The sequence below is a fragment of the Rhodospirillaceae bacterium genome (genome assembly GCA_002746255.1).
Taxonomy (GTDB): Bacteria; Pseudomonadota; Alphaproteobacteria.
Genome location: NVWO01000016.1, coordinates 1 through 43,343, shown reverse-complemented (window position 1 = coordinate 43,343; position 43,343 = coordinate 1). Strand labels below are relative to the sequence as shown.

Sequence of the window (43,343 nt, the reverse complement as noted above, 5' to 3'; positions counted from 1 at the left end):
GGCAAAAGGTGTCACGGTTGCCTTTGAAGCTGGTGTTGCCGGTCACGGCGCTGGTCATCCTGCTCGTCATCGGCCTGACGCTGCGTTCGTTCCCCTGCCTCGTGTTGCTGTTGCTCAGCGAAGTGACCTTGGTGGCGATGCTGCCCGGGGTGCTGGGCTTGGCCGGTTTTTCGCCCGCCATGGCCCAGAAACTGGGCGACTTTTCAACTGGCATCTACGCCTATCAGCAAAAGGACTATGTGACGGCCTACAGACTATTCGAACCTCTTGCAAAACAGGGCCATAGCGCCGCCCAATACAACCTTGGCCGCATGTATGCCCGCGGCGAGGGCATCCCCCAGAATTACATTGAAGCTTATAAGTGGTTTTTTCTGGCGAATAAAAATGGCCGCAAGGAAGGTGCGCAGGCGATGCGCGCACTGGCGAAAAAACTGACGGACCTGCAGATGAAAACTGCCATCCTGCGAGCCGGAGAGGAATGCTGCGCTCTAAAGCGCTGATCAAACGGATGGGCAATTGTGACTATTGCAATTGCGCCAGATCGCCAAAACGCGGACGGAACAGCGCACGGTGATAGGTTTGCGTGCTCGTAAAAAACGCCGTCTGCAACAATGGCGAATAATTGTAGAAGACTTCCGAAATGATGGCGTTCTCGCCATCGCGCACCTGAAAACCAGCTGGAAGCGTCGCCACCCCCCCCGGGGTTCCAATCGTGCTGCTGGCGGAAAGCATGCCACCGCCGCTGCGCTGCCAATCGACACGTGGCCCATTGCCACCGCTGGCGCTTACCGAGGTCACCATGACAATGCCGTCCGCGCCGAAGGTGAAAGGGGCGATCACGTGACCCGCTGCCGCAAAGATTTGATCGACGGTGGCCGAAGAAATCTGCTCACGCTGCGAAACCAGGTCGGCCGTCGTAATCGCAATCGCATCAAGTTTTTGCTGCAACAGCACGTAACGGGAAAGTTCCACCCCGGCCAGCATCATGGTGACCAATATCGGTAAGATGAAGGCCATCTCGACCAGAACTGATCCCCGCTGGTCTTTCCTCATTCGATGAAAGCAAACCATCACAGCCCCTAAAAAGGTTCGTTCTGAACGGCAACGCTTGCCGCAAGCCGGATCTTGCCATCCTCGCCGATGAAGGCACCAAGCAGGCCCGTCAGCAATGGCCAGTCATAGGCAAGGGTGTAAACGACAATGTCCCCCGCCGCCCCCGCGCCAGACGCGCCCATGTCCGCGTCCCACTGGCCGTTGCCATTGATGTCGACAAAGCTTTCCCCGATATCATAGATGCCATTTGCGGGCGCATCATCCGTATAAGGCTCCGATTCGCCGATGTCGTCGAACGTCGGGTAGACAAGGGTCGTCATCTCCGCCTGGGCCACATCCACAAGACCAATCGTATGTTCTGCAACAATGTCGAGAATGCGCTGTTCGCGGCTGATTCCCTGGGGCGCAAAACCGGTAATTCCAAACCGGGCCGACTCGCGCAGGCCGCCCTCCATCAGGGTGGTGACAAACATAATCATGGCCAGTTCAAGCAGGCCAACGAGCGCCGCCGCCAGAACCGGCATTGCGAAGGCAAATTCAACCGCCGTCGAGCCCGACCGGCATCGCCGCAGTTTGCGAAAATTCCACGCAAATTCCGTGATTTTCAACATCGCTGTTTACCATTCAGCAAGGGAGCAGACGTTACACTTGCCCCGCCATGATCTGGTTGAAAAAATGTCTCTCCCGGCTGTCCCCAGCCATGAAGCTTGGGCCGATCGGCCTTGTCTTTCTTGTGGCCGCCTGCGCATCGGACGAAGGCAGGCAACAACCGACGCCGAGCCCAAAGGCGGTGGAGGCAACCTCGGTGGACACCCTCCTGCGAATAGCTGGCACCACCCGCGCCAGTGGCAATCTGGCCTCGGCAGCCGGCATTTATCAACGCGCCCATGATCGCGACCCCCAGCGAACGGAACCCCTGTTCGAACTTGGCATCACCCTGCGGGCCGCCAACGCCCCTTCCAAAGCGGCCGAGGCGTTCCGCGCCGTGCTGGACATTGACCCAAACCATGCCCGCGCCCTTAAGGCACTTGCGCGCACGCTCCTTGGTCTCAATCAGCCGCAATTGGCGTTCGAGGCCTTCGAAAAGCTCTCGCAACTGAATCCGGCAAACGTCTCCGCCCTCAACGGGATGGGCGTGGCGCGCGACCATGCCGGTGCCCATAAAGCCGCGCAAATTTACTACCGGAAAGCCCTTGCGCGCAGCCCCGATAGCATCTCCGCTCGCAACAATCTTGGCCTTTCCCTGGCCTTTTCCGGAAATTACGATGCGGCAATCGCACTTTTGAAAGACGTCGCCGCCGACACCAAAGCAACGCCGCGCGAACGGCAAAACCTGGCGCTTGCTTATGGGCTGGCGGGTGATTTCAAGGCCGCGGAAAGAGTTGGGCGCATCGATGCCAGCGAAGCGGTGGTGCAAAACAATCTTGCCTATTACCGCCATTTGCAGACCCTTTCCGATGCGGACAGAACCAACAGCGCCATGACCCGCCATAGGGATGCCGACACCACCCGGTAACGCCCCCCACCTCATTTCATGCCGCCAAGGCCGTCGAGCACGTTGAGGACGGCAGGCCCGATCAACACAATAAAAAGCGCCGGAAGAATAAAAACAATCATCGGCACAGTAAGAACAGCCGGAAGCCGCGCCGCCTTTTCTTCTGCCCGGGTTAGGCGTTCATCGCGAAATTCTTTCGCCAGCACACGGAGAGAATGGGAAAGCGGCGTGCCGTATTTTTCCGTTTGGGCCAGCGTGTTCGTAAGTGCCCGAATTTCAGAAATCCCCGCCCGGATTGTTAAATGATCCAGCGCTTCTCTGCGTTGTGGCAGAAAGCCAAGTTCGATAACCGTAAAACTAAGTTCGTCAGCAAGTTCAACCCAGGAAAGCGAAAGTTCCCGCGAGACACGTTCCAGCATCGCGTCCAGGCTTAACCCCGCTTCCGCGCAGATAACCATCAGGTCGAGCCCATCCGGCATGGCCAGGCGGATTTGCTGCTGGCGATGCCCGATCTTGTTTTTTACGGCAAGTTCCGGCGCGAAAGCGCCCGCCAGAACCGCCGCCAGCGCAAAGACAAGATTGAACATCGGCGCGTCTCCAAAAACACCGACACCATAAATCAGAAAGGCGGCAACAATTCCGAAAACAAGCGGCAACGCCACTTTCAAGAACAGGTAGATGACCAGCGCATCGCGCCGCCGCCAACCCGCCTGAGAAAGACGCCGTGTGACTTTCCTGATCTGATCGGAGCGCATGAGATTGAGCCGCTCCACAACCCGGTGCATTAGCCCAACGCCAAACTCCCGCCGCTCATGGCGGCGCGGGGCGGCAAGCAATCCCGCCCGAAGTTCACTTCGATGTGCCAACAAATTGCGCGCACGCGCTGCCATCGGGTTCCGGGCGACCAGCCCCGCCCAAACGGCCATCACGCTAACCATGGCCGCCGCCGCGCCCAGCAAGGCAATAAAATCCTCTGGTGCCATGTCAAAGGGGATGCGATCAATCCACATCAGATTTGGAACCTCACCATCTTCATCATGACAAGAACCCCGAGGCCCATGCTGCCAAGGCCCGCACCCAATAGAATTTTTCCTCGCGGATCAACAAAAAGCGTCATGACATATTCAGGGTTTAAAAGGTACAGAATGGTGAACATCAAAAACGGTAAGGAACCGATGATGTAGGCACTGGCGCGCGCTTCCGACGACATGGCGCGCACCTTCAATTTCATCTGACGGCGGCGACGCAGAATGTCAGAAAGATTTTCCAGGGTTTCTGTCAGGTTCCCCCCCGTCTCACGCTGAACCGACAAGCTGATGACGAAAAACTTGAACTCGGCCGTGTCGATCCGTTTTGCCGCATTGTGCAGGGCTTCTTCCAGGGTTTGCCCCATGCGCATATGCTCGTCGATCCGGCAAAACTCCAAACCGACCGGGTCGCCAATCTCCCGGCCTACCGCAGCAATCGAGTCCGAAACTGGCAATCCCGATTTCAAGCCACGCACGATCAGATCGATCGCATCTGGAAAAAGGCTGGTGAAACGGGTTATGCGCCGCGTAATCAAAAAACCAATGGCAAGATGGGGAAGCGTAATGCCGGCAAAGGCTCCCATCGCAAGCACAAGCAGGCCCGGAAGGTCGAACAGTTTGGCCGAAAGAAAAGAAACCGCGGCAACCAACAACGCGCAAACAAGGACATATTCGCCCGGCAGAATGCGCTTGCCTGTTTTTTCGAGGCGCAGCTGCAACACCGCCGGATTTGGAAGCCATCGCCGCAACAGACGGTCAAATGCGCCGATCGAACTATAGATTTGCCCCCGTTTGATCCCGGCTTTCGGTTCCACCTCGGATGCCATCTCGATACGGTGGCTGATTTTCTTGATACGGCGATCCAGTCGACGACGCGTATTTATTCCAAGAACACCAAGGGCCAGCACCATTAAAGCGCCGCCTACCCCAAGCAGAACCACCAGCATCAGAAAGTCATCACTGCCAACAAACGCCCCCATTACAGCGCCTCCATCAACGCCCGTCCGAGGCCGTAATATTCGGCTTTCGGCAGGAAGTTCGGTCGCGTGCCGCTGGAATGGAATTTGCCGCGCAGGATGCCGTCATCCCCCTCGCCTTCAAAGTCAAAGCGGAAAAGCTCCTGGGTTGTAATCACCTCACCTTCCATGCCGACAACTTCCATGACGCTGATGAGCCGGCGAACGCCATCGCGCATGCGACTTACCTGGATGATTAAATCGATGGCATCGGCAATCTGGTTGCGAACCGCTTTTGCCGGCAGGCTTATATTCGCCATCGCCACCATATTTTCCAGCCGGGTCAGCGCCTCACGCGGGCGGTTTGCGTGAATTGTGCACATCGAGCCTTCGTGGCCGGTGTTCATCGCCTGGAGCATGTCCAAGGCTTCGGAACCGCGAATTTCGCCAAGAATGATCCGGTCCGGTCGCATGCGCAGGGCATTTTTAACCAGATCCCGCATCGTGATTTCGCCCTGTCCTTCCAGATTGGAAGGCCGTGTTTCCAGACGAACCACATGCGGCTGTTGAAGCTGTAATTCCGCCGCGTCTTCAATTGTGACGACCCGTTCGCCTGGGTCGATTGTCGCAGAAAGCGCGTTTAGCAACGTTGTCTTGCCAGACCCCGTTCCGCCAGAAATCAGAATATTCAACCGGGCGCGCGACGCGATTTTTAAAAGGGTTGCCATTTTCTCGGAAATATTTTGCTGGGAAACCATCGTATCCAGGGTGATCCGTGTCTTTGAAAATTTACGGATGGAAATGGACGCACCATCGACCGCAAGCGGTGGAATGATAATGTTGACGCGGCTTCCATCCTCCAGGCGGGCATCGACAAGAGGCATCGTTTCATCGATGCGGCGACCAATCTTGGTCACGATCCGCGTGGCGATATTCATAAGATGGGCTTCGCTTTGAAAGGTTACGTCCGTAAGCTCAAGCTTGCCATGGCGCTCTACAAAGACCTGGTTGATGCCATTGACCATGATGTCGCTGATGCTTTCATCGGCCAGCAACTTTTCCAATGGGCCAAGACCCATCATGTCATTGATCAGCGACGTAATCAGATCACGCTGTTCCAGCTGGTTGAGACGAATATCCTGTTCTTGAAGAATTTCTCCAAGCACGTCTGCAATCTGCTTTGCCAGCTCGGCGCGTGGCAATTCGGCGGCGGCGGCAATGTCGAGACGGTCAAGCAGCACCGCCCGAATTTGTAAATTTGCCGCTTCGACCTTTGAACGGCTTGAAGACGGCGCATCATATTCGCGGGCATCCCTTTTCTTGTCGGTCGCAGTACAAGGCGCACCGCCTGCAAAGGAAACAAGGCTATTCAAAAGAAGGGTAACAAGCTCCCTTTCCGTAAACGCCGTTTTAGCGGTATTTTTCTCCTGAATATTTTCACGAATAATTTCCTGAACCTGTTTGGCCAACGCTCCGCGCGCAGCACCCGACTGTGCCGTCGCAACAAGGCGTTCGCATACAATCGGTTGCAGGTGAAGAAAAGCCGCCTCCAGATCAACTCCCGGGAGTGGAAAGGATTCGATGACCTCGCCACCATCTTTTTTCCTGGCTGCGGGTGCGGTGCTGCCAGCCGGTTTCATCCCCCTGTCGAAGGTCGAACCCTCAAGGGAATGAATCGTAGCGGAGGCGCGTTTTCCGAAGAGGCGTGTTTTCATTGCTTGAACAGTTTTATGAGGGGGAAGCTTTTCTTGACGGCTTTCACCCCGGACAAAATATGGCTTATTTTTCGGCAGGCTTTGGCCAGCGCACTGCCCGTCATAACGGCAGGTGCCGGCTTTCCAGACCGGTTGGCAAACGCGATTGCCTTGCGGTCATAGGGAATAATTTCATCGATCGGCATGCCGATCGCTTCTTCAAAAGCGCTTCTAGGCACGTCGCTTCCGTCTTCCGGTCGCGTGCGATTGACAAGAACGGAGATTTTCGCGCGCGGTGCAACGCTGCGAATAAGAGAACGAAGACGGGCGGAATCACGCATGCCGACCAGCGAAAAATCCGTCACAACCGCAACAATCGCAGATTTCTCCAACGCTTCGTAATAACGCAGCGCCAGCCCACGGGGAAGGTCAAGGATCACGCATTCAAAATTTCGGCGAAGCTCGACAAGCATGCGATGGAGCCCTTGCGGATCAAAGGCGAGCGTCTCGTCCAGGGCTTCTTCCGCGCCAAGAACGTAAAGATTATCGCCCTCATGGACGAGAACGCTGGCTACGAAAAGTTCGTCGATTCGCTCTGGATTTTCCAAGGCTTCGCGAAACCCCCTACTTGGTTCGACATCCAGGGAAAGGGAAACCGTGCCGAATTGGAGATCCACGTCCACCAATGCCACGCGCCGCTTCTGTTCGTTTGCAATCAGCCACGCACTGTTTACGGCAAGCGTGCTGGCACCAACCCCGCCACGCGCGCCGACGATGGTAATCAGCCTGCCGGGGCTGTTTTCTTCTGTTTTCGCTTTTGCGCTGGAAAGCGAATGGATTGCCCGCTCAAAGGCTTCAAACGTAACCGGCTTGACCAAATAATCGGTAACGCCCGCATCCAGAAGTGCGCGGAACAACTGCACATCGTTCACAGCTCCGATTGCGATCACCGTCGTGCCAATGTCGCAAACTTCGGCCAGATTGTGCACATCCGCCAGGGGTTGCTGCGAATCCGTCAAATCGACAATGAGAAGACCCGGTGCCGGGCGCGAACCCAACGCCTCGATTGCCGCCGCCACGCCACCGGAAAAAACCGCTTTTCCAGGCCATTGCTGCTGCTTTGCCAGAAGGTCCAGAGTCTCATGGGTAACATCGTCCGAAACAAAGGCCAGAAACGGGTCTGCCTCCGGATGCAAAACGGGCGTTTCTACAAGGTTATTTGTCGCCGCCATCGTCCACCGTTGCCTCTTTTTTCAATTCCTTTACTTCACCCTTGCGGTAGCGCGCCACCGCCGCTGCCGCAACGGTACCGTCCGCCGGACCAAGATCGCGTCCGGTCACCAAATCCCTGGGATCGGCGATCATCTGTCCCAAATTCACCGCATTCGCGCATCCGTAATTGCTCCAGACCCCGTTCGTAAACGGCGGTGCCTGATGCCAGTCCGGGCAATCAGGAAACGTCACGGCATAACGTTCGACGGCGACAATCGCGCTGTTCTCGACCCCGGCATTCGAGGGCAACACCGATGAGGCATAGCCGATGTCCGCAAGAAAATTCTGCAGCCCCCTTCCCCGCGCTTTGAAAAGGGCATTCCTTCCATCGACCGAGGCGCCGGGATTGATCAGGATGCTATCGTCCGGGCCGGTGTAGTTTTTTCCCAGGAAGCCGGTGAGTGCGGCCTTCGCGTCCTTGCCAAGAGCTGCTTCATTGGGCGCAAAGGCAACGAGGTGCGTCTCGCGCGACCATTCGACCGCCAGTTGCTTTGGGGTTTCGTTTACCGCCAGATCCGCCTTGGTAACGGGGGCGCAACCGACCAGCGCGCCAAGTAGCATGGCTGCCAGAAGAGGTCGCATCGCTGTTTGAACCGAACGCATCCTTTCCTCCTAATCCAGCGAAAAACCGGCCGGGCCCACCAGGCGCGGCTTGTGTGGGGGGGTGGCCTTGCCACCCTTCTCAGGTGCCACATCTTTGAACACCCGTCCTTCGACGATGCGTTCAAAATCGGACGGCATCCTTAGGCCATCCGTCGCCCCCAATGCCTTGGCAGACGACACCGGACGCACGAGGTAAGGCGTCACGATGATGGCCAGTTCCGTCTCGTTCCGCTGAAAACTTGTCGAGCGAAAAAGGCTACCGATGATTGGCAAATCCCCAAGGCCGGGAAATTTACTGACCGAATTCTGCACGTTGTTTTGCATCAGCCCCGCAATCGCAAAGGTCTGGCCGCTGCTAAGTTCAACCGTGGTTTCCGCGCGCCGCGTTGTCAGCGCCGGGATGCTGATATTGTTGAGAACAACGGCGCCATTGCTGGACAATTGGCTGACCTCGGGGCGAACGCGGAGGCTTATTCGCGAATCATCCAAAATCGTCGGCGTAAATGCGAGACTGACACCGAATTTTTTAAATTCGACGGTAATGGTGTCCTCGTCCTGGGGCACCAATATTGGAAATTCACCACCGGCAAGAAAGCTTGCTGTCTCACCGGAAACGGCGGTGAGATTCGGCTCTGCCAGGATCGTAATCAGCCCTTCATCTTCAAGGGCATCAATCAACCCATTCAGGTCCAGCCCGCCTTTCGAAGCCGAGCCGAAAAGACTGTTTGTTGCCGTCGACCCGAAACTTTGTCGCGTCGCGATCGCGCCTGCGCGCAACGCCGGATCGGCAATCGCAAGGGCACCACCTGCAACAATCGGGTTGCCAGTCGCAATACCAAGGGCGATATCCCGGCTTGTCCCCATGATGTCCCAATTGATGCCAAATTCCTTCATGACCTCGCGCTGAACCTCCGTTACACGAACCCGAAGGTTGACCTGATTGGGGCCGGTAACGTTAAGGCGATAGATCAAATCGCCCTCCTCCGTAACGAAGCGGGCCGCCAGACGACGGATTTCCTCCGCATCGCGAGCAGAGGAAACCTGGCCGCTAACCACGAGCGCGCCTCCCACGGACGCCACCTGTACCGGGCTTCCCGGCACAAGCTCACGAACCGCACGCCGCAGACGGGTTAGGCTGTGATTTACACGGACCTTTGAATTGAGGAGAAGGTTGCCGGCTTCGTCTACGGCATAGAGTGTTGTTTCACCGGCCTGCTTGCCGAAGAGATAGAGAATCTTCGGCGATTTCACCTGAATGTCGGCAATCTCAGGATTGGCGATAAAGACAGAGGCCGCCCGCCCGGCCAGGCGGATCAGTTGGCCTTCGTTGATCTCGATCGTCACCGGTCGATCAAGCGCCGTGATAAACTCGGCATTCACGGACGCGTGAAGCGGCAATGCCGACGGCGTCGCCGCAAAAATGAAAAGCCCGATTACAATGGCAAGAAAGCTGCGCATCCCCATTCCCCTAAAACCGGATTTCTTCTTGCTTGGAACCACGGGTGACCATAATCGGTCGCGTTTCGCTGGCGATGAGAGGGCTGACCTCGCTGTCCCATGTGTAGCTGCGCTGATTTTTTCCTGGCCTCGCCAGCGGAATGGAATTTTCCGCAAGACTGCGCAGGCTTAGGGAAAGCTTGCCCATTTCCGTCAGCATGACGATCATTTCCGCCTGTTTTGTCGTCACTTCTAGGGTCGCGGTCTGGGCAATTTCGACCTCGCCGTTCTGATCGTCCGTTTTTTGATCGACGGCAAGGATACGAATGTTGCGAAGAACGGTTTCACTCACCCGCTTCACTCTTGCGTTTTCACCCGAATTCAGGCGAATTCCATGAGTAAGAATAAGATCCACGCGATCGCCAGGAAAAATAAATCCGGCAATGCCGGACGTTGCATTGATCGACACCGTCACCGCCCGCCTTCCGGGGGTCAGCACCGCCGCAAGGAAGCCCCGTTCACCAGGACGCACGATGCGACCTTCCGTAATCGGTTCACCGGCGGCAATGCCGCTGCGAACGACCGAATCGACAAAATCCTCACGCTTTCCTTTTCCTTTGACGATATATGCCGGCGAAAGACTTTCTTCCGGCCATGCCTGCCAACGAAGCTGGTTGGGTTTGACAAAAGAACCTGCCGGTAAATCGTCACGAACAACCAGGATTGCCATTGCCGGCGCGGATGGTTCCCTTATCCCGGATTGTGCCGCCAGGGCGACGCGTTCCGCATGGATCCAACCGCGCGCAAAAAGCGCCGTGCCGACCGAAAGAACGATGGCCATCAGGATCAAGGCAATGCTGCGCAAACTCAGGAAGGAAAAAAAACTTGCCATCAACCGATCCTTACTCCGTCAAAAGGCGCGCACCGACATAGAAACCGCCGGCCGCAATCGCAATGCCATAGGGAATGTATTGTTTGCCTCTGGAAACACGCGGCACGGATACCGATATTTCCGCCGGGCCGGGCCTATAGAGATAAAACGTCGTCATCATGGCGAGAGAAAGAAGGCCGCCCGCCAATCCTGTAATAAGAAGAACGTCGATAATTTGCGCCGGCCCCGCCCATAAGGCGACTGCGGATAAAAGTTTTACGTCGCCACCGCCAAGCAGACGAAAAGCAAACATCGTCGCGCCGACAAAAAATACCGTGCCCCCGGTGATCAGGCCACCCACCCAATCCACGGGTGCTGCAGCGGCAAAAACATGAACAAAAAACAGCAACGCCGCTGCTACAGAAAGAGCATTGGGAATGAGATAGCGATAATAGTCACCGACCGCCGCCCAGATGAGCAGCGCCAGAAAAGTGACAATCGCTATTTGATCGAGAAAAATTGCCAAAAACATTCCGCACGCCCTGCCTTAAGAAAAATCATGCAAAAAGCCAGGGGACCACGGAGGCGAAGAACACGGAAAAATTCTGTCGCATGACAGCGACAGGTCTTGTGCTATTCCGCCCCTCCGCCTCCGAAATCCCGGCAACAATGTCACCCGCCTTTACGGGGCAACCGCTGCATTCAGCGAAGTGGAAACCGTCGTGAACATCGTGTTCAACGACCCGCCCATCGCCTGCAGCGCACCAATCGCGGCAACCGACACCAGGGCGGCAATCAGGCCGTACTCGATGGCGGTGGCGCCGGATTCGTCTTCCAGAAATTTACGAAACGTATTCATCGCCTTACTCCTACTTTGTGGAAGCTAACGAGACATTTTATAAGTTAGACACGTTAATGAAGTGTGAATTCGATGTAAAAAATCATATGATCCATATTTATTAAAGTAATAAAATTGTTTAATACATTTAAATATAATTTATAAATAATTTTATTTAAATTCTATATTTATATAGGTGCTTATTTTAACTTGCGATTAAATAGATAGCCCCTAATGTTTCATCGTATTTCCTACGGTACCCGTCAACGCATCCGGGAGACGCGGCGATGAAAATAAAATCAAAATGGCCATGGAAAAGACTGGCGTTTCTGGCCGGCGACCGCAGCGGTGTCGTCGCCGTCTTTGTCGCGACACTGATTATTCCAGCCGTTGGCTTTCTGGGCATCGCGACGGATACGGCACGTGGCTATCTTGTAAAAGCCCGGCTTTCACGCGCGCTTGATGCGGCGGCACTGGCCGGTGGCCGGGTCATCTTTTCGGCAAACAGGGACGCCGACATTCAAATGTATTTCGATGCGAATTTTCCGCCAGGCTATCTTGGTGCCACCGTGACAGGCCCCATTACCAACGTCGATGCCAACAATGAAGTCATCACGCTTACCGCGTCGGCCACAATCAATACGACCTTTATGCACCTCTTTGGATTTGACAGCCTGAACGTCGCTGCCGAAACAGAAGTCACGCGCCAGACCCAGATGCTGGATGTTGTACTTGCCATCGACATGTCCGGCTCAATGGGATCAAGTGCCGGCGGTGGTGGCACGCGCATCGAAGCCGCACGAAATGCCGCAACGGAACTTGTCAATATTCTCTTTGGGGCAGATGAAACAAAGCCGCTTTTAAACATTGCGCTGGTGCCGTGGAATGGAAAAGTGAACGTCATGCGCAATGGCGAAGCGTACGACTCGACACTCACCACAATTCAGGCTGTTCCGGCTTTTACAAACCCGCTTACCGGCGCACCGCAATTCGAAGTCTATTATCCGAACAATTCACCGGTGCCGCTTCTTTCCCCACCATCGGCGGATTGGCAAGGCTGCGTTTTTCAGCGTTATCTCAACGATGGCAACGATCTGAACGATGCCGACCTTGATCTTTACGAAGTTACGAAAAACGGGTTTGAGTGGTTTGCATGGGAATTTATCGGACCAGAAGGCGAGCCGGTACCCGGCTCCGATGACTGTACCCTTGCCGTCAATGGATCCGAATGCCGACGTTGCCTCAACCATGGCATCACGCCATTGCAAAATACGAAAACCGCCGCTCTCGATGCCATCAACGAGCTAACCAGCCCAACTGGCACAACAAATATCCCCGATGGGCTTGCCTGGGCCTGGCGCGCATTAATGCCGGGGGCCCCTTTCGCCCAGGCCGACCCGGATCCGGAATTTACCCGCCAGCAGGCGATCATCCTGCTGACGGATGGTGAGAATTACGGCGGTTCCGGGGATGGCTACAAAACAGCCTTCGGGCTTGGCACCGCCGCCGGGGCGGAAATGGACCCGCGACTTCTTCAGCTGGCCAGCACCATCAAAGCCGGCAACGTCGCCATTTATGCCATCCAATTCGCAAATAGTGGCGGCGCGTTGCAGGCCTTAATGGAGAACGTCGCAACCGAACCAAATTCCCCCTACTACCACTACGCACCGGATGCGGCGGCCCTACAGCAGGTGTTCCAGGAAATTGCCAACCATCTTTCCGAATTGCGCCTGTCAAAATAGGCGACAAGAAAAGCATCCGATGCCGGGCAGGCCAAACGGATTGCCCGCCCGCCCATGACGGCGCTATGCTCTGCCTTCACAGGTTTGAAGGGAGGGGTAACGATGCCGCGTGTGCTTTACGAATTGCTGGGGAACGATGATCTGCGTTTCAGCCCCTTCTGCTGGCGCACAAGAATGGCCCTTGCCCACAAGGGCCTGGAACTGGACGAAATTATTCCCGTCGCCTTCACTGAAAAGGAAAAAATCGCGTTCAGTGGCCAGAAACGGGTTCCGGTCCTGGTAGACAATGAAACGACGGTTTTCGATTCCTGGAACATCGCCTGTTATCTCGAGGAAAACTACCCGGACCGCCCGCCCCTTTTCGGAAACGCGGCGGCGCGCGGCGAAGCGTTTTTCATCAATAGCTGGACAGATCGTGTCCTGATCGCCAGCATCTTTCCCATGGTCGTGAAAGATATCTTCGACCACGTCCTGCCAAAAGACCGCGAATATTTTCGTGAGACGCGTGAGAAAATAATGGGCGATACCCTGGAGGCAACCCATGCCAAACGGGACGCGCGCTTTAAAAATTTCAGCAAAACACTGAATATCCTTCGCCATACGCTGAAAAAGGAAGCGTTCCTATGCGGGGAAACCCCCGCTTATGCAGATTACAGCGTCTTTAGCGCCTTTCAGTGGGCGCGCTGCGTGAGTTCCTTGCCACTGCTAGCCCAGGACGACCCCATCGACGACTGGTACAAACGCATGCAAGACCTGTTCGATGGCCTCGGCCAAAACCTCAAAGGCATTCCCGTATAGCAAGATGACGCGAAGCACGATCTTTCATGTTTGCGCACGCACCGCATGGGACGCGGCCAAATCGAATGGGTTCTATCGTGGTTCAACCGATGACCGGCGGGACGGCTTTATCCACTTTTCCGATCGCACACAAATTATCGAAAGCACGGAAACCCACCACGGCGGCGAAAAGGGCCTTGTGCTTTTAACCGTCGCCACGGCGCGTTTGGGAAAGAATGGCGGGGCGCTTCGCTGGGAAGCTTCGCGTAGCGGTCGTCTTTTCCCGCATCTCTATGGGGCCTTGCCGGTAACGGCGGTAACCAAAACACAGGATTTACCCCTGGACGCGGACGGCCACCACATTTTCCCGCCACTTCCCGAAACGTAAATTCAAACCCTGCGAAGCCGTCTCTCCCTTTCCATGGCGGGGTTTTTCGCTCATGATGGAATCCCTTTTTCCAAAAATTGTTTTAATCCATGAAAACAATCCTCATTTCCATTCTCTGCACGGATCGCACCGGCTTGGTTTCCGCAATCGCCGGCCGCCTTTTCGAACTTGGCGCCAATCTTGGCGACACAACTTTTGCCGTCCTCGGCAGTGCTGCCGAACTGACAGCCCTCGTCGAAATTCCAGATACGCTCACGGCAGAAACGGTCGAAGAGGATTTAAAGGCCTTGCCGGAAATTGGCGACGGCAAGGTGACCGTCACCGACTTCAAACGCCCGGCCGTACACGGGCCTTCCGGCAAACTTACCCATTACCTGCGCATTACCGGCGGTGACAGCCCGGGCCTGATTGCCCGGCTTTCCGAAGTCTTCGTCCAATATGAAGCAAACATCATCGGCATGAATGCCGAGAAAGTTCCCCGCGCGGAAGGCGATCAATACCTTATTCGATTCGCCGTCTGGATCCCCGAAAAACGGGCGGATGCCTGTATCGCAACGGTCGTGAACACGACCGAAGACCTGCGTCTGGCCTGTCACTGGCAAAAGGTCTAGCGGCCCCCGCCATGGCGCACATCGCTTTCATCGGCCTTGGCGTCATGGGATTTCCGATGGCCGGCCATCTGGCCCGCGCAGGCCACGCGGTAACGGTAACGAACCGCACATTCGCAAAGGCCAAAGCCTGGACCGCCGCCCATGAGGGAAAATGCGCAAAAACACCGCGCGAAGCTGTCCAGAATGCAGAYTKCGTCTGCGTCTGCGTCGGCGAAGATGCCGATTTACGCGATGCAATCCTTGAAGAGAACGGTGCCTTTTCCAGCATGCGGAAAGGGGCGACGCTCATTGACCACACGACGGCCTCGGCAGAAATCGCGCGCGAACTTGCGGCAACGGCAAAGGCGTATGGGTTTTCCTTTCTCGATGCCCCCGTTTCCGGTGGCGAAGCGGGCGCGCAAGACGGCACCTTGACGGTGATGGCGGGTGGCGAGAAGGCGGCCTTTGAGCACGCCAGACCAATCCTCGCAGCCTATGCCCACACAATGTTGTACATGGGCGATGCCGGAAGCGGCCAATTGACGAAGATGGTGAACCAGATTTGTGCTGCAGGCCTGATCGAGGCCCTGGCCGAAGGCCTGAATTTCGGCCAATGCGCCGGCCTGGACATGGAAAAAGTTATCCAGGTTATCGCCAAGGGGGCCGCCCAGTCCTGGCAAATGGATCATCGCGCCAAAACCATGCTTGACGATGAATTCAACTTTGGTTTTGCCGTAAAATGGATGCAGAAAGATCTGGGTATCTGTTTCCACGAAGCCGAAAAAATCGGTGCCCGCCTTCCCGTTACCGAACAGGTCAACCGTTTTTACGGGGAAATCACCGAGGCAGGTGGCGCGCGCCTGGATACGTCAAGCCTGATCCGACGCCTTCGTAAAAAACGTAACCCGCCGGCTTAGTTTTTTATCCGAAACGTAATTGGAATATCGAGGGTGGCGACCACCGGGGTGCCGTTGCGCAGGGCTGGTGAAAAATGCCATTTCCGAACCGCCTTGACGGCCGCAGCATCCAAAAGGTGATGGCCGCTTGTCCGAAGCGTTTCGATGGCTTTGCTTTTGCCATCCGTGCCGATCTGAACGCGAAGCAGGACCTGCCCCTCAACCCCCCCCTTTCGCGCCCGTTTTGGGTATAAGGGCTTGGGGTTCGCAAGCAGGCGAGGCATGAGGCTTGGCCCAATTTCCGCCGTCTTTGCCGCCGCATCGCTTGCCTTAGCACCTGCGACTGGTGACAGTTTCGCAACTTGGACCGCAACCGGCGATGTCGCGTTGGCATCGCTTTCCTCGACCGGTGGGGATGGCGGCGGCATCTTTGTCAGGCCTTGAGAAAAATCGGGCTTCTCTCGCGGTGGCGGCGGGAGGGAAACCCGCTCTGCCATCTCGACCCTGGGTTCCCTGGGTTCGGGCTGCGTTTCCGTTACCGCCTCGCCCATCTCGGCCTGGGCTGAATCAATCGGATCCTTGGTGGCGTTTTCCAACAGGCCGCCGGGCAGCTGGGTTACAAGTTCAACCTCAATGCCTGCCACCTCGGCGATGCGCGCCGGCTGGCTTCCTGGAACCAGAAGCACGGTGCCGGCAACACTGGCATGCACCATGGCCGAAAAGAAATAGGCAACGGATCGGATTGGCGGAAATGTCATGAGGCATCTCCATTGCCAACCGTCTTGCGCCCAAGGCGCTGCCACGGCAATAGATACATCTCACCATCGCGCTCGCCATATTCTGCGGTGATGGCAAAGGCCGCCTCCAGATTTTCTGGCGTCAACACCGAGGCCGGCGACCCTTCCGCCATGACTACCCCTCCATGCAACAGCAACACCCGGTCGCAGAATCGCGCGGCATGGGTCAAATCGTGCAAAACGACGAAAACACACGCACCACGTCTGGCAATGTCACGGAGAAGTTCCATAACCTGCAACTGGTGAAAAGGGTCCAGGGACGCGACCGGCTCGTCCGCCAATAAAAGCACCGGCTGGGAAGCAAGGGCGCGCGCCAGCATGACGCGGACACGTTCGCCGCCGGAAAGCGTCGTTACCGTGCGCGCCGCAAGATGGGTCGTGTCCGTCCAGCGAAGCACCGTCGCAATATAGTCAAGATCGGCATCGGCCAGTGGCTGCCAGGGGTTGCGATGGGGAAGCCGCCCCAAGGCCACAAGATGCTGCACCTCTAGCGGCCAATGACTGGTCGCGTCCTGGGGCATATAGGCCATGGCCTGCGCATAGGCGCGGCGCGCGATTTTATGAATATCCTGACCACGAAAACGCACCTCGCCACCCCCCGCCGATTGCAAATTCGCCAGCACGCGAAGCAGGGTTGTCTTGCCGGCGCCGTTTTCGCCAATCAGCCCGACAACTTCACCCGTTGCAGCGGCAAGATTGACACCATCGAGAACGGTCTGATCCCCAAAGCGAACCGAAATGGCGCGGCCTTCAATCAGGCTCATCGCATCTCCCCCCGGGTCTTCAGGATGAGGTAGAGGAAAAACGGCGCGCCGATGATCGCGGTCAACACACCAAGCTTAAGTTCAAGTCCTGGCGACAAGACACGAACGGCGATGTCGCCAACAAGCAAAAGCACGGCGCCGCCAAGGGCGCTAACGCCAAGCAGCCGGCTCGGCTGATGGCCAACCAGGGGCCGCAGAAGATGCGGCACGACAAGGCCGACAAAGGCGATGCCGCCGGTTACTGAAACGGCCGCACCCACGGAAAGGGCCGTGCCGACGATAACGGCAAAGCGCACCCGCGTCAGATGAAAGCCCATGGTCGCTGCCGTTTCCTCGCCAAGGGAAAGCGCATCAAGGGCGCGGCCCGTTCCCAAAAGCATGAGCCAGCCGACGGCCATCAGAGGTGCGACCAGCGCCACATGATCAAAACTTCGATCCGCAAGCGACCCCAGCAGCCAGAAGACAATTTCATAGGCCGCATAAGGACTGGGAGCGAGATTAAGGGCGAGCGAAGTAAGCGCCGCCGCAAAACTGCTGATCGCGACGCCAGCAAGGATCAGGGTAAGCACGCTCGCATCCCGTCCGGCGAGCCCGTAGATAAGAAAGACAACGAAAAGCGCGCCGCAAATACCACCGATGGGAAGGGCAAGCGGAAAACTTTGCGCCAGCCCAAAATAAAGCATGAGGACAGCGCCAAGGGCCGCACTGCTGGAAACCCCGATCAGACCCGGCGCCGCAAGCGGATTACGAAGAAGACCCTGCAGGGCCGCCCCACAAAGGCCGAGGGTGCCGCCGACGAGAACCGCAAGAATTGTACGTGGCAGACGAATTTCAACCAGCAGGATGGTGGCCAGCGGCGGGTCTTTATCAAACACCCCGCGCAACGCTTCAAGAAGCGGCACATCAACCTTGCCAAGGGTAAGCGAAAGCCCGGCAAGGACCAGCAGGGCAAGCGAGAGGCCCGCCACCAGCGGGAAAAGCGACGGCATCTTCGCCACATCGCTGGACCCTGTGGAAGCACCAGAAAAATTGCCGGAGGGCATGTGCGTCATGGCCGCGCCTCGGCCAGCCGTTCAACCCATTCCGCCGTAAAGGGCCCCCAGCAGGTCCAAATCCGACGCGGCAAGGCCACCGTCTTTATGCGGTCGCGAAGACGGCGAAAGGCAGGATGCTCAAGGGTCATGCGCGCAAGGGACGGTGCTTCCGGCGAAATGTGGCCAAGGACAAGCATGTCCGGTGCCGCCGCCAAAAGGCTCTCAAGAGAAAGGCTGCCATAGCCTTCAATGCCAAGACGCGTCGCCAGGTTCTCGATTCCTGCATGGCGCATCACGTCATCGGTCAAAGTGCCTTTGCCCGCTGTCAGCCCGTTCGCAAAATAGATCACCGCCAGTGAATTTTTCTCTTTGCGCTGAGAGGCAACGGCATCAAGCCTGCGTGTCATTTCGGCAAGCAAGCGTTCGGCCCGCGGCCTTGCGCCAAGCATGTCCGCCACTTCGCGGAATTTGGCGCGAACCTCTGATAAAGTTGTCGGCTCACCAAGCACGACCACGCGCACTCCCATGCGCTTTAGCAGGTCAACCGTCGAACGCTGGGTATAAACGCCAGCCAGAACCAGGTCGGGCTCCAGAGCCAGCACCTCGTCCGCCGTCACATGATTGATGTGAAACCCCTTTGCCTGCGAGGCAAAATAAGATTCGTCCGGATCAAGGGCATAGTAACTCAACGATTGAATGTGATCCGGTTCGGCAAGGAGCAGCAGCAGTTGGTCCGCACATAAATTGATCGAAACGATGCGGACCGGCTTGGAATCGGCGGCGGTTGCAGGGCTGCCAAAAATCACGGCAAGACCCGCCATGGCAGTAAAAAAAAGTCCCCGCAACCGCCGTCTCATCAGAAAACCTCCAACGTCTTTTTCACGCCAAGGAAAAAGGCGAAGCCCGGCTGTTCGAAGCCGTCCGGATCTTCGTAGTTCTTGCTAAAGGCATTTTCGATCCGGCCAAAAGCCTGCCAGCCTTCCGCCACCTCATAGGAGGCGGCGATGTTTGCAAGAAAATAGCCGGGATCCCGGACCCGCCCAAAGCTTACCGCATCAACGTCGTAGCGGCGGCCAATGTAAGAACCCGAGAGGGTAAGCGAAAGCGGCGTGATCGGACGGTAGGAAAGGTCAAAACTTGCCTTGTGCAACGGCCTGCGCAGAAGTTCCTTCTTGGTCGTTCCGCCCTCCTCGGCGCGCGTATAAGCGTAGTTTGCCCCAAGATCGAGGTTTTCGAGGAGCTTCGCGGTGATGCCGATTTCGATCCCGCTGGTTTCAGCCGTCGTGAGATTAAGGTTCGACGTAAAAGTGTCGTTGCTGACGATAAGGTTTTTAATCTCGTTGTCGTAATAGGTGAAGCTGAGAGAAACGCGGTCCTTAAAGAAACCCTGATCCAGACCAATTTCCCAGCCCCGGCTGGTTTCTGGTTTCAGATCTGGATTGCCGGTGAAGCTACCAAAGGCGGAAGCCGAACCACCGAAAAGCTGAAACAGAGACGGCGCCTTAAAGCCTTTTGCATAGGCGCCGCGGATTTTTGTTCCCGTCTCACGATGCAGATAGGCGGGCGCGATGCGATAGGTCGTCTCTGAACCAAAGGTCTGATGATCGTCGATCCGAAGGCCAAGGGTGCCGAAAAAACGATCCCGATAGGAAAATTGATCCTGAATATAGACCGCATCCGTCCTGGCATCGGCCTTCGCTGCGGAAGTAAAGGTCCCAAAACTGATAAATGTGCTGTTTGTGTTGATCTTTTCCTTCTCGGTTTCCAGACCAAGAGTCACAACGTGATTTTCAACAAAGCGGAAATCGTTCTGCAGTTCGAATTTCAGCTTCTCGCCGAGATTCTTGTCACGCGAAGATGAAGAACTCTGAGCGTCCGGGGCATTTCGGATAATCCGGTTGTAATCCGTATAAGTGACGGCAAAACGGTGCTCGCTTCGGCCTTCGAAAAGGGAAAGCTTTGCATTGCCGCCAAGAAACAGGCGGTCTTCTTCGCCATGACTGTCGTTATCCGCCACATTCAGGTCGAGATCGTTTCGAAGGTCCGAAAAACGACCGGTGAAACGAAAGGACAGAATATCGGAAGGCGTGATGCCAAAATTGGCAGCAATGGTTGTGTTGTCAAAACCATCGTCGTCCTTCTTTATGCCCGACGCAATGCGACGTGCCGGCACAACAGACGTTCCGTCCGTAGTGCTACGGTCAAGGGTGACGCTGTAATCAAAAATATCTTCTGCCCCACGCAGGTTTAAAACCTGATTGAAGGTGGAAAAAGACCCGCCTTCCAGTTGCAGGCTTGCCTTCATCGCCCCCGAACCTTTCTTCGTGATGATGCTGATAACGGCACCGATCGCGTCCGAGCCATAAAGTGTGCCCTGGGGCCCGTGCAGAATTTCGATGCGTTCCACATCGTTAAGGGACACGCCCGCAAAATTCATGCGCCCATCCGGCGTGCTGGGATCGTTCATTTCGATCCCGTCGATCAAAAGAAGCGTGTGATTTGCGTTTGCGCCACGGCTGAAAACCGACGTGAGCTTCCCAGCAGCGCCATTCTGGATAACGCTTAGGCTTGGCACGGAACGCAACGCATCCCCAACCGACCGGTACTGCCTCTTGGCGATGTCTTCGGCCGTAATCACCGTCATTGAAGAAGCAATCTGCTCTCTCGGCGTCGCAATCCGCGTCGCGGTGACGACGACTTCGGGAAGAACGGCGTGGGTCTTTTCCGCGTCGGCATCCTCATCCGCCGCCAAGACCGGTGCGGTTAGCAAGGCAAGAGCGGCAGCGGACAGCAGGGCGCTTCGCCGCAGCCAGGCTTGTGGGTTCGATATTCTTGGAATTTTAGCTAAGATAGACATTGCAGACTCCGTCTGTGTGGATGGGTTTTCCCGTTCACGGGAGAGCCCGGCCCGACCAGGTGCCCGGGTTCTCCCGCCCTCCGCCCAACCCCGGCCATTATGGCTGGACCCAAGCATCGGAACGGTAGGTCTGCTGCCCCCAAAACCGTGGCGTAAACAAGGAAGACGCACCGATCCCGGCTGCTTCCTTGCGCGTAAAATGGAAAAATGTCGGAAAAAATATGTAATGGACCACTGGATATCCGCCACCGACAACATCCTTCTTACGAAGCCATGTCACCATTCACGGAAATCCGCGCCGCCGGAAATAACCCCGTCCAACGGCTGGTGACAATTTGACGGCAGGTTTCCTGGCTCGCGGATTTTGCTGGCGCGTCCTGCCTTCCCAGTTTCCCAGTGGCATAAACGGACGCGCCTCCGCCCACAGTTGCGGGGGCAGCCACGGCATTGACCAAATCGGCCTTACCGTGTTCCCTTTTTCCTCAAAAATGAGGAACCGTCAAAAAAGTCTTAGCAATTTTTTTTGCGGCGCACAACCAAAGAAACGCCGCGTAGCGAAATCCGCCTAGCTGGACTTCGCCTTTAATTTTTCGGCAAAGCTTTTCACGAGAGGTTTCAGCAACTTCCGAATTTGCCTCACAATCTGTTGACCCTCGCCACGTACCGTTGCGTTCAAATAATTCGTACCAAAAGAACTGATCCACGGCCCCGCCGACTCGCCCAAACGTGTCGAAACAACGTGCGACACCCCGCCCACCTCTACGGAAACAATCACGGCAACGTCGCATTGTGTCTGCGGATCATACATACCAACGGCGATGCATTTCCCGGAAAACCTCTGAAGCTTCATTGAGGTAACGGACATTTCCTTGGGTAGAGAGCCCAGCAAATCCGCCAGCAGGTAATTTCCGATGGGAACCTTGTGATACAGATTTGAAAGGTTGTCGGACATGTATGTGAATGTCGCCCCCTGGAAAGTCACGCGATCCGCCATCGAGATATTTGCGACCAAGGCGCTGGCACCCGGCACGTCCTGCACCGTCGGTTTTGGAATATTCACATGGCTTGCCCGCGCGCAGCCAGCAAGCGCCGCGACAAGAACGAGCATCATTAGAAGATTTCCGTGTTTTTTCATTTTTCTCCCCGAACGAACGCGATTGCGGACATAGCCAACCCGGAACCGGCCTAATGAGACGGTACGTTTGTCAGTTTAACCATGCCTTACCCCTAACTTTCAACGGTTGAAAAACTGCCGCAGCATGGAGGGCGTCTGCTTGCTGGCAAAGAAACCACTGCCTATAATATTTTAAGGAATTCAGCCTATTCCTGTACGCTTACATGGTGCGGATCGGACCGCGCCACGAAAGGTGAAATGTGACGCCTTACGACATCATACAACTGCTTCAGAAGCATGAAAAATGGCTGCAGGGAAAGCCTGGTGGCGTACAGGCCAATCTTTCCAAGCAGGACCTCTCTGGCCTGGATCTTTCCGGCGCAAATCTGAGCCGGGCGCGCATGGATGGCGCTATCCTCAAACATTGCAATCTAAGCAACGCCAATCTTGAAAAAGCGAGTCTGTATGCGGCCGACCTTTCGCAATCGATCTTAAAGAACGCCAATCTTGCGCGCGCCGATATGCATGGCGTCAATCTCAATAAAGCGGACCTTACCGGTACCAATATGGAAGGCGTGGACCTGCGGGAAGGACGCCTTGCCGAAGCCGGGAAAGACGGAAGCTGGACGCTCGTCGGAAGCAATCTTGGCCATTCCGTGCTGGACGAAGCCATTCTAAAGGGAGCCAATTTAACCCGCGCCTCTATGAAAGGCTGCTCCGCCGTCGATGCCGATTTGTCCGGCACAACCCTCGTCGGGGTGAAGCTTCAACACGCAAACTTGCATGGGGCCAACTTAAGCGGCAGCAACCTTTCCGGCGCTAATCTTGGAGACACCGTTCTTTCGAATTGCAATCTTTCCGGCGCCAACCTTGTTAAAACCCATGTAACGGGCGCGGATTTCTCAAACGCGGATCTTTCGACGGCAAATCTGGTAGACGTGCCCATGGCCCTTGCGAAAGTGGGAAAGGCAAAACTTCCAACAAAACCCCAGAAGAAAATAAAACCCATCGGCGAAGTCCTTGAAAGCCATTTGCGCTGGCTTAAAAGCCACGGCAAAACCGGTGAACGAGCAAATTTTGACGGGTACGACCTAAGCAATCAGGATCTTTCCGGTATGGATTTTAGCGGCGCCAGCCTGAAAGGCGCCAATCTGACCGAGGCCGATCTGCACAATTGCATTTTCGAACTTACCGATCTTTCCCGCGCCACCCTCCAGAGTGCAAATCTAAATGACGCCCTTCTGGCCGGCGCAAACCTGATGGAAGCGGATTTAAGCGGTGCCAGCCTTTGCAAGGCGCGGCTTGTTGCCGTCGAACTCATGGGTGCAAACGGCAAGCCCACGGGACGCATGTGGCCAACCAACCTCACCCGGGCAGCACTTCTGGACGCCAACCTGGCCGAGGCGGATCTTACGGCAGCAAACCTGACCGAAGCCGATTTTCGCGGGGCCGATTTGCGCGACGCCATTCTGACAAACGCTATCCTTAAGAAGGCAAATATGGAGGGTGCGCAATTCAAGGGCGTCCTTCCGCTCAGCGGCACCATTGAGCCCGCAGCAGCACCGCAGCGTTAATCCAAAAACGCTTCGTTAATAGCAATAATTTTAAATAAATTCGAACCGAAACCGATTGATACACAGGGTTAACTTCGTTTTAACTCTGTGTATCCTTAGTTTTTTCTTAAAGGCTTCCATGTAGGTAATGGCCGTTGGGAGCATTCGGCCAAAAAGACTTTCGAACGCCGGTTCCAGGAAAACAAGAATGGAAACCGGGTAGGAACTTTAGCAATCAGGTGACCCGTGACGCCTCATGACATCCTAGAACTTCTGCGAAGGCATGAGCAGTGGCTGCGGGGAGATACAGACGGCAAGCAGGCCGATTTTTCCAAGCAGGACCTCTCTGGCCTGGACTTTTCCGGCATGAACCTGAAACGGGCCGACCTGAATGGTGCCATTCTTAGAAACTGCAATCTGAACGATGCCAATTTCGAGGGCGCGAATTTATACGCAGCAGAGTTTTCCCATGCGTCTTTAAGAAACGCAAACCTCACGAAAGCAGATTTGCGCGGTATCAATTTTTACAAAGCCGACCTTACCTACGCCAACCTGGAAAAAGCGGACCTTCGGGAAGGGCGCATTGCCATTATGAGCGGAAAAGGCGAGTGGCAGGTCATCGGCAACAAGCTCGGCCACGCCAACCTGAATGAAGCCGTTTTAAAGAACGCGAATTTAACATGCACCGATTTAAAGGCCTGCTCGGCTATCGGTGCCGATTTTTCCGATGCGACGCTTGTCGGTGCCATGTTTCAGAATGCCAATCTATCCAACACGAATTTCACCCGGGCAGACCTTTCCGGCGCGAATCTTGGAAACACGAATCTTTCCGGTTGCAATTTCGACAATGCTCTTCTCGTCCATACGCATGTCATCGGCGCGGATTTCTCAAAGGCAAACCTCTCGACGGCAAACCTCAAAGACGTGCCGATGAACCTTGCCAAGCTGAGCGAGGCAAAACTTCCATCCTCGCCAGAAGCACGGAAGAAAACGATCCAATCCATTCTCAGCAGTCATCTGCGATGGATCAACAGCCACGGCGCATCGGGTGAGCGCGCCATCCTCGATGGCTACGACCTGAGTTGGCTGAACCTTGCCGGCGTCGATTTAAGCGGCGCCAGCCTGAAGGGTGCCAATTTGTCCGACGCCGATCTGCATGGCGGAATTTTTGAACTGACGGACTTTTCTCACGCGGCCCTTCAGGGGGTGAACCTGAATGACGCCCTTCTGGCAGGCACAAATCTGATGGAAGCGGATTTAAGCGGCGCCAATCTCCGTGGCGCACGGTTTGTTTCGGTCGAGCTGCGCGACCAGAACGGCACCGTCACGGGACGCTGGTGGCCCGTCAACCTTTCCTGCGCAATTCTTCAGGACGCTTGCCTGGCCGGGGTTGATCTCACGACAGTCAATCTAGGCCAGGCCGACCTCCGGGGCGCGGATTTGCACGGCACCATCCTCGCCAAAACGAAGACCCGCGCCGCATCGCTGACCAGCAACGCCCCGAAAAGGACCACAAAATCAGTCCTGGGCGCATAACCTGGGACGCAGTTCGTCGCTAAAATTTCTTTTCCCCTTTCCTTGAGTCTTTCCGAAAAGCCGTCCACGCTTGCACAAACATATTTTGTGGAACGGGGCGCATGCACGGAACCTCCCTACCCTGGCTTGATCCGATCATCGCCCATCGCGGCGCGAGCGGCGTTGCGCCCGAGAACACATTGGCGGCCATTCGCCGTGCGGTTGAACTTGGTGCGCATTGGGTCGAAGTGGACGTTCGGCAAACGGCCTCAGGCCATCTTATCCTGATGCACGACGCGACCCTGGCACGCACGACAAATGGACGCGGCAAAATCGCCGCAACCCCCTACGAAAAAATTGCAGACCTTGATGCTGGCGGATGGTTTGCGCCCGACTTCGCGGGCGAGCCGGTCCCTACCCTGGAGGCGTTTGTCCGCCTCGCTAGTAAACTGGACCTCTGCGCAAATATCGAGATCAAGACCGATCCCGGCGATACCGATCCCGGCGACACCGATCCCGGCGAAGCGGAAGCGGTCGGCCGCGCCGTCGCCACCCTGTTGCGCAATCAATGGCCACCCAATCGCCCGCCGCCGCTGCTTTCCAGTTCCTCCCCGGAGGTGTTGCATGGGGCCGCGAAAATGGCCGCAAATCTCCCGCGCGGCCTGGTCGTTCGCCGGGTGCCGAGTGCTGCAAAACTATGCGAACAGGCCAGGGAATGCGTTTCAATCCATGTCGATCATCGTTTTCTTACCCAGGCAAAGACCGCCCACCTCATCAAAAACGGCTATGCCATTCTTGCCTATACGGTCAATCGCCCGGCGCGGGCAAAAACACTTTATGCTTGGGGCGTTGCCGCCATTTTTATAGATTATCCGGAGCCGGAACGATGGCGCTAGCAGACGCGCACATGCGCACGGATGCCATTGGCGTGTACCATCCGCCAGCGAAAGGGGAACTTCGGATCGTTTCGCTGGTCCCCAGCCTGACAGAGCTTCTGTTCGCGCTCGACCTTGGCAGTCACGTCGTCGGACGCACTCATTATTGCGTCCATCCGCAAGCGTCCCTGGCGGACGTGCCGAGCCTGGGCGGCACGAAAAAGATCCGGATGGCGCGCCTTCTCGAAGCCCGGCCAACCCATGTATTGATGAACATCGACGAAAACCCGAAGGAAATGGCCGACGCCATCACCCGGGCCGGAATTGACGTCATCGCGACGCATCCCATGACACCGTTGGACAATATTGTTCTTTATCGACTACTGGGAGGTATCTTCAACCGTAGCGACGAAGCCGAAGCTCTTGGCGCACGTTTTATGGAAGCCTATGACGCATTGACGGAGGCTGCCACGTCCTGGCCCGCGCGCAAGGTGCTTTACCTTATCTGGAAGGCCCCCTGGATGACGGTCGCGCCAGACACCTATATTTCGGCAAATTTAAACCTGCTTCACTGGCAAACAATTGGCCCTTCGGGCGAAGAGCGTTATCCAAAAATTGAAATAGGGCCGGCCTTGCTGCAAGAAGTCGACCTCATCCTGTTCGCAAGTGAGCCTTACGCATTTAAACAGGCAGACATCGATGCCTTCCACGCAAGTTTCCCCGGCGTGGCATCGCGCCTGTCCCTGATCGATGGCGAAATGACGTCCTGGTTCGGTTCACGCGCAATCGAAGGGCTTCGCTACCTTCACGATTTTGCCGAACGGAAAATCAGTGCAGGCAAAGCATGCCGCTAACAGAGCCAGAGCAACCAGGATGGCATTTGCCCCGAAGTGCACAGCATCGCGATGGTGTCGGCAATCGCCAGCCCCAGCGCAATCGCCAACGCGATGATCCATAGCGGGATGGCGATAACAAACAGCGGCCATTGCGCATACCATGGAGTCGCTGCACGATAATTCCTTATTCCGTCCCGTAACTCAGGAGGTAATGGCATTGCACTTCTCCTACTTAAGCTTCAATAAAATTTGACGCCGAATGAGCCTGTCCAACCCTTTCAGACGATGGCTGAAACCATTGTAGTGAATTTAGTAGTTTTTCCATGACTTAAATTACCGACTTAAATTACCGACTTAAATTACCGACTTAAATTACCGACTTAAATTACCGACTTAACTTACGCCTCCGCCTTCATACGGCTTGACGATGGGCCGTTGGTATTGGCAAACTTGTCCGCCATAGCAACGCCCTGAACCAAAGCTCAGGATGGGGGAACAAGAATGGCTGCAAACACGCACCACGGCGTTTTGATCATAGGCGGCGGCGCGGCTGGCATCACGGTCGCCGCAAGCCTACGCAAACGCGCACCCCGGCCCATTGATATTGCCATCGTTGAACCCTCGGAATTTCACTATTATCAGCCCGCTTTCACACTGGTCGGTGCCGGTGCCTATTCCCTTGCCAAGACACGGCGACGCGAAGTGACGCTTATTCCGCCCGGCGTCACGTGGATTCAGGATCCAGCGCAGAAATTCGAGCCGGAACAAAACCGCGTCACACTAAAATCTGGCGATTGCCTGACTTACGACTATCTGGTGGTCTGCACGGGCGTCGAGCTCAATTGGGAAAAAATAGATGGCTTGGCCGAAACCCTCGGCAAAAACGGCGTTTGCAGCAACTATGCTGCCGATCAGGCGGAATATACCTGGGCGTGCCTCCAAAGCCTGAAAGCGGGGGCGAAGGCCCTCTTCACCCAGGCACCCCTGCCCTTCAAATGTCCGGGGGCGCCACAAAAGATCGCCTATCTGGCCGCCGATCATCTGCGCCGCAAAGGTCTGCTGAAGGGGTGCGATCTGCACTTCCTTACCCACGCACCGGCAATATTTGGTGTCCCATTCTTTGCCAGAGAGCTCGTCAAGGTCGCCGATCATTATGGCATCCATGTTCACTATCAGCACAATTTGATTGCCGTTGACGGAGTGGCTAAAAAAGCAACCTTCGAGATCGTCGGCGGCGACACGCCCGGCAAGAAAGTGACGATGGATTTCGACATGCTCCATGTCACACCGCCGCAAAGCCCACCGGAAGTGATCCGCTCAAGCCCCCTTGCCAATAAGGCCGGCTGGGTGGATGTGGACAAAAACACGTTGCAGCACACCCGCTATGAAAATGTTTTTTCCCTGGGAGATGTGGCCTCAACGCCGAATTCAAAAACGGCGGCGGCGGTTCGAAAACAGGCCCCCGTGGTCGTACGCAACCTGCTGCACAAGATGAGCAATGCCGATTTGCAGCCGGATTACGATGGCTATGCGTCCTGCCCGCTCACCACGGCCTATGGCAAGGCCATCCTGGCCGAGTTTATTTACGGCGGTAAAGTGACACCCACCCTCCCCCTAAATCCAGGCCGGGAACGCTGGACCATATGGTGGATAAAGACGACCGGCCTGCCCATCATGTATTGGCGTTACATGCTCAAAGGCTATGAGTGGTTCCTTCCGCACAATACAAAATGGCCGGGGGATGCGACCTGATCCCGCAAAGGGTTAGCAGACCATGCTCGTCCACCCTCGACGCCGGTATATGAACCTTACCACCATCACCGAAAAGCGTTCACCCCCGCAGATTCTCCATGTCTATAGGGCGCGGAAGAACGGGTTGTTGGTTAGCGTCGCAGATGATCGCCCATAATCAACGACGGATAACCCTTGCCGTCTTAGTAGACTCATAGTCCGTGAGCAAAGTGACATCCAAACGAAGGCGTGAACGATGAATGTCTACAAAGAGATTATTGTTGCAAATAGAAGGTTGCACCGCTGCGTCACGGCGGGCAACGCCGGTGGTGTGATCGCCACCCTTAGTTTGATTGGCACTATTGTCGCGATGTCCAAGAATCAGCCCAACGTCCCACTCGTAACATTCTTAACGCTGGTCGTGTTCCTTTCAGGGCTATTGGTCTCTGTATTCGCAGCATGGTCAGAACGCACTGCCACCATCGCCGCAGTCGAACTCGAACTGGCTCGTGGCAATGCCCGAAGATTTGCAAATGATGATGAACGGGCTGAAGCACGTAAGAGTACCGAGCGGAATTCACGACATGTGCTCAATCTCAGCCTCGCGGCAGGCGTGTTATTGATCCTCGGGACTGGACTTGGTCTTTGGCAACTCTACTCTTTCACGATCGGGTGAGGCCATGATCAAGCCTCGGTAGCCTCTTGTGCCAAGCACCCCCCAGGTCGGGACCGTGGCCCCGACCGCCACGCATCCGTTCCCGTCAATGCAGCCACGTGCCGACGTCCTGGATCGCGAAACCGAAGAAGAGCAGGCCGCTGCCCGCGAAAGCATAGGAGAATGCATGTTGTGCGCGAACATATTCTCCATCCACAACGGGAGAGCGGTGTCCTCCGGCGGCTTGATCCTGCAAAGGGTGGCCACTATATTCGCGTGGCCTGATTTTGGAATGGTGACCCCAACGGGAAACCTTACGAGCATATGATCTTTAGGACAGCCTTCCGGTTGTTTTTGAAAATTTTCTCTGGTGGGTGGGGCTTTTTGCGGACCTCGTCCGTGTAGGTGATCCCATATATTTCAAGCCGATCCATTATGATTCTGCCCTTTATGGCAAAGCTCACGTCTTCTGGAATATCTCCGGATCTAGACGCGGTCGTCAGCCAGTCCAGCTTGGACGAAACCATGCCGATGACAAGGCCATTGTCGTCCAAAAGCGGTCCGCCACTATTCCCGCCCTGGATCGGATTGGTCGTTTGTAAAAAATGGGGATGATTTTTTGGTCCGTTTAAGGCGCTTACATTCCCAAATGTGAAATTACCGGTGCTGGAAAGAAGTCCTGGCAACGGAAAGCCCATCGTATAGCTTGCCTCTCCTACGTCGGGATCAACCGCATCCCTAAAAGCAACGTGTTTGTATACTTCCGCCTTTTTCGCAAGTTGGATGATCGCGATCTCGGAATGCGGAAGCTTGGCAAGAACCGTAACAGGCAAGGGCTTTCCAAGATCTATTGAGGCACGTATCGTTGAACAGGAATCAACGACGTGCAGAGCCGTTACGGCAATGCCTCTACGGTTCACGATAAAGCCACTTCCGCCTGTGATTTTACGTTTCGGCTTGCCGCGCTTCTTTTCTTTCTTGGCACGCGCCTCGGTTGGTAAATCTATTTTTCTTCCGGTGAACACTGCCTTGAGATATTTTGCAACCAGCCTAATTTCTGCATTGGTTAATCTGCCATCGAAGCTTGGCATGGTCACCCTGGTTCTGGACGATCTTAAATAGGCCTCCCCCCGAAGAATGAGCTGTTGCAGTTCATCTTCTGACAATTTTGAGACATAGAAGCTTCTCTGGAGGTTTGGAATAAATATAGTTTTCCCATCCACCCTTGATGAAAAATGCGTTCCTTTTCCTTTCTCGCCATGACAAGAGGCGCAATTCTCCTGAAAGAGTTTTTTCCCATTTTCCAGTTCTGTAAAATCCTTTGCCAAGGATGGCAAAGAGAAAGAAACAGACACCAGCGCCACCAGGAAAAAAAGTCCGCGCGTCATAAAGTCAAACTCCTCATCAGCACCTTGTTTCGTAGAAATATTACATTCCGTGCATGGAATTTATTAACTGCAAACATAGTTCTTAAGCGCTATGCCTTGCAACTAAAGATGAATTCTTGACGTGATGGGCACAACTTTTAAGGGTTATGCTTATCTGTGCTGATTTTGGAATGGCGACCCCAACGGGATTCGAACCCGTGTTACCACCTTGAAAGAGTGGAGTCCTAACCTCTAGACGATGGGGTCCAGTCAGAAGGCGACCCCGTGTCTAACCCTGAAAGGCCTTAAAATCAAGCCGCTGGTGCGCTTTTTTGTGTTCGCAAGGTTAACCTGCGGGGCGGGCGGGTGCCACGTCTTCGATAAAAAGCTGAACGCTTTCGCGCCCCTGCCAGCGATCGACGCGGAGATGGCCGGCGAGATGCAGCGCAAGACCGCCCCGGTCAAGCAGCGCCTGGCCAAGGGGAGTGTCGGCGCTGCGAAAGGATATCCCCTTCACCCGACCGTTTCCCTGAGCGTCCGTGATTGTACAGCGCACATGGTCAGCGCCAACAATATCTGAAAAAACGATCCGCGCATCCGCAAAGGCAAAACGCGGCTCCGCATTTCCCGCACCAAAGGGACTTAAGCGTTCCAGCAGAGCGACAAATTCCGGCGTCGCCGCAGCAGGGGTCAGCACGCCATCGAAACCGAGCGAGGGCACGAAGCCGATGCGCGTAAGCGCCTCGCCGAGACGCGCGTCAAGAAAGGCGCGAAGTTCCGGCAACGCGTCCACCGAGGCGGTGAACCCAGCCGCCATCGCATGGCCACCACCCTTTTCGATCAGCCCGGCCTGACGGGCCGCCAGCACCGCGCTGCCCAGATCGACGCCCGGGACCGAACGGCCAGAGCCGCTGACGCGGCCGTCTTCGATGGCGGCGACGAAAGCTGGGCGGCCATAGCGTTCTTTCAGCCGGCTGGCGACGATGCCGACAACGCCCGGATGCCAATCCGCACCGGCGGCAAACGCGATATGACCGATTTCTCCTGCTGTCTCGATCTGCGCGATGGCCTGTTCCTGGACGTCCGCCTCAATCTGCCGACGTTCCATATTCAGCACGTCCAGATGGGCGGCCAGTTCCCTCGCCTCGACGACATCTTCCGTCGCCAGCAGCCGGGCGCCGAGGGAGGCTTCTCCAACCCGGCCGCCGGCATTCACACGTGGGCCAAGGGCAAAACCGAGGTGATAGGCGGTTGGACGCATTTCCACCTTCGCCACATCGGCCAGGGCGGCGATGCCGGGATTGCCGCGCTTTGCCGCAAATTGCAGCCCCTGAACGACAAAAGCGCGATTGACCCCGGTTAAAGACGCCACATCGCACACCGTTCCCAGGGCGACAAGATCCAGCCATTGCAGCAGGTCCGGCTCGTTGCGCGTGGCATAGAACCCCGCCTTGCGAAGGCACCGGTTAACCGCGATGACCAGCAAATAGGTCACGCCCACAGCGGCAAGCTGGCGATGGGGGCTGGTTTCATCCAGACGGTTGGGATTGACAACCGCGAGTGCCGGCGGCAGGCGTGGCTCGCCGATGTGATGATCGACGACGATGACATCAAGGCCCGCCGCCGACGCCGCTTCGAGGGCCGAAAACGCCGTTGCACCGCAATCAACGGTGACAACAAGACTGGCACCTTCGTTGCGAAGCTTCTGCAACGCTGCCGCTGTCGGCCCATAGCCCTCCTTCCGCCGGTCCGGGATATAGACCCGAAGGGACGCCCCCAGGCTGCGGAAGAACCGTTCAAGAAGAGCCGAGGACGTGGCCCCATCGACATCGTAATCGCCAAAGACGGCGACGGCCTCACCATTGCGGATGGCGTCCGCAAGACGGGCGGCGGCAACATCCATGTCTTTTAAATGCGAAGGGTTGGGCAGCAATTTCCGCAAGGTCGGTTCCAGAAAGGCGTCGGCCTCTTCGAGAGAAACGCCACGCGCGGTAAGAACCCGGCCAAGAATTTCCGGCAATTCCAGGCGCTGCGCCAACGCCATGCCGATCCGTGCGTCGCTGGCGCGCGCGCGCCAGCGCTTTCCCGAAAGGGAACTCGCCACATCGAGGAAGTTTTCGCCCGAAGGGGGCTCTACCATCGCGCCAAGCTTAGTGGTCCATCGGCTGGAAACCGGATTTACGATTGAAATTGTGCCGTGCCTCAATCAAACGCACTGTCCCCGTTTTCGAGCGCATGACGATTGAGTGGGTCTGTGCGCCACCGGCAAACCGGCGCACCCCTTTGAGCATCGTCCCGTCCGTCACCCCGGTTGCTGCAAACATGACGTCGCCATGGGCCAGTTCCTCCAGGGTATATTTACGGTCGAAATCCGTGATGCCGAATTTGCTAGCGCGGCCGCTCTCATCGGCGTTGCGAAACAGCAGTCGCCCCTGCATTTGCCCGCCAATGCAGCGAAGTGCTGCAGCGGCCAGCACGCCTTCCGGCGCGCCCCCCGTTCCCATATAGATGTCAACGCCGCTGTCGGTCGTTGTCGTCGCAATCACCCCACTGACATCGCCATCGGAAATCAGCATGATGCGTGCGCCAGCATCGCGAATATTTACAATCAACTCGCGATGCCGGGGCCGGTCGAGCACGCAAACGACAAGATCGGAAACCGCCACGCCCTTTGCTTTGGCAAGGGCCTTTAAATTTTCCTTCGGACTGGCATCCAAATCGACGACGCCTTCCGGCAAGCCCCGACCAACGGCGATCTTGTCCATGTACACGTCCGGCGCGTTCAGAAAGCCGCCATCCTCGGCCATGGCAATCACGGCAAGTGCATTTTGGCCACCCTTCGCGGTAATCGTCGTACCTTCCAGAGGGTCAAGCGCCACGTCAATCTTGGGCCCGTTCCCCAAGCCGACTTCCTCGCCGATGTAGAGCATCGGCGCTTCGTCGCGCTCACCCTCGCCAATCACCACGGTGCCTGTGATCGCCATGCTGTTCAGCGCATTGCGCATTGCATCAACCGCCGCCTGATCCGCCGCCTTTTCATCCCCCCGCCCCATCAACAACGAGGCGGATAAGGCCGCCGCTTCCGTCACACGAACCACCTCAAGCGCAAGATTGCGATCCATCGTTCCTTTGTTTTTCATTCGTGCCTCTATCCGTTCGTTTATTCGGGTGCGTCACTTAATGTAATTATTCGAATCATTCGGGGAGGTTCGACAACCGTATCCAGGCAGGCGATTTTTTCCAACGCTTGGCGCATTGCCGCCTCGCGCGTCCCGTGGGTCGTCAACACAACCGGCACCGGCTCTCCAGGTGCCCTCTGGCGTTGCAGCATCGATTCCATCGACACGTTCTCGTCACGCAAAATCGCCGTCACATCGGCAATCACACCGGGACGGTCGACAAGCATCAGGCGCACGTAATAGGGGCCCTTGTGGCGGGTCATCGGCGCGGATGGAATCTTCGCAAGCTTTTCAACCGGAACGGAAAAGGTCGGAAGACGTGTCCCGCGTGCAATGTCGGAAAGGTCGGCGACAATCGCCGACGCCGTCGGCCCGGCACCCGCACCGCGGCCTTCGAACATGGCGCTTTCAATAAAATCCCCATCGGCAACGATGGCGTTGTCGACGCCCTCGACATAGGCGATGGACGCCGAAAGCGGCACCATGCACGGGTGCACATGCTGTTCAAGCCCGTCGTCCGTCAGCCGCGCCATGCCCAGAAGCTTGATCCGATAGCCAAGCTCTTCGGCATAGCCGATATCCAGCGCCGAGATGTGGCGAATGCCTTCCGTATAAACGCCCTCGAAATCCAGCTCGCAGCCAAAGGCTACGGCGGCCAGGATGGAAAGCTTGTGCGCGGCATCCACCCCATCGACATCGAAGGAAGGGTCCGCTTCCGCATAGCCAAATGCCTGCGCTTCCTTTAGCACGTCGTCGAACTCCCGGCCCGAACGCCGCATTTCCGTCAGGATGAAATTGCAGGTTCCATTCAGGATGCCATAGACGCCATGCAGACGGTTGCCCACAAGCCCCTCGCGCAGCGCTTTGATGATGGGAATGCCGCCCGCAACGGCAGCCTCATAGGCCAGCACGACGCCTTTCGCCTCTGCCAGGCGGGCAAGAGACAGGCCGTGATGAGCCAACAGCGCCTTGTTCGCAGTGACGACATGGCGACCATGGGCAATGGCCGTCTCGCAGATCTGCTTCGCAATGCCGTCGGCACCACCGATCAGTTCAACGACGACGTCTGCTTTGGCCTCGGCAGCCATCTGGACCGGGTCATCGAACCACGACACGTTCTTCAGATTGAGCCCCCGATCACGGCTGCGATCACGCGCGGAAACGGCAACGATGGCAAATGGGCGACCGCAGCGCTCGGCAAGCAGGTCCCCATGGACCTGCAACGCGCGAAACGTACCGGCGCCAACCGTGCCAAGCCCGGCAATCGCCACTTTCAACGGGGTGCTCAAGATGCTGCCGCCCTTCCTTCAAGTCGCTCAAGTATTTTATCAGAAGATGATAGGAACGTCTTGATATTCCTTAAAGCTTGTCGGGAACGATGTTCATTTTCAACAAGCCCAAAACGCACATGCCCTTCGCCATATTCGCCGAAACCAAGGCCCGGAGAAACGGCCACATTCGCTTCCTGAAGCAGCAGTTTTGAGAATGCGAGCGAGCCCAAATCGGCATAAACATCCGGCAACGGTGCCCAGACGAACATCGTGGCCGGCGGCAATGGCACGTTCCAGCCCATGTTCGCCATGCCCTCCACCAACACGTTGCGGCGCTTGCGGTAGGTGGCGCGGATTTCCGCGACGCAGTCCTGGGGACCATTCAACGCCGCCACGGCCGCCACCTGGATCGGCGTAAAGGCCCCATAGTCGATATAGGACTTAATACGCGTAAGCGCCGCAATCAGCCGCCGGTTGCCGGTGGCAAAGCCAATGCGCCAGCCAGGCATGTTGTACGTCTTGCTGAGCGAGGTAAATTCGACCGCAATTTCCTTGGCACCGGGTATCTGCAATATCGAAGGCGGCGGCCCCGACTCGAAATAGATCTCCGCATAAGCCAGGTCCGACAGAATGTAAATCTGGTGACGTCGGCAAAACTCGACAACTTCGCCATAGAAATCAAGATCGACCACCTGGGTGGTCGGATTCGCCGGAAAATTAAGCACAAGGGCCGTCGGCGGCGGAACGCTACGCCGGAAGGACCGCTCGATCCCTTTTATAAACGCGCCGATATCCGGCCCCAGGGGAATGTGCCGGATCGCCGCCCCGGCAATGATGAAGCCATATGGATGGATCGGATAGCTTGGATTTGGCACAAGCACGCTGTCGCCTGGCGATGTGATCGCCTGGGCAAGATTCGCAAGCCCTTCCTTCGAACCAAGGGTGACGATCGTTTCCGTTTCCGGATCAACGGAAACGCCGAAGCGCCGCCCGTAATAACTCGCAATTGCCCGGCGCAGCCCTGGAATTCCGCGCGAATTCGAATAACGGTGAGTCTTTGGGTCTTGAACGGCTTCAATCAGCTTCGCCACAATGTGGGGCGGGGTCGGACGATCGGGATTGCCCATGCCAAAATCAATAATGTCCTCGCCAGCGGCGCGCGCGCGCGCCTTCATCGCGTTCACTTCGGCGAACACATAGGGCGGAAGCCGCCGAATTCGATGAAATTCCTGCTCGTTTTCCATTCAATACTTACCGCGTCCGATCCCGGACTTTTAGGCAGGCAAAACGGCTGCCACGCGACCCAAGCCTAATAATCGATATAAATTTCCGCCCGCCGGTTGCCTGCCTCACCCGAGGGCATCACCTCGAAGTAAATCGGTTCGCTGTCCGATTGGGCACCAACGAAAAGTTGCTTCGGCGCAATGCCAAGTCTCATCAGCCCCTTGGCAACCGCATTTGCGCGATCAACGGAAATGTTAAAATTCGCCAGCTTGTGCACCATTGGATCAAGATCCCGTGTGCGACTGCTTGCATGGCCGATGACGCGTATCGATGTCCCCTTTTGCCGGAACATCCCAACAACGTCCCTCAGAATCTGCCGACCCTTCTTATCAAGCGATGTTGCCCCAACGCTGAAATAGACCGTCGCCACGCGAATCGACATGCCAAGGGCACTCGGATCGAACTCGGCCAGGGCATGTGGCGCGTCGCTAGCCGCCATGCTCTCTGTAATCAAGCGCTTCTGGACCGGCAACGTCCTGTCTGTCGCAGGGGGCGTTGCACTGCTTTCCAGAGTCAACGCCGACGGCACCATAGGCGACTGAAAATTTGCCGGCAACGCACTGGCCCCAGATTGCGCAAAATTCTGATGCATCGTCTGATTTAGCTGCGGCGCGCCCGGTGGAAAATAGGACAAAGACGGCACAATATCAGATGCCGGAATGCGAAGCGCCGCAGCGACAGGTGGCGGGGACGCAATCGGCAGGCGACGCGAAAACACAGCTGGCGGCGCGGCATTGCGTGCAACAGGCTGAGATGTGGCAAGCCTGGAGACCTCCGAAAGCACCGGCGGCGGCGGCGGCGTCATCACGCGCATCGCCGGTGCCTGTGAATCAAGCCGCTGCGGCGTGGCCCCGGGAATGGCGCGCGGCTCTGAAAGTTCACCAGCCAAATCCACGGGCGAACGCGGTGCCGCCAATGGCGGGGGCGCGTCTACGACTCTTCGCGGCGCCGGAGCCTGCATTGAAATCGTCCGGCCTGATTCGGACTGAAAACGGATCGTCTCGTCGGAATATTTGGCGTGGGCGCGGTCCGCGACCAGACCTTCCGTGATTTCAGTAGCGTCTTCCGGATCGTAAGCCGGGGGCCTCTCTGGCACCTCGCTCAAATTCGGGAAGGCCTCGTCTCCGGCGCGGCGCGCCTCGCGCTCAAGGGCCGGGTCCAGCACGCCGGGCGCCTGGCCTGCGTAAGCCGGGTCATCGTCACTGAACCAGCCGCTAGCCCCCTTGTACCATTCGACCGGATTGACCGCGTCCGGGACCTGGCTACAGCCGGCAAAGGCAAAAAGAGCTGCCAGCAACGCAAAGCGCGAGAAAAAAGCACAGGCCGCATGCATGGAGCGGCACTTGTAATCTGGTAAATATTTCTCCATGAATGGAGGTGTCCCCCTTGGCGAATAGACGTCCGTCTTGCAGTCACGTTCTACAACATTTTTGGGGAAATGGGCCTCTTGGCCCAACGCCCGGTAAATCATAAGGGAATCAGCAATGAACGATCAACCGAACTCCACCACGGAAACCAAGGATTTTGATAAATTTTCAAAGAATCTGACCAAGATTGCCGAAAAGAGCCAGAAGATTGTCCAGAATTTCCTTACCCAGCAAATGGCGGAAGACAAAAAGGGGTCCTCCCTGCCCCCTGCCCTCGGTGCCGCCTTCCTGGAAATGACGCAACAGATGATGACCAATCCGGAAAAGGCATTTGCGGCCCAAATGAAGCTCTGGCAAGATCACCTGGCGCTTTGGCAGCACACCGCCAACCATGCCATGGGGACAAAATCGCCCCCGGTCATCCAGCCGCAGGCAGGCGATCGCCGTTTCAAAGACCCCGAATGGGACGACAATCCGCTTTTTTCCTACATCAAGCAGTCCTATCTGCTGATGGCGGGCTGGATGCAGTCCCACACAGAAAACCTCGAAAATATGGACGAGGGCACGGTACGGATGGTCGATTTCTATACGCGCCAGTTCGTCGACGCGATCGCGCCAAGCAATTTTGCACTCACGAATCCGGAAGTTCTGCGCGCAACCGCTGAAAGCGGCGGCGAAAACCTTGTGAACGGCCTGCAAAACCTGCTGAACGACCTTGAAAGAGGTGAAGGCCAGCTTCGCATCACGCAAACGGACCCGGAAGCTTTCAAACTTGGTGAAACCATTGCCACCACGAAAGGCGAGGTCATCTATCAGAACGACCTGATGCAATTGCTGCAATTCACGCCGACGACCGAGAACGTGTACAAGCGCCCTCTTTTGATGATTCCGCCCTGGATCAACAAATATTACATCCTGGACCTGAGCGAGAAGAATTCTTTCGTCCGTTGGGCCCTCGACCAGGGGCATACCGTCTTTATCATTTCCTGGGTGAACCCGGATGCAACCCTGGCCAAAAAAACCTTCGAAGATTACATGCATGAAGGCCCGCTGGCGGCACTCGACGCGATCCAAAAAGCGACGGGCGAAGACGCGATCAATGTTCTTGGCTATTGCATCGGTGGCACCCTGCTGGCCACAACCCTCGCCTATTTGGCTGTAAAAAAGGACACACGCGTCCACAGCGCCACCTTTCTCACGGCGATGGTTGATTTCGAAGATGCGGGTGAACTTTCCGTCTTTATCGACGAGGCACAACTTGCCGACCTCGAACAGAAAATGGAAAAACGCGGCTATCTGGAAGGGCACGAAATGGCCGCAATCTTCAACAGGCTGCGCGCCAACGATCTCATCTGGTCTTTCGTCGTCAACAATTACCTCTTGGGCAAGGACCCTTTCCCTTTCGACCTTCTTTTCTGGAATTCTGATTCGACGCGCATGCCGGCAGCAATGCACAGTTTTTATCTTCGCCGCATGTATCTGGAAAACAAGCTTATCGAACCGGGCGGCCTCACCTTCGATGGCGTCCCGATCGACCTTCGCAAGATCGAGGTTCCAACCTACATTCTTGCCTGCCGGGAAGACCACATCGCGCCCTGGAAATCGACGTACGCCGCGACGCAGCTTTATCGTGGCCCCGTCCGTTTTGTCCTTTCCGCTTCCGGCCATGTCGCCGGAGTCGTCAACCCGCCAAAAAAGAAGAAGTACAATTTCTGGACGGCGGATAAGAACCCGAATTCGCCAGACGCGTGGCTGGAAAATGCCGCCGCAACGGACGGTTCCTGGTGGACGGACTGGGGAAAATGGCTGGCGAAGAAGGGTGGCAAGAAAGTGCCGGCGCGGAAAGTTGGCTCGGGCGCATTAAAAGCCATCGAACCGGCCCCCGGCAGTTATGCGAAGGTGCGCGAAATCTGATTGATTATTTCTTGAGCGCCGTTAGATATTCCGCTGCAAGTTTAGCGTAATGGGCGTTCGTATCAGGAAAGGAGCAGATCTCCTCCGGGGTTAACCGGCGGAGACAGCGCGCTGGACTGCCTGCCCATAATTCGCCCCGCTTCACGCGCTTTCCCATCGTCACGAGGGCGCCGGCTGCCACCATTGCGTCGGTTTCAACAATGACGCCATCCAGCAGCTTTGCCCCCATGCCAACAAAACTACCGTCTTCCAGCGTACAGGCGTGCAGGATGGCCATATGCCCAACGGTAACGCCGGAACCGATATAGGTTCCAAGGCCGTTGCGCGTCACATGGATGACGCTGTTGTCCTGAATATTCGTGTTATCACCAATGCGGATTTCGTTGACATCGCCGCGAACCACTGTGCCGAACCAGATGCTGGAACGTGAACCGATCTCGACATTGCCAATGACCGATGCCGTCGGCGCAATGAACACATCACCGGCAATTTTCGGCAGGCGATCGCGATAGGACAACACAAATCCGGTCACTGCAAAAACATCCTTGCAAAAACATCCTGATGTCAGGCGATTATGGGAAAAGGGGCGCCTGCTCAAGACCGGTGCTTTCCAAAACCCCGAAAAGCAGATTAAAATTCTGCACCGCCTGACCGGAAGCCCCCTTGACCAGATTGTCCAGGGTCGAAACAAGGATCGCCCGACCCGGTTGACGGTCCGGAAAAATACCGATCCGACAGACATTCGATCCCCGCACATGCTGGGTTGCCGGCAAAACGCCGTCCGGAACGACTTGAACAAAGGCCTCTTTTTCGTAACGTGCCGCCAATGCCGCCCGAAGGCCACCCGCGTCCGCATTTTTTGCAAGCCGCACATAGATCGTCGAAAGGATGCCCCGGTTCATCGGCACCAGATGCGGCGTGAAGGAAACGATCACGCCCACGCCCACAGCTCGGCTGAGACCTTGTTCGATCTCCGGGGCGTGCCGATGCCGCCCGACGCCATAGGCGTGGATGCCTTCCGCCACTTCGGCGTAAAGGCCTTCCTCTTTGGGGGAACGACCGGCCCCGGTCACGCCGGATTTCGAATCGATAACAATGTCCTCGGCCAAAATCAGGCCCGCCTCCAAAAGCGGTACCAGCGGCAATAAAGCAGATGTCGGATAACAGCCCGGACAGGCGATAAGCCGCGCCTTGGCAATCGCCTCGCGGGCAAGCTCCGGCAGCCCGTAGACGGCCTCCTTCTGCAACGCCGTCGCCTGGTGCGACTTGCCATACCATTCTGCGTAAGCAGCCGTATCGGCGAGCCGGAAATCGGCGGAAAGGTCGATAATTTTCAGATGCTCTGGCAAGGCCGCCACGGTGGCTTGAGTCGCGCCATGGGGAAGACAGCAGAAAACAACGTTAATATCGGAGAAGTCCACTTCTTCGATCCGAACAAGTTGGGGAAGCCCCAGACCCCGCAGATGCGGGAAAACGGACTCAATCGCCTGTCCCGCCCGCCGATCGGCTGTCAGAGCGGCAATCGCCACCCTGGGATGGCGGACAAGTATGCGCAGCAACTCGGCACCGGTGTAACCACTGGCGCCAAGGATGGCGATGCGTATCGCTTTTGCGTGTTTGCTCATGGCATGCCTCCGCTTGCCACAGTCTATAACAAAAGGGACGCCCCCGTGAGGCGTCCCCTTGAAAAAAGAAGGTTCCTCTGGAATTAGCGCTTCGAGAACTGGAAGCTGCGACGTGCCTTGCGTCGGCCGTATTTCTTGCGTTCGACCGTGCGGCTATCGCGGGTCAGGTAACCGCCCTTCTTCAACACCGGGCGAAGCGCCGGGTCGTAGAAGGTCAGCGCCCGGCTGATGCCATGGCGGACGGCACCGGCCTGACCGGAAAGGCCCCCGCCCTTTACCGTGCAGTTGATGTCATAATTATCCACCCGGTTTGAAGCAACGAAGGGCTGATGAACAATCATCCGCAGCACCGGACGGGCAAAATATTTTTCCAGTTCTCTTCCGTTCACCAGAATTTTTCCAGACCCCGGCTTCAACCAGACCCGGGCAACCGCGTCCTTCCGCTTGCCCGTCGCATAGGCCCTGCCCTGCGCGTCCAGTTTCTGCACGTAAACGGGCGCGGTGGAAACCGGCATGTCCGATGCGTCCGATGCACCCGCCACATCCGGTAGCGTCACGTCACCGGCGGTAAGCTCGGCCAAATCCTCAAGGGTTTTTTTTTCCTCTGACATTACGCGTTACGCCCTTTTGTTCTTGATGTTCATGGCACCTACGTCAAGCGTCTCTGGCTTCTGCGCCTCATGTGGGTGCGTATCACCCGCATAAACGTACAGCTTCTTCATCTGCGCCCGCCCAAGCGGCCCTTTCGGGATCATTCGCTCGACAGCTTTCATAAGGACGCGTTCTGGACGCTTGCCTGCAAGGCGTTCGGCAAAAGTACGGCTCTTGATGCCACCGGGATACCCGGTATGCCAGTAGAAGCGTTCGCCATCGCGCTTGCGCCCGGTAAGCTTCACCTTTTCGGCATTGATCACGACGACATTGTCGCCGCAATCGACATGCGGTGTGAAGATTGGCTTGTGCTTGCCGCGAAGTCGATTGGCAAGCACACTGGCAAGACGACCGAGAACGACGCCTTCGGCATCGACCACGACCCATTTCCTGTTTACGTCACTTGCCTTTGCCGAATAGGTTTTCATGATTTTCCTTAATCCCAACCCGTACCCAGAGCGTTCCGGCTTCAAGAATGTTCTGGAGCCTTCCGCCTCATGCGTGGGCGCGGATTATGCCATCAAAATCTTCGCTGTCAACGAAATTTCATTACATATGAGAGGGATAGCTATGCGGTATTATCATGCCGCACCCTTGGAGGGGCAACTTGCACCACCCGATGCTTTGAGCTATCCATCCCGTGAAGGGGGATTTTGATCTGCGACGCGTGAACTTCCTTAAATTTGGCGGCACCCTTGCCCTGGCCAGCATGGCTTGGTTTGTCGTTCTGGGCACCGCCCATGCGACGCTTGGATCGACGTTTGCAAAAGCCAATGACGCAGACGGGCTGGCCCTTGCGCTCCAGGAAATCTGTTCCGCCACCGGCTTTCGCAAAGATGCTGGCGAAACGCCAACCTCACCAGCCAGGGATGGCCTGCCGCCCTGTACGCTTTGTTGCTCCCTTGGGCATCTGCCACTTGACCTTGCACCCGACATCGAAACACCCATCCTTCCGATGGCCACGGCCTTGCCGAGCGCATCTGTCGACAAACGGGCCGCGGATAGCCTTCGCACCGGCCTGCCCCCAAGCCGCGCCCCACCCTCCTTCCTTTTCTGATCTTCAAAACACCCGAAATTTAATCCGGCCCCGCCGATAAACCGTCGCGGCTGGTACAGGAGTTTTTGCAATGAAAAGGACTGCTCTAATTTGGGCGGGAAGCCTCGCGATTGGGCTGGCCGCCGCCACAACGGATGCCCTAGCGGATAATACACCCACTTTTAAAGCCATGCTTGGGCAAGACCGCAACCTTACCACAGGCAAACGTCCGGACGGCCACGCCCCCATTTCACTCATGGGAGAACACCGCCATGACG

At 56.5% G+C, this 43,343-nt stretch carries 45 protein-coding genes, 1 tRNA gene and 1 riboswitch; of the genes, 17 read left to right on the top strand and 29 right to left on the bottom strand.

Annotated features, from left to right (window positions below; genetic code table 11):
* The first annotated feature begins 23 nt into the window (after positions 1 to 23).
* Complete coding sequence (locus COA65_08570) at positions 24 to 500, top strand: hypothetical protein (GenBank protein ID PCJ58091.1); 477 nt, start codon at positions 24 to 26, stop codon at positions 498 to 500.
* 22 nt (positions 501 to 522) lie between these two features.
* Here COA65_08570 and COA65_08565 read toward each other — a convergent pair whose 3' ends face one another.
* Both COA65_08565 and COA65_08560 read right to left on the bottom strand, forming a co-directional pair.
* Positions 523 to 1,071: a hypothetical protein gene (locus COA65_08565; protein ID PCJ58090.1), complete on the bottom strand. Its 549-nt coding sequence runs from the start codon at positions 1,069 to 1,071 to the stop codon at positions 523 to 525.
* A gap of 8 nt (positions 1,072 to 1,079) precedes the next feature.
* Entirely contained in the window at positions 1,080 to 1,664 is a 585-nt protein-coding gene (locus COA65_08560; GenBank protein ID PCJ58089.1) for a hypothetical protein, read from the bottom strand.
* 47 nt (positions 1,665 to 1,711) lie between these two features.
* Here COA65_08560 and COA65_08555 point away from each other — a divergent pair, with 47 nt between their 5' ends.
* Positions 1,712 to 2,569: a hypothetical protein gene (locus COA65_08555; protein ID PCJ58088.1), complete on the top strand. Its 858-nt coding sequence runs from the start codon at positions 1,712 to 1,714 to the stop codon at positions 2,567 to 2,569.
* A gap of 11 nt (positions 2,570 to 2,580) precedes the next feature.
* Here the strand turns inward: COA65_08555 and COA65_08550 are convergent, their stop codons facing one another.
* The 9 genes from COA65_08550 to COA65_08510 all read right to left on the bottom strand — a co-directional run bounded on the left by COA65_08550 (position 2,581) and on the right by COA65_08510 (position 11,268).
* Complete coding sequence (locus tag COA65_08550) at positions 2,581 to 3,558, bottom strand: pilus assembly protein TadC (protein PCJ58087.1); 978 nt, start codon at positions 3,556 to 3,558, stop codon at positions 2,581 to 2,583.
* Positions 3,558 to 4,556 (bottom strand): pilus assembly protein TadB, encoded by a 999-nt coding sequence (locus COA65_08545; GenBank protein ID PCJ58086.1) that lies wholly within the window; start codon positions 4,554 to 4,556, stop codon positions 3,558 to 3,560. The genes COA65_08550 and COA65_08545 overlap by 1 nt, the downstream gene beginning before the upstream one ends.
* Positions 4,556 to 6,172 (bottom strand): flagellar protein FlaI, encoded by a 1,617-nt coding sequence (locus COA65_08540; GenBank protein ID PCJ58096.1) that lies wholly within the window; start codon positions 6,170 to 6,172, stop codon positions 4,556 to 4,558. The genes COA65_08545 and COA65_08540 overlap by 1 nt, the downstream gene beginning before the upstream one ends.
* 71 nt (positions 6,173 to 6,243) lie before the next feature.
* Positions 6,244 to 7,458: a pilus assembly protein CpaE gene (locus COA65_08535; protein ID PCJ58085.1), complete on the bottom strand. Its 1,215-nt coding sequence runs from the start codon at positions 7,456 to 7,458 to the stop codon at positions 6,244 to 6,246.
* Entirely contained in the window at positions 7,442 to 8,101 is a 660-nt protein-coding gene (locus COA65_08530) for a hypothetical protein (protein ID PCJ58084.1), read from the bottom strand. Before COA65_08530 ends, COA65_08535 begins: the two co-directional genes overlap by 17 nt.
* A 9-nt stretch (positions 8,102 to 8,110) precedes the next feature.
* Positions 8,111 to 9,565, bottom strand: a complete 1,455-nt coding sequence (locus COA65_08525) for a pilus assembly protein (protein PCJ58083.1) — start codon at positions 9,563 to 9,565, stop codon at positions 8,111 to 8,113.
* A gap of 4 nt (positions 9,566 to 9,569) precedes the next feature.
* A complete protein-coding gene (gene cpaB / locus COA65_08520) occupies positions 9,570 to 10,430 on the bottom strand; it encodes a Flp pilus assembly protein CpaB (protein ID PCJ58082.1) in 861 nt (286 codons plus the stop codon).
* 10 nt (positions 10,431 to 10,440) lie between these two features.
* On the bottom strand, positions 10,441 to 10,941 hold the full coding sequence (locus COA65_08515) for a hypothetical protein (GenBank protein PCJ58081.1): 501 nt from the start codon (positions 10,939 to 10,941) through the stop codon (positions 10,441 to 10,443).
* Between the two features lie 150 nt (positions 10,942 to 11,091).
* Positions 11,092 to 11,268 carry a Flp family type IVb pilin gene (locus tag COA65_08510; protein ID PCJ58080.1) on the bottom strand — a complete coding sequence of 59 codons (177 nt, stop codon included), beginning with the start codon at positions 11,266 to 11,268 and terminating at the stop codon, positions 11,092 to 11,094.
* 266 nt (positions 11,269 to 11,534) lie between these two features.
* Here COA65_08510 and COA65_08505 point away from each other — a divergent pair, with 266 nt between their 5' ends.
* From COA65_08505 to COA65_08485, 5 genes are all read left to right on the top strand, one after another.
* Positions 11,535 to 12,989: a hypothetical protein gene (locus tag COA65_08505; protein PCJ58079.1), complete on the top strand. Its 1,455-nt coding sequence runs from the start codon at positions 11,535 to 11,537 to the stop codon at positions 12,987 to 12,989.
* A 102-nt stretch (positions 12,990 to 13,091) separates the two neighbouring features.
* Positions 13,092 to 13,787 carry a glutathione S-transferase gene (locus COA65_08500; GenBank protein ID PCJ58078.1) on the top strand — a complete coding sequence of 232 codons (696 nt, stop codon included), beginning with the start codon at positions 13,092 to 13,094 and terminating at the stop codon, positions 13,785 to 13,787.
* Between the two features lie 4 nt (positions 13,788 to 13,791).
* Positions 13,792 to 14,154 (top strand): glutathione S-transferase, encoded by a 363-nt coding sequence (locus COA65_08495; GenBank protein ID PCJ58077.1) that lies wholly within the window; start codon positions 13,792 to 13,794, stop codon positions 14,152 to 14,154.
* An 89-nt stretch (positions 14,155 to 14,243) separates the two neighbouring features.
* The gene (locus COA65_08490; protein ID PCJ58076.1) at positions 14,244 to 14,765 is read left to right on the top strand and encodes an amino acid-binding protein; all 522 of its coding nucleotides are present in this window, start codon (positions 14,244 to 14,246) and stop codon (positions 14,763 to 14,765) included.
* Between the two features lie 11 nt (positions 14,766 to 14,776).
* Positions 14,777 to 15,661, top strand: coding sequence for an oxidoreductase (locus tag COA65_08485; GenBank protein ID PCJ58075.1), 885 nt, complete (start codon positions 14,777 to 14,779; stop codon positions 15,659 to 15,661).
* Here the strand turns inward: COA65_08485 and COA65_08480 are convergent.
* The 6 genes from COA65_08480 to COA65_08455 form a co-directional block, all read right to left on the bottom strand.
* On the bottom strand, positions 15,658 to 16,398 hold the full coding sequence (locus COA65_08480; GenBank protein ID PCJ58074.1) for a hypothetical protein: 741 nt from the start codon (positions 16,396 to 16,398) through the stop codon (positions 15,658 to 15,660). The two genes, COA65_08485 and COA65_08480, sit on opposite strands and share 4 nt — an antisense overlap.
* Positions 16,395 to 17,201, bottom strand: coding sequence for an ABC transporter (locus COA65_08475; protein ID PCJ58073.1), 807 nt, complete (start codon positions 17,199 to 17,201; stop codon positions 16,395 to 16,397). The genes COA65_08480 and COA65_08475 overlap by 4 nt, the downstream gene beginning before the upstream one ends.
* Positions 17,198 to 18,190, bottom strand: coding sequence for an ABC transporter permease (locus COA65_08470; GenBank protein ID PCJ58095.1), 993 nt, complete (start codon positions 18,188 to 18,190; stop codon positions 17,198 to 17,200). The genes COA65_08475 and COA65_08470 overlap by 4 nt, the downstream gene beginning before the upstream one ends.
* Before the next feature lie 59 nt (positions 18,191 to 18,249).
* Positions 18,250 to 19,092, bottom strand: a complete 843-nt coding sequence (locus COA65_08465) for a hypothetical protein (GenBank protein ID PCJ58072.1) — start codon at positions 19,090 to 19,092, stop codon at positions 18,250 to 18,252.
* Positions 19,092 to 21,350, bottom strand: coding sequence for a hypothetical protein (locus COA65_08460; protein ID PCJ58071.1), 2,259 nt, complete (start codon positions 21,348 to 21,350; stop codon positions 19,092 to 19,094). Before COA65_08460 ends, COA65_08465 begins: the two co-directional genes overlap by 1 nt.
* Before the next feature lie 64 nt (positions 21,351 to 21,414).
* Positions 21,415 to 21,608, bottom strand: a riboswitch (cobalamin riboswitch).
* Between the two features lie 49 nt (positions 21,609 to 21,657).
* On the bottom strand, positions 21,658 to 22,227 hold the full coding sequence (locus tag COA65_08455; protein PCJ58070.1) for a hypothetical protein: 570 nt from the start codon (positions 22,225 to 22,227) through the stop codon (positions 21,658 to 21,660).
* A 239-nt stretch (positions 22,228 to 22,466) separates the two neighbouring features.
* Between COA65_08455 and COA65_08450 the strand changes: the two genes are divergently transcribed.
* From COA65_08450 to COA65_08435, 4 genes are all read left to right on the top strand, one after another.
* On the top strand, positions 22,467 to 23,780 hold the full coding sequence (locus COA65_08450; protein PCJ58069.1) for a hypothetical protein: 1,314 nt from the start codon (positions 22,467 to 22,469) through the stop codon (positions 23,778 to 23,780).
* A gap of 225 nt (positions 23,781 to 24,005) precedes the next feature.
* Complete coding sequence (locus COA65_08445) at positions 24,006 to 25,295, top strand: hypothetical protein (protein PCJ58068.1); 1,290 nt, start codon at positions 24,006 to 24,008, stop codon at positions 25,293 to 25,295.
* A gap of 101 nt (positions 25,296 to 25,396) precedes the next feature.
* Positions 25,397 to 26,170: a glycerophosphoryl diester phosphodiesterase gene (locus COA65_08440; GenBank protein PCJ58067.1), complete on the top strand. Its 774-nt coding sequence runs from the start codon at positions 25,397 to 25,399 to the stop codon at positions 26,168 to 26,170.
* Between the two features lie 11 nt (positions 26,171 to 26,181).
* Positions 26,182 to 27,003, top strand: a complete 822-nt coding sequence (locus COA65_08435) for a cobalamin-binding protein (GenBank protein PCJ58094.1) — start codon at positions 26,182 to 26,184, stop codon at positions 27,001 to 27,003.
* Here COA65_08435 and COA65_08430 read toward each other — a convergent pair.
* Complete coding sequence (locus COA65_08430; protein PCJ58066.1) at positions 27,000 to 27,203, bottom strand: hypothetical protein; 204 nt, start codon at positions 27,201 to 27,203, stop codon at positions 27,000 to 27,002. The genes COA65_08435 and COA65_08430 overlap by 4 nt on opposite strands.
* Positions 27,204 to 27,486: 283 nt before the next feature.
* Here COA65_08430 and COA65_08425 point away from each other — a divergent pair, with 283 nt between their 5' ends.
* The 3 genes from COA65_08425 to COA65_08415 all read left to right on the top strand — a co-directional run bounded on the left by COA65_08425 (position 27,487) and on the right by COA65_08415 (position 29,699).
* On the top strand, positions 27,487 to 28,737 hold the full coding sequence (locus COA65_08425) for a pyridine nucleotide-disulfide oxidoreductase (GenBank protein PCJ58065.1): 1,251 nt from the start codon (positions 27,487 to 27,489) through the stop codon (positions 28,735 to 28,737).
* Positions 28,738 to 28,972: 235 nt separating this feature from the next.
* Entirely contained in the window at positions 28,973 to 29,392 is a 420-nt protein-coding gene (locus COA65_08420) for a hypothetical protein (GenBank protein ID PCJ58064.1), read from the top strand.
* 88 nt (positions 29,393 to 29,480) lie between these two features.
* Positions 29,481 to 29,699, top strand: coding sequence for a hypothetical protein (locus COA65_08415; GenBank protein PCJ58063.1), 219 nt, complete (start codon positions 29,481 to 29,483; stop codon positions 29,697 to 29,699).
* Here COA65_08415 and COA65_08410 read toward each other — a convergent pair.
* The 7 genes from COA65_08410 to COA65_08380 all read right to left on the bottom strand — a co-directional run bounded on the left by COA65_08410 (position 29,686) and on the right by COA65_08380 (position 37,943).
* Entirely contained in the window at positions 29,686 to 30,759 is a 1,074-nt protein-coding gene (locus tag COA65_08410) for a hypothetical protein (GenBank protein PCJ58062.1), read from the bottom strand. The genes COA65_08415 and COA65_08410 overlap by 14 nt on opposite strands.
* A 171-nt stretch (positions 30,760 to 30,930) precedes the next feature.
* A tRNA-Glu gene (locus COA65_08405) sits at positions 30,931 to 31,005 on the bottom strand.
* A gap of 79 nt (positions 31,006 to 31,084) precedes the next feature.
* Positions 31,085 to 32,878 (bottom strand): single-stranded-DNA-specific exonuclease RecJ, encoded by a 1,794-nt coding sequence (recJ, locus tag COA65_08400; protein PCJ58061.1) that lies wholly within the window; start codon positions 32,876 to 32,878, stop codon positions 31,085 to 31,087.
* 10 nt (positions 32,879 to 32,888) lie between these two features.
* Positions 32,889 to 33,860 (bottom strand): fructose-bisphosphatase class II, encoded by a 972-nt coding sequence (gene glpX, locus COA65_08395; protein ID PCJ58093.1) that lies wholly within the window; start codon positions 33,858 to 33,860, stop codon positions 32,889 to 32,891.
* Positions 33,861 to 33,898: 38 nt separating this feature from the next.
* The gene (locus COA65_08390) at positions 33,899 to 35,206 is read right to left on the bottom strand and encodes a homoserine dehydrogenase (GenBank protein PCJ58060.1); all 1,308 of its coding nucleotides are present in this window, start codon (positions 35,204 to 35,206) and stop codon (positions 33,899 to 33,901) included.
* Complete coding sequence (locus tag COA65_08385; protein PCJ58059.1) at positions 35,203 to 36,432, bottom strand: aminotransferase; 1,230 nt, start codon at positions 36,430 to 36,432, stop codon at positions 35,203 to 35,205. Before COA65_08385 ends, COA65_08390 begins: the two co-directional genes overlap by 4 nt.
* Before the next feature lie 65 nt (positions 36,433 to 36,497).
* Complete coding sequence (locus COA65_08380) at positions 36,498 to 37,943, bottom strand: hypothetical protein (GenBank protein PCJ58058.1); 1,446 nt, start codon at positions 37,941 to 37,943, stop codon at positions 36,498 to 36,500.
* A gap of 13 nt (positions 37,944 to 37,956) precedes the next feature.
* Here COA65_08380 and COA65_08375 point away from each other — a divergent pair, with 13 nt between their 5' ends.
* Positions 37,957 to 39,753 carry a class I poly(R)-hydroxyalkanoic acid synthase gene (locus COA65_08375; GenBank protein PCJ58057.1) on the top strand — a complete coding sequence of 599 codons (1,797 nt, stop codon included), beginning with the start codon at positions 37,957 to 37,959 and terminating at the stop codon, positions 39,751 to 39,753.
* Positions 39,754 to 39,757: 4 nt separating this feature from the next.
* Here COA65_08375 and COA65_08370 read toward each other — a convergent pair whose 3' ends face one another.
* From COA65_08370 to COA65_08355, 4 genes are all read right to left on the bottom strand, one after another.
* Positions 39,758 to 40,285 (bottom strand): gamma carbonic anhydrase family protein, encoded by a 528-nt coding sequence (locus COA65_08370; GenBank protein PCJ58056.1) that lies wholly within the window; start codon positions 40,283 to 40,285, stop codon positions 39,758 to 39,760.
* 40 nt (positions 40,286 to 40,325) lie between these two features.
* Positions 40,326 to 41,378, bottom strand: coding sequence for an N-acetyl-gamma-glutamyl-phosphate reductase (locus COA65_08365; GenBank protein ID PCJ58055.1), 1,053 nt, complete (start codon positions 41,376 to 41,378; stop codon positions 40,326 to 40,328).
* A gap of 83 nt (positions 41,379 to 41,461) precedes the next feature.
* Positions 41,462 to 41,893, bottom strand: a complete 432-nt coding sequence (locus tag COA65_08360; protein PCJ58092.1) for a 30S ribosomal protein S9 — start codon at positions 41,891 to 41,893, stop codon at positions 41,462 to 41,464.
* Positions 41,894 to 41,995: 102 nt separating this feature from the next.
* Entirely contained in the window at positions 41,996 to 42,457 is a 462-nt protein-coding gene (locus COA65_08355) for a 50S ribosomal protein L13 (GenBank protein PCJ58054.1), read from the bottom strand.
* A 212-nt stretch (positions 42,458 to 42,669) separates the two neighbouring features.
* Here COA65_08355 and COA65_08350 point away from each other — a divergent pair, with 212 nt between their 5' ends.
* Together COA65_08350 and COA65_08345 are read left to right on the top strand one after the other, a co-directional pair.
* Positions 42,670 to 43,086: a hypothetical protein gene (locus COA65_08350; protein PCJ58053.1), complete on the top strand. Its 417-nt coding sequence runs from the start codon at positions 42,670 to 42,672 to the stop codon at positions 43,084 to 43,086.
* A gap of 70 nt (positions 43,087 to 43,156) precedes the next feature.
* Positions 43,157 to 43,343 (top strand): hypothetical protein (locus tag COA65_08345; GenBank protein PCJ58052.1); only part of this gene is annotated, 187 nt, incomplete at its 3' end.

Excerpts from the sequence above, each read along its gene's own strand:
- COA65_08565 (PCJ58090.1), bottom strand. The coding sequence starts at position 1,071 with ATGGTTTGCTTTCATCGAATGAGGAAAGACCAGCGGGGATCAGTTCTG.
- COA65_08560 (PCJ58089.1), bottom strand. The coding sequence starts at position 1,664 with ATGTTGAAAATCACGGAATTTGCGTGGAATTTTCGCAAACTGCGGCGA.
- COA65_08555 (PCJ58088.1), top strand. The coding sequence starts at position 1,712 with ATGATCTGGTTGAAAAAATGTCTCTCCCGGCTGTCCCCAGCCATGAAG.
- COA65_08550 (PCJ58087.1), bottom strand. The coding sequence starts at position 3,558 with ATGTGGATTGATCGCATCCCCTTTGACATGGCACCAGAGGATTTTATT.
- COA65_08545 (PCJ58086.1), bottom strand. The coding sequence starts at position 4,556 with ATGGGGGCGTTTGTTGGCAGTGATGACTTTCTGATGCTGGTGGTTCTG.
- COA65_08540 (PCJ58096.1), bottom strand. The coding sequence starts at position 6,172 with ATGAAACCGGCTGGCAGCACCGCACCCGCAGCCAGGAAAAAAGATGGT.
- COA65_08535 (PCJ58085.1), bottom strand. The coding sequence starts at position 7,458 with ATGGCGGCGACAAATAACCTTGTAGAAACGCCCGTTTTGCATCCGGAG.
- COA65_08530 (PCJ58084.1), bottom strand. The coding sequence starts at position 8,101 with ATGCGTTCGGTTCAAACAGCGATGCGACCTCTTCTGGCAGCCATGCTA.
- COA65_08525 (PCJ58083.1), bottom strand. The coding sequence starts at position 9,565 with ATGGGGATGCGCAGCTTTCTTGCCATTGTAATCGGGCTTTTCATTTTT.
- cpaB (PCJ58082.1), bottom strand. The coding sequence starts at position 10,430 with ATGGCAAGTTTTTTTTCCTTCCTGAGTTTGCGCAGCATTGCCTTGATC.
- COA65_08515 (PCJ58081.1), bottom strand. The coding sequence starts at position 10,941 with ATGTTTTTGGCAATTTTTCTCGATCAAATAGCGATTGTCACTTTTCTG.
- COA65_08510 (PCJ58080.1), bottom strand. The coding sequence starts at position 11,268 with ATGAATACGTTTCGTAAATTTCTGGAAGACGAATCCGGCGCCACCGCC.
- COA65_08505 (PCJ58079.1), top strand. The coding sequence starts at position 11,535 with ATGAAAATAAAATCAAAATGGCCATGGAAAAGACTGGCGTTTCTGGCC.
- COA65_08500 (PCJ58078.1), top strand. The coding sequence starts at position 13,092 with ATGCCGCGTGTGCTTTACGAATTGCTGGGGAACGATGATCTGCGTTTC.
- COA65_08495 (PCJ58077.1), top strand. The coding sequence starts at position 13,792 with ATGACGCGAAGCACGATCTTTCATGTTTGCGCACGCACCGCATGGGAC.
- COA65_08490 (PCJ58076.1), top strand. The coding sequence starts at position 14,244 with ATGAAAACAATCCTCATTTCCATTCTCTGCACGGATCGCACCGGCTTG.
- COA65_08480 (PCJ58074.1), bottom strand. The coding sequence starts at position 16,398 with ATGACATTTCCGCCAATCCGATCCGTTGCCTATTTCTTTTCGGCCATG.
- COA65_08475 (PCJ58073.1), bottom strand. The coding sequence starts at position 17,201 with ATGAGCCTGATTGAAGGCCGCGCCATTTCGGTTCGCTTTGGGGATCAG.
- COA65_08470 (PCJ58095.1), bottom strand. The coding sequence starts at position 18,190 with ATGCCGTCGCTTTTCCCGCTGGTGGCGGGCCTCTCGCTTGCCCTGCTG.
- COA65_08465 (PCJ58072.1), bottom strand. The coding sequence starts at position 19,092 with ATGAGACGGCGGTTGCGGGGACTTTTTTTTACTGCCATGGCGGGTCTT.
- COA65_08460 (PCJ58071.1), bottom strand. The coding sequence starts at position 21,350 with ATGTTGTCGGTGGCGGATATCCAGTGGTCCATTACATATTTTTTCCGA.
- COA65_08455 (PCJ58070.1), bottom strand. The coding sequence starts at position 22,227 with ATGAAAAAACACGGAAATCTTCTAATGATGCTCGTTCTTGTCGCGGCG.
- COA65_08440 (PCJ58067.1), top strand. The coding sequence starts at position 25,397 with ATGCACGGAACCTCCCTACCCTGGCTTGATCCGATCATCGCCCATCGC.
- COA65_08435 (PCJ58094.1), top strand. The coding sequence starts at position 26,182 with ATGCGCACGGATGCCATTGGCGTGTACCATCCGCCAGCGAAAGGGGAA.
- COA65_08430 (PCJ58066.1), bottom strand. The coding sequence starts at position 27,203 with ATGCCATTACCTCCTGAGTTACGGGACGGAATAAGGAATTATCGTGCA.
- COA65_08425 (PCJ58065.1), top strand. The coding sequence starts at position 27,487 with ATGGCTGCAAACACGCACCACGGCGTTTTGATCATAGGCGGCGGCGCG.
- COA65_08420 (PCJ58064.1), top strand. The coding sequence starts at position 28,973 with ATGAATGTCTACAAAGAGATTATTGTTGCAAATAGAAGGTTGCACCGC.
- COA65_08415 (PCJ58063.1), top strand. The coding sequence starts at position 29,481 with ATGCAGCCACGTGCCGACGTCCTGGATCGCGAAACCGAAGAAGAGCAG.
- COA65_08410 (PCJ58062.1), bottom strand. The coding sequence starts at position 30,759 with ATGACGCGCGGACTTTTTTTCCTGGTGGCGCTGGTGTCTGTTTCTTTC.
- recJ (PCJ58061.1), bottom strand. The coding sequence starts at position 32,878 with ATGGTAGAGCCCCCTTCGGGCGAAAACTTCCTCGATGTGGCGAGTTCC.
- glpX (PCJ58093.1), bottom strand. The coding sequence starts at position 33,860 with ATGGATCGCAATCTTGCGCTTGAGGTGGTTCGTGTGACGGAAGCGGCG.
- COA65_08385 (PCJ58059.1), bottom strand. The coding sequence starts at position 36,432 with ATGGAAAACGAGCAGGAATTTCATCGAATTCGGCGGCTTCCGCCCTAT.
- COA65_08380 (PCJ58058.1), bottom strand. The coding sequence starts at position 37,943 with ATGATTTACCGGGCGTTGGGCCAAGAGGCCCATTTCCCCAAAAATGTT.
- COA65_08375 (PCJ58057.1), top strand. The coding sequence starts at position 37,957 with ATGAACGATCAACCGAACTCCACCACGGAAACCAAGGATTTTGATAAA.
- COA65_08365 (PCJ58055.1), bottom strand. The coding sequence starts at position 41,378 with ATGAGCAAACACGCAAAAGCGATACGCATCGCCATCCTTGGCGCCAGT.
- COA65_08360 (PCJ58092.1), bottom strand. The coding sequence starts at position 41,893 with ATGCCGGTTTCCACCGCGCCCGTTTACGTGCAGAAACTGGACGCGCAG.
- COA65_08355 (PCJ58054.1), bottom strand. The coding sequence starts at position 42,457 with ATGAAAACCTATTCGGCAAAGGCAAGTGACGTAAACAGGAAATGGGTC.